Genomic DNA, 49,139 nt, shown 5'->3' with positions numbered 1-49,139 from the left:
GCGCAGTTCCCCGCGCCCCTTTTCTTTTGGGGGCGCGGGGAACTGCGCGAACAACCCCCACCGGGCCCGCGGCCGAACGACGAAGGCCCGCACCCCCCTCGGAGAAGGGGAATGCGGGCCTGCGATGTCGCTACGGCTTACCGGGACTGCTGCGCCGGAACCCCGCGGGAGATCGGCTCGTCCTCGGCCGGCGAGCTGGCGGCAGCCACCGCCGCCCCCGTCAGCGTCGCCAGCATCTCGCGGACGTTGGTCAGCTGGGCGTTGATGCTGTCGCGGCGGTTGGTCAGCGCGGCCAGCTCACGCTCGGATTCCGAACGGATCCGGTCGGCCTTGGCGTTCGCGTCCGCAACGATGTCCTCGGCCTGGCGCTGAGCCGTCTCGACCGTCTGGCGGGCGCGACGCTCGGCGTCGGTGCGCAGCTTCTCGGCCTCGAGACGCAGCTGCTCCGCGCGGTGCTCGATCTCCGCGAGGCGCTTCTCCGCCTTCTGCTGGCGGGACGCCAGGTCACGCTCGGACTGCTCGCGACGCTTGGCGAGGTTCGTCTCGAAGTCGGCGGCGGCCTGCGCGGCCTTCGCACGGGTCTCCTCGAAGAGGGCGTCCGCCTCCTCGCGCTTGGACTGCGCGTCCTTCTGGGCCTCGGAGCGCAGCTGCGACGCGTCACTCTTGGCCTTCTCGACGATCCGGACGCCCTCGTCCTCGGCCTTGGCCTTGCGCTCTGCAGCGAACGATTCTGCGTCGTTGCGCACCTGCTGGGCCGCCGACTCGGCGAGCTCGCGGTGCTGCTCGGCCGCGCGCCGGGCCTCCTCGCGCAGGTCCTTCGCCTCCTCCTCGGCGAGGCGGAGGATCTTCTCGACACGCGCGCCGAGGCCGGCGTACGACGGCTCCGCGTCGGTTACCTGAGCCTGGGCGTTCTGCGTCTCGAGATGGAGCTCCTCGATGCGCTTTTCCAGAGCGGTGATGCGGGCGAGAGCGCTGTCACGGTCGGAGACGAGCTTGGAGATCCGTTCGTCCACCTGAGCGCGGTCGTACCCACGCCGCACTAGCTCGAAGCCGTAGGGGGAAGTGTCGCTCATGGGGTTCCTGTCGAAAGAGACCGGTGAGGTGATAGGGGGAATCCTAGGGGCCGAAGCGGTGTGTCATCGAGCGGATACGTGTTTGATCTGGAGAATGACACCCCTTTTGAGTGGCGACCTGTGAGATCGCTTGCCAAAGCCTCTGCCGCAGATTTAATCAAAAGCCTCAGAACACTACAGAACCGGCCCCGGCTTCTAGCCCTCTGAGGGCTTGCCACCCGATCGTGGGGCACCCACCGTACTGCCCGCCTTGACCCCGCCGTCCTTGCCTGCCGACGGGGCCTCGAAGGATTCCAACGCCTCCAGGACGTCCTGGACACGGGAGATCTCGCCGTTGATGTTCTCCCGCCGGCGCTCCAGGATCTCCAGTTCGCGCTTTCCCTCCTCGACCGTGCGGCGGGCCTCGCGGATCGCCTCGGCCTTGAGCTCCTCGGCCTCCCGGACCAGCGTGGCCTTCTTCTGTTCGGCCTCCTTGAGCAACCCCTCCGCCTTCTTGACGGCGGCGATCCGGACCTTGCCCGCCTCGGAGTTGGCCTCCGAGACCAGGTCCTTGGCCTTGGCCTGGGCCTTGGCGAGCTGCTCCTCGGCGGCCTTGATGAGTGCGTCACAGCGGTCGCCGGTGGACTTCATGGTCTCGGCGGCCTCGCGGCGGGCCCGCTCGTGCAGCTCCTCGATCTCGGTGGTGATGCGCTCGCGCAGCTCCTCCGCCCGCTCCCTTATGGCGGTGGCGTCCCGGCGGGCCCCGACGAGCAGCTCGTCCGCGTCCGTACGGGACTTCTCCACCCGCGCGTTGCCCTCGACCGTGGCCTCGGACACCAGCCGGTCGGCCTCCTTGCGGGCCGCGCCCACCATGGTGTCGGCCTGCGACTCGGCGTCCGCGGTGGTCTTCATCGCCTGCTGCTGCGCCTCGGTGAGCAGTTTGTCGGCCTCGGCGGTCGTCTCGTTGATGAGCGTGTCGACCTGCTCGGCCACGTCCTGACGGCGCCTGTGGGCATCCCTGCGGGCCTCGTCGAGGGTCCGCTCGGCCTCCTCGCGCGCGGAGTTGAGCAGGCGCTCGACCGTCGCCTCCGCGTCCGCCTTGAGCCGCTCGGCGTCGGCCCGGGTCCGGTCGGCGTGCAGCTGGGCGGAGCCGACCGTCTCGGCGGCCTCGGCCCGCAGCCGCTCCGCGTCGCCGGTGGCGTCCGCGATCAGCTTCTCCGCCTTCGCGATGGCGTCGGCGCGGACCCGGTCGGCCTCGGCGATGGTCTCGTTCTGGAGCCGCTCGGCCTCGTTGCGCGCCTCGGTGATGAGGGTGTCGGCCTGGGTCGCCGCGTCCGAACGCATCCGGTTGGCGTCCTCGCGCGCCTCGGCACGCGTGCGCGTGGCGTCCTGGTCCGCCTGGGCGACGGTGTCGGAGGCCTCGGTGCGCACCCGCTGGGCGTGCGCCGCCGCCTCGGACCGCAGCCGCTCCGACTCGGTCATCGCGTCGGCGACGGTCCGCTCGGCGAGCGACTTCGCCGCCTCGGACGCCTCGGCCGCCTCGCGCCGGATCCGGGTCGCGTCCTCGCTGGCCCGCTCCCGCTCGGAATAGGCGTCGGCGCGGACCCGGTCGGACTCCTCCTCGGCCTCCCGCCGGGTGCGGTCCGCGGCGTGCTCGGCGGCCGAGCGCAGCCCGGTGATCTCCTCCTGCGCCTGCTCGTGCAGCCCGGAGACCGAGTCCCGCACCTGCTGGGCGTGGAGCTCGGCGGCCGACACCATCTCGGTGGCCCGCCGGTCCGCCTCCTCGACCAGCCGTACCGCCTCGGCCTGCGCCTCCTCGACCCGGTTGCGGGCCTGGGCCAGCAGGTCCTCGCTCTGCTCGCGGGCCCGCTCGCGCTCCTGGTCGGCCTCCTGGCGGGCGGAACCGAGGAGCTCCTCGGCCTCGCGGCGCCGCCGGGCGGCCTCCTCCTGGGCGGCGGCCAGCGTCTCGGACGCCTCGGTGGACAGCCGCTCGGCCGCCGCCTGCGCCTCGGCACGGACCCGGTCGGCGGTGTCCTGTGCCTCCTGCTTGAGCCGCTCCGCCTCGGCCGCGGCCTCGGACCGCAGCCGTACGGCGATGGTCTCGCCCTCCGCGCGGGACGCGGAGGCGTCGGCGGCGGCCTCGTCGCGCAGCCGCTCGGCCTCGGTCTCGGCCTGCTGCTGGAGCGTACGGATCCGCTCGGCGGCCTCGCCGCGCAGCCGGTCGGTCTCCTCGGCGGCCTCCCGGCGGATCCGGCCGGACTCCTCGCGCGCCTCCGTCAGCGCCTGGTCGGCGCCGGTGAGCCGGTCCTCGGCCTCGCTGTGCAGGCGGGTCAGCTCGTCGGCGGCCTCCGCGCGCCGGGCCTCGACGCCCCGCTCGGTCTCCGCGCGCATGTCGGCCGCGGCCCGCTCGGCGTCGGCCTGCATCGCCTCGGACTGCTCCTGGGCCTCCGCGCGGAGCCGTTCGGCCTCCTGGCGGGTGCGCTCCAGGGTCTCCTCGGCCTGCCGGCGCAGCGTGGTGGCGCGCTCGATGGCCTCGGTGCGGACCTTCTCGCTGTCCGTGGTCGCGGTCTGCCGCAGCTCGTCGGCGTCGGCCTTGGCCTTGGCGAGCAGCTCCTCGGCGGACTTGGCCGCCTCCTCGATCTGCTGCACGGCCTCGCGCCGGGCCTCGGCGCGGATCGACTCGCCCTCGGCGACCGCGTCGGACCGCAGCTGCTCGGCCTCGCCGCGCAGCCGGCGGGCCTCCTCCTGCAGCTCGACGGTCTTGGCGCGGTACTCCTTGGTGTCGTCCTTCGCCGTGCCCTTCAGCTGCTCGGCGATGTCGTGCGCCTCGGCGCGCAGCCGGTCCGCCTCGGTCTCCGCCTCGGTGCGGATCCGCTCGGCCTCCTCGGCGGCGCCCTTGGTGGTCTGCCTGGCCTCCTCGGCCGCCCGGTTCAGGACGTCCTCGGCGGTCTTGGCGGCCTTCGCCAGCTGGGAGGCGCTCTCCTCGGCGGTGAGGCTGCGGGCCTTCTCGGAGGCCTCCGCGATGATCTTCTCGGCCTCGGCGCGGGCGTCCGCGACGACCTGCTCGGCGCTCGCCTTGGTGGCCTCGGCCTCCTTGGTGGCCTCGCTGACCAGCCGGGCGACCTGCTCCTTGGCCGTCTGGGTGCGCTGCTGGTTGCTGGCCTCGGCACTGGAGAGCGCCTTCGTGGCGTTCGCCTCGGCCTCGGTGACCAGCTTCTCCGCCTCGGACTGCGCCTTGCGCAGCGCCTCGTCGGCCTCCGCCATCCGCTGCTCGGCGGCCCGGCTCAGCTCACCGGCCTGCCGACGGGCGCTGTCCGACTCCGTCGCGGTGGAGTTGCGCAGCTGCTCCGCGTGGTCGGTGGCCTCCTGGGCCTGCGTGGACGCGGCGTTCAGCAGCCGCTCGGCGTCCCGGCGGGCGCGCAGCAGCAGCTGCTCGGCCTCTGAGCGGGCCGCCTCGGCGTCACTGGTCACCCGCTGGCGGGCCTCGGTGGCGATCCGCTCGGCCTCGGCCCGGGCGGCGCTCATGGCCTGCTCGGCCTCGGCCCGCGACTCGTCGAGCAGCCGGCGGGCCTGCGACTCGGTGCGGGCGCGCAGCTGCTCGGCCCACGACACGTTCTCGTTGACGTGCGACTCGACGGTCTGCCGGCGCTCGGCCAGCTCCTGGTCCAGCTGCTGGCGGCGGGTCACCGCCTCCTGGTGCAGCTCGGCCTGGAGCCGCGCGGCCTGCTCGGCGTGCTCCTGGAGGATCCGCTGGGTCTGCGCCCTGGCCTCCGCGGCCACCCGCTCCGCCTCCTGGCGGATCTGGTCGGCCTGCACCTGGGCGTTCCGCAGCAACTGCTCGGCGTGGTAGCCGATGTCACCGCCGTCGAACGCGGGCCGGGACATGATGGTGCGGCGCGCCTCGTGCAGCTTGGCGCGCAGCACCTCGACCTGGTAGCCGAGGTCCTCGGCATGCTGGATCGCCTTTTCCCGCTCGGTCTTCAGCCGTTTCATCTCGGCTTCGAAACGAGTGAGGTGGTCGACGTCAGCCGCCGGCTCTCGCTCCTGGCTCTCGTAGCCCCGCACTGCGCGGTCCCATCCGTCCCCTGGTCGCAACCTTCTCCGTACGAGCACCGTCCATCCGCCGAACGGGGCCCCCGGGGAATGGTGTCAGATCAACGGCGGAGCACGGGCTGCTGCCCCGACGCTCGTCCCCCGAAACCCGGACCCCGGCATGCGGTCGCCCCGGCCCTGCGAACGTGCGAAGGGGCGACCGCCCCCAACCCTACCGGCCCATATGTACGAGGGTCAGTGCTCAGGTGACTCAACAGCCGCCGAAGTGACCAGTTCTGTCAGTACGCCGTGGCAATCCTTCGGGTGCAGGAAGGTGATCCGCGACCCCATGGAGCCGATCCGTGGCTCGTCGTACAGAACGCGTACGCCCTTGGACCGGATGTCGGCCGCGTCCCCGTCCACATCCGCCGTACCGAAGGCGATGTGGTGGACCCCCTCGCCGTTCTTCGCGAGCCACTTGCCGACCGCCGAGTCCTCCCGGGTCGGTTCGAGAAGCTGCAGGTAGGAGGCGCCGCCGTCGGACGTCTCGTTGATCTTGAGCATGGCCTCGCGCACGCCCTGTTCCTCGTTGACCTCGGTGTGGAACACCTCGAAGCCGTACGTGGCCTTGTAGAACTCGACGGTCGCGTCGAGGTCGTGGCAGGCGATCCCGATGTGGTCGATTCGCGTCAGCATGGATTCAGTGCAGCGCCACGACGATGGTTACGCAACGTGCCAGCGATCACACTGACGGCCCGATGACGGCACGGAGTGCCACGCAATACATTCGAAGTAAACCCTCGTTCACTCCTCGGCAGTGCAGCCGGTAAGGGGATTCGCAGCTCATGACTTCTGGAACCTCTGGAACCACCTCGGTGATCGTCGCGGGCGCGCGTACGCCCATGGGACGACTGCTGGGCTCGCTGAAGTCCTTCTCCGGAGCCGACCTCGGCGGCTTCGCGATCAAGGCCGCCCTCGACCGTGCGGGGATCGGGGGCGACCAGGTGCAGTACGTGATCATGGGGCAGGTGCTCCAGGCCGGCGCCGGGCAGATCCCGGCCCGCCAGGCCGCCGTCAAGGCCGGCATCCCGATGAGCGTCCCGGCGCTCACGATCAACAAGGTCTGCCTCTCCGGCCTCGACGCCATCGCCCTCGCGGACCAGCTGATCCGCGCCGGCGAGTTCGACATCGTGGTCGCGGGCGGCCAGGAGTCCATGACCAACGCCCCGCACCTGCTCCCCAAGTCCCGCGAGGGCTTCAAGTACGGCGCCGTCGAGATGCTCGACGCGATGGCCTACGACGGCCTGACCGACGCCTGGGAGAACATCCCGATGGGCGAGTCGACCGAGAAGCACAACACCCGCCTCGGCCTCGGCCGCGAGGAGCAGGACGCGGTGGCCGCCCTGTCCCACCAGCGGGCCGCCGCCGCGCAGAAGAACGGCATCTTCGAGGCCGAGATCACCCCGGTCGAGATCCCGCAGCGCAAGGGCGAGCCGGTCGTCTTCAGCAAGGACGAGGGCATCCGCGGCGACACCACGGTGGAGTCGCTGGGCAGGCTCCGCCCCGCGTTCACGAAGGACGGCACGATCACCGCCGGCACCTCCTCGCAGATCTCCGACGGCGCCGCGGCCGTGGTCGTGATGAGCAAGGCCAAGGCCGAGGAGCTGGGCCTGCAGTGGCTCGCCGAGATCGGCGCCCACGGCAACGTGGCCGGACCGGACAACTCGCTCCAGTCCCAGCCGTCGAACGCCATCAACCACGCCCTGAAGAAGGAGGGCCTGGACGCCGGCGACCTGGACCTCATCGAGATCAACGAGGCCTTCGCCGCCGTCGCCGTCCAGTCAATGAAGGACCTCGGGGTGACCACCGAAAAGGTGAACGTGAACGGCGGAGCCATCGCCCTCGGCCACCCCATCGGCATGTCCGGCGCCCGGCTCGTCCTGCACCTGGCCCTGGAGCTCAAGCGCCGGGGCGGCGGGGTCGGCGCGGCTGCGCTGTGCGGTGGCGGCGGCCAGGGTGACGCGCTGATCGTGCGGGTACCGAAGGCCTGAGCCGGTTTCTTCGAGCGAACGAGAGCGAACGGAGCTGTGATGCAGGACGTCTCCTCACTGGTGGCCCAGGCCAGGGAGGGCCGACCGCGAGCGGTGGCCCGCCTGATCTCCCTGGTGGAGAGGGCGTCTCCGCAGCTCAGGGAGGTCATGGCGGCACTCGCGCCGCTGACGGGCAACGCCTACGTCGTGGGCCTGACCGGCTCGCCCGGGGTCGGCAAGTCGACCTCGACGTCGGCGCTCGTGACCGCCTATCGCAAACAGGGCAAACGGGTCGGCGTGCTGGCCGTCGACCCGTCGTCCCCCTTCTCGGGGGGCGCCCTGCTCGGCGACCGCGTCCGGATGTCCGACCACGCGTCCGACCCCGGCGTCTACATCCGCTCGATGGCGACGCGGGGCCACCTGGGCGGCCTCGCCTGGTCGGCGCCCCAGGCCATCCGCGTCCTGGACGCGGCCGGCTGCGACGTGATCCTCGTCGAGACCGTCGGGGTGGGCCAGTCGGAGGTCGAGATCGCCTCCCAGGCGGACACCTCCGTCGTCCTGCTCGCCCCCGGGATGGGCGACGGCATCCAGGCGGCCAAGGCCGGAATCCTGGAGATCGGCGACGTCTACGTCGTCAACAAGGCGGACCGGGACGGCGCCGACGCCACGGCCCGCGAGCTGAACCACATGCTGGGCCTCGGCGAGTCCCGCGGCCCGGGCGACTGGCGGCCCCCGATCGTCAAGACGGTCGCCGCGCGGTCGGAGGGCATCGACGAACTGGTGGAAGCACTGGAGAAGCACCGCGCCTGGATGGAGGAACGGGGCGTCCTGGCGGAGCGCCGCCTGGCCCGCGCCTCCCGCGAGGTCGAGACGATCGCGGTCACGGCCCTGCGCGCACGCATCGCCGACCTCCACGGAGACCGCCACCTCGGCGCCCTCGCGGAGCGCATCGCAGCCGGCGAGCTGGACCCGTACCGCGCGGCGGACGAACTGGTGGCGGGCCTGACGGAGGGCTAGCCGCCGCGGTGGCTCAGGCCGTCCCCCGGCCGCGGGCCGGTGGGGGCTGCTCGCGCAGTTCCCCGCGCCCCTTACGGGGCGCTGTACTGCCGCGGCAGCAGCTACTCGGCCCACGGTGGCGGTGCGGGCTGTTTCCCGGGCGGTGCTCTGGGTCGGACGGGTGAATTCCGGCGGCGGGTTCGTCGTGCGGCCGGTGGCGCGGACACATTCAGCGACGGTCCGGTCGTGAGCAGCGGATGCGGGCCACCTCGCCCTCGGCGACAAGCTCGGCGCGTACGCGGAGCGCAGCCGCGAGGAACTGAAGGCCTTCCGGATCAGGCACGACCAGTACAACACCGGTGACATGCTCGACGGCTGGCCGGTCGGGCGGGGGACGGAGCCGCACACAGCGGAGCGGCGGACGGGACCTGAACTCCCGTCCGCCGCTCCTCGGTGCTGCTCGGGGTCACGGTCGCCCGCGCTGCCCCCGCAGGTGTTCCGCGATGGGCTTGAGGCCCTTGTCCAGTTCGATGAGCGCCTCCGGCGACAGCAGGTCGATGAAGTGCCGTCGCACGGAGGCGACATGATGTGGCGCCACCTTCTTCATCGTCTCCATGCCGTGCTCGGTGAGGACGGCGAACAGCCCGCGGCGGTCGGACTCGCAGTTCTCGCGGCGGACCAGGTTCGCGTTCTCCATACGGGTGATCTGGTGGGACAGCCGGCTCTTGGACTGGAGGGTGGCGGACGCGAGGTCGCTCATCCGCATCCGGTAGTCCTCCGACTCGGACAGGTTCACCAGGATCTCGTAGTCGTTCATTGTCAGGCCGAACGGCTGCAGGTCCTTTTCGAGCTGGTACGTCAACAGCCTGTTGACCTCCAGGTGGGTGCGCCAGGCGCACTGCTCCGCATCGGTCAGCCAGCGCGTGGCCGTCTCGGTCTCCATGAATGAAGTCTACCTAAAATGTTGAAAGGCGAACTAGTGAGGGTGGTGTGACTGTGCGCACGCGTTCGATGTCACACTCCGCAGACTACCGCTCACAGCCCGAAGCGACGCTGGAGGTCCCCCAGCTGTCCGGGAAGGCGCGGTGCGCCCGGTTGCTGTGAATGTCCTGTGGAGGGGGTGCCTCCACCGGGTACTCCGGGCTCGTGCGGAACCGCTCCCGCGGCCTGCTCGGCCATCAGGGTCTCGGTGGACTGCAACAGGACCGTACCGGCCCCTACGAACTCGAACTGATGCTCCTCTCCGGAGGCCCCGCCGAGGCCTGTCAGTGCACGTAGACCGCCCATCACGCCGGTCATGTACCCATGGTCGTAGTGGTGGCACGGGGAGGGGCAGTCGGCCCATCCCACCAGTGCCTGCGGGTCCACCCGGACGGGGGGTTCCATGAACACCACCGGACCGTTGGACGCCGCCACAAACTTTCCGGTTCCGATAAGGGTCAGAAAACCGGGAACGATGGATTGCTTCAACGCGAGACTTGGCTGAAAAGCGAGCAGGTTGCCGGAGCGAATGGTCAGGTTGCCGTCGTCGAGGTCGTACGAGTTCACATCGAACGCCCGGTCGGCGAGGAGCATCCGGCCCGAGCCCTCCGCCACCACCCAGTCGCTCGCGTGCAGAGGCGAATGGAACGACGTCCGGACAAGTCGGTCCAAACGGCCGTGCCCGATGCCGTTGAAGTCGATCGAGCCGTAGTAGGCGATCATCTTCCCCTTCTGCAGGAACCACTGGCTGCCCTTGAGCTCCACGCAGAAGGTGTACTTGTTGACGTTGTCGTCGACGGGCAGGGTCATCGGGTCGTACACGACCGGTCCGGCCGGCCCCGCTGCTCCGTATGCGCTCACAGCTTCTCCTCCGAGGCCTGCACGTACACCATGCCGTTGCCGCTGAGCTCCAGCTGGAACGCCTCGCCCGAGCCCCGGCCGACCATCTCCCGCCAGCCGAGCGCCGACGACAGCTTGTTGCGGACGTCGCCGTGGTGGGCGACGTAGGCCTGCGGGTCGACATGGACCGGGCGCTGCGGGGTGACCGGGATCTCGAAGACCCCGCCGTGGGCCATCACGGCGACCGCGCCGTGGCCCTTGAGGGTGGTGGTGAACAGGCCCTGGCCGGTGACCTGGCCGCGCACCATGCCCATCACACCGCCCTGGGAGCCCATGAACATCGTGCCCTGCTGGAGCGTGCCCTCGAAGGCGAGCAGCCGGTCCGCCTCGACGTAGAGGGTGTCGCCGGTGAGCGTGATGACGTGGACGTGGTGGCCGCCGTGCCCGAAGAAGACCGTGCCGCTGCCCTCGACGGACATGAGGGGGGTCGCCTCGCCGGCGACCCGGCGGCCGAGCATCGACATCAGCCCGCCCTGACCGCCCTGGATGTTGGGCGTGAAGGACACCTCGCCCTTGTAGGCGAGCATCGCGCCGCGCTGGCTGAACAGCCGCTGCCCGGGGACGACGGTCGCCTCGACCATCTTGGAGTTCACCTCGCGCAGGGCCATGTCAGACGTCCCCCGCGATCGTGTTGCGCTCGCTCGGCTGTACGTACACCAGGCCGTCCCCCTCGAACCGGATCTGGAAGGCCTCCCCGCCGCCCTCGCCGAAGAACGTGCGGAAGGTCACACCCGACTGGAAGGACTGGCGGAGGTTGCCCTGGTGGGCGATGTAGGCACCCGGGTCGACGGTCAGCGGGTACTGGGAACTGACTCTGAGCACCACCGCCGGGCCGTCCGACATGATCGCCGCCTGGCCGTGGCCCTCGACCGTGGTGGTGAACAGGCCGTTGCCCTGGGAGGCCCCGCGCAGGCCGGTGAACGTCGTGCCGGTGCGCAGGCCCGCGTCGGTCGCGAGCAGGTTGCTGGACTCGACGTACAGCTTGTCGCCCTGGAGACCGACCAGGTTGATCTCCGACGCCCGGTCCGCGAACCAGCACGTCCCGTGCCCCTTCACCTCCATCACCGTCATCTGCTCGCCGGTGAGCCGCCGGGTCACCATCCCGCGCAGTCCCTCGCCGCCGCCGCTCAGCTTCTTGAACGCCATCTGCCCGTCGTACGCGACCATCGAGCCGTTCTTCGCCTTCACGGCGTCCCCGGTCATCTCGACGGCGAGCACCTTGCTTCCCTGAAGTCGGAACATCGCCACGCTGCGAAGGTAGCCGCAGGCAGACGGCGGCGACAGGTCCCGTGGGTGGACATCACCCCGGAACCGTCCCTTAGGGGTGCGGCGGCCATGGGTGCGGCGGTCAGGGGGTGCGGTGGTCAGCGGTGCCGGTGCTCGCCGGGGAGGCGGATCACCGCCGTACCGGCCGTCAGGTCGACCGTGGACCTCGGCGGCGCGCCGTCCTCCTCGTCGTCGCGCAGCACCAGCGCGCTCTGCCGCTCCTTCAGCTCGTTCTGCTTGCCGGGGGAGAGCGCCGCGTGCAGCTGCTCGAAGCCGGTCGCGGAGACCTGGCCCTGCCGGGCGGCGTTCCGCCAGGGCAGTACCCCGGCCCGGCCGGCCCGCAGCAGCAGCTGGTCCACGAAGGCCAGCACGGTGAGCAACACCACCAGCCCCGGCAGGGTCATGAAGAACACGAACGGCATACCCGCGCCCCCTTCGTCGCCCGGCCCAGCCTGCCACCCCCGCGCCGGGGCCGCACCGCCCCTTTGCCACAATGGTTGAACGTTTGTGCTCGCGTTCACAAAGAGTGGACGTCCTCCCACCGAAGGTGACTCGTGGACATCAAGACCGCCACCGCCATCCGCCGCCTCCGCCTGGTCTCCGCCCCGGAGGCCGTTTCCTTCCTGATCCTGCTCGTCTGCTCGGTGCTCAAGCGGACCACGGACTTCAACGCGGTGCCCGTGATGGGCGCGGTCCACGGTGTCCTGTTCATCCTCTACGTGATCTTCTGGGCCGACGCCTGGAACCGCACCAAGTGGTCCCTGAAGACCGGCCTCTTCTACTTCGTCCTCTCCGTCCTGCCGACCGGCGGCTTCTTCGCCGAGCGCCGGCTCAAGCGCGCCGCCGAGGACGAGGTCATCGCCGCCCGCGCCCGCAAGGAAGGGGTCGTGAACGCATGATCGTCGCCTTCTCCGTGACGCCGCTGGGCGTCGGCGAGGACGTCGGGGAGTACGTCGCCGACGCCGTCCGGGTGGTCCGCGAGTCCGGGCTGCCCAACCGCACCGACGCCATGTTCACCTCGATCGAGGGCGACTGGGACGAGGTGATGGACGTCGTCAGGCGCGCCGTCGCCGCCGTCGAGGAGCGCGCGCCGCGCGTCTCCCTGGTCCTCAAGGCGGACATCCGGCCGGGCGTCACCGACGGGCTCACCAGCAAGGTGGCGACGGTCGAACGGCACCTGGCCCAGTAGCCGGCCCAGCCGGCCCAGCCGGTCCGGCCGGTCCGCGGAGTTTTCCGGGCCGGTGCTTCGCTCAGTCCGCAGGAGCCGTGCCGCCCGAGGCCAGCGCGATGCCCAGCGGGGTCCGCTCGTACAGCACCTGGTGGCCGTAGCGGCGCGAGGTGAGCAGGCCCGCGTCGCGCAGGGCCGCCAGGTGCGCGGAGACCGAGGACGGGGCGAGGCGCAGCCGGTGGGCGAGGGCGGTGGTGGCGGCCGGTTCGGCGAGGGCGGCCAGGACCGTGGCGCGGCCCCGGCCCAGCAGCCGAACCAAGGCGTCGGGCGTGCTGTCCGCCGGGTCGGTCCACAGGCCGCCGATGCCCCGGGCCGGGTAGACCAGCGTGGGCCGGGCCGGCGGGTCGAAGGTGCTGATCACGTCCGGCCAGGTGAACACGCTCGGCATCAGGACCAGGCCCTGCCCGCCCAGGCGCCGCTCGTACGCGCCGCCGGGCGAGGCCACGGTCAGCGTGCCCGGCCGCCAGCCGAAGCGGTGGTGGATCTCTGGCAGCAGCCCGCCCAGGCCGACCTCCGCGAGCCGCCGGGAGTGGAAGGCGATGTCCGCCTCCAGCAGGGCGCGCAGCCGGGGCCAGTCCGGGGCCACCAGCACGCGCCAGGCCTCCTCCAGCGCGTCCGTCAGCTCCCGGACCATGCGCGCCGGGTCCGCCAGCCAGGCCCGGCCGGTCGCCGACTCCAGCGCGCCCGGTGTGTCCGCGAGCGAGCGCGCGGTGTCCGCCCGGGCCGTCTCCGGGTCGACCGCCCGCAGGGCCGCCAGTTCCTCCTCGACGGCGGCGGCCGGACCGGTCGGCGGCGCCACCAGCCAGTCGGGCGAGTGGCCGCGCCGGGGCATCAGCAGCCACAGCGGCCTCAGGTCGAGACCGGCCGCCACCGTCCTGATCCGCCGTAGCCAGGGCGCGTGATAGCCGTGCCGGTCCGGCCGCCGCAGGGTGCGCACCGCCTCCTGCGTCTCCCACAGCGGGGACACGGCGAACCGGCACCGGAGGAAGTCGTCCTCGTCGAAGTGGAGGTGGGAGGGCATGGCGGGTCCCGGGGAGGGCAGGAAGATTCGGCTGGTGCCGAAACTCTAAGCGGTGGGCCGGGGTACGGGCACGCTGCCGTCCATGTCCGCGCCTGCCCTCCAGCGACCCGCCGGCTACGGCCGGGTCCTCGCCGTGCCCGAGTTCCGGGCCGTCTTCGCCGCCCACGTCCTGTCCATGCTCGGCGTGATCGTCAGTGAGATCGCACTCTCCGTGCTGGTCTACGACCTCACGGGATCGCCGCTGCTCAGCGCCCTGACCTTCGCGCTGGGGTTCCTGCCCTACCTGGTCGGCGGCACGCTCCTGGCCCCGGTCGCCGACCGGTTCCCGGCCCGCCGGGTGCTGGTGGTGTGCGATGTGGTGTGCGCGGGCTGCGTCGCCGTGATGGCGGTCCCCGGCACCGGCATCGGCGTGCTGCTCGCGCTGCGCTGCGCCCTCGCCGTCGTCTCGCCGGTGTTCGCCGGCACCCGGATGGCGACCCTCTCCGACATCCTCGGCGGCGGCGACCTGTTCGTGCTCGGCCGCTCCCTGCTGCGGATCGTCGCGCAGAGCGCGCTGCTGGTCGGCTACGGCCTCGGCGGACTGCTCCTCGCCGTCCTCACCCCACGGCACGCCCTGCTGATCACCGTCGTCACCTTCCTCGCCTCCGCCGCGCTGCTTCGCCTCGGCACCCGGCGCCGCCCCGCCCGCGCGCGGGCCCTGGACCGGGAGCGCGGCGGCACCCGGCAGCTGCTCGCCGACCGCCGCATCCGCATCCTGCTCCTCCTCTTCTGGGTCCCGGCGATGTTCGCCGTCGTCCCCGAGGCCCTCGCGGCCCCCTACGCCGACGCGCTCGGCACCGGATCCCCCGGGCTCGGCCTGCTGATGTGCGCGCTGCCGGTCGGCACGGTCGCCGGTGAGCTGTACGCGGGCGCCCGGCTCGGCCCGGCCGCCCGGGAGCGGATTGCCCTCCCGCTGGTCTGCCTCACCCTGCTGCCGTACCTGGGGTACGCCCTGCACCCGTCCCTCGCGCTCTCGCTGCTGTTCCTGCTGGTGGCGGGGGCCGGGTCGGCGTACACGCTGGGCCTCGACCAGTGGTTCGTGCGGGCCGTGCCCGAGGAGCTGCGCGGCCGGGCCATGACCGTGCTCAGCGCCGGGCTCATGACCCTGCAGGGCGTCGGCATGACGCTGGCGGGGCTGGCGGCGGAGGCCGTGGGCGTCCGGGCGACCGTGGCGGGCGCGGGGGTGGTGGGGACGGCCTGCTGCTGCGGCCTGGCGGCGGCGGCCCGGCGGTCGCCCCGGCCGGTGCCGTAGCGGCCGTCCGGGACGGGCGCGGCGCCGGTGTCGCGGTGGCTGCCGCGGCGGCGGTGACCGAAAGCCGAGACACGGCTGACCCCTATATGACCGGCCGGTAGGGTCGGTGACGTGCCCAAGCCTCTCAGTCTCCCCTTCGACCCCATCGCCCGTGCCGACGACCTCTGGAAGCAGCGCTGGGGAAACGTCCCGTCGATGGCCGCGATCACGTCGATCATGCGGGCCCAGCAGATCCTGCTGGCCGAGGTCGACGCGGTGGTCAAGCCGTACGGGCTGACGTTCGCGCGCTACGAGGCGCTGGTGCTGCTCACCTTCTCCAAGGCCGGCGAGCTGCCGATGTCGAAGATCGGCGAGCGGCTGATGGTCCACCCGACCTCGGTGACGAACACCGTCGACCGGCTGGTGAAGTCCGGTCTGGTCGACAAGCGGCCCAACCCCAACGACGGGCGCGGCACGCTCGCCACCATCACCGAGAAGGGCCGCGGGGTCGTCGAGGCGGCCACCCGCGACCTGATGGCGATGGACTTCGGGCTCGGGGTGTACGACGCCGAGGAGTGCGGGGAGATCTTCGCGATGCTGAGACCGCTGCGGGTCCACGCGAACGACTTCGACGAGGACTGAACGCGCGTCCTGCGGAGGAGTGACCCGGGACAAGATCTCCCGGAACGGGTGGTTACGCTCGTCCCCATGAAAAAGAGCGTGCTGACCCGCTACCGCGTCCTGGCCTACGTCACCGGTGTGCTGCTGGTGCTGCTGTGCCTGAGCATGATCGCCAAGTACGGGCTGGACATCGACGGTGCGGCCGACGTCACACGCGTCGTCGCCATCGCGCACGGCTGGCTCTACGTCGTCTACCTGGTCTTCGCCTTCGACCTGGGCTCCAAGGCGAAGTGGCCGGTCGGCAAGCAGCTGTGGGTGCTGCTGGCGGGCACCGTCCCGACCGCCGCGTTCTTCGTGGAGCGCAAGGTCACCCGCGAGCTGGACGCCAAGGTCACCGAGGGTTCTCCGGTGGCCGCGAAGGTCCAGGCCTAGCCGTAGTCCCCGGGGGAGCCCCTGGGGCGTACCGCCGTACGGACACCCGTGCGGCGGTTTTCCATCGACATTTAGTAGGACGTCCTAGTAAATTCGAAGCATGGACGCTGACGCCATCGAGGAGGGCCGCCGACGCTGGCAGGCCCGTTACGACGCGGCCCGCAAGCGGGACGCCGACTTCACCACGCTCTCCGGGGACCCCGTGGAGCCGGTGTACGGGCCCCGACCGGGGGACACTTACGAGGGATTCGAGCGGATCGGCTGGCCGGGGGAGTACCCCTTCACGCGCGGGCTGTATCCGACCGGCTACCGGGGGCGGACCTGGACCATCCGCCAGTTCGCCGGGTTCGGCAACGCCGAGCAGACCAACGAGCGCTACAAGATGATCCTCGCCAACGGCGGCGGCGGCCTCTCGGTCGCCTTCGACATGCCGACCCTCATGGGGCGGGACTCGGACGACGGCCGCTCGCTCGGCGAGGTCGGGCACTGCGGGGTCGCCATCGACTCCGCAGCCGACATGGAGGTCCTGTTCAAGGACATCCCACTGGGCGACGTCACGACGTCCATGACCATCAGCGGGCCCGCCGTGCCCGTCTTCTGCATGTACCTCGTCGCCGCCGAACGGCAGGGCGTCGACCCGTCGGTCCTCAACGGCACACTCCAGACCGACATCTTCAAGGAGTACATCGCCCAGAAGGAGTGGCTGTTCCAGCCCGAACCCCATCTGCGGCTGATCGGCGACCTGATGGAGTACTGCGCCGCCGGCATCCCCGCGTACAAGCCGCTCTCCGTCTCCGGCTACCACATCCGCGAGGCGGGCGCGACGGCCGCGCAGGAGCTGGCCTACACGCTCGCGGACGGCTTCGGCTACGTCGAACTGGGGCTCTCCCGCGGCCTCGACGTGGACGTCTTCTCACCCGGCCTCTCCTTCTTCTTCGACGCGCACGTCGACTTCTTCGAGGAGATCGCCAAGTTCCGTGCCGCGCGCCGGATCTGGGCGCGGTGGATGCGGGACGTGTACGGCTCCCGGTCCGACAAGGCGCAGTGGCTGCGCTTCCACACCCAGACCGCCGGCGTCTCGCTGACCGCCCAGCAGCCGTACAACAACGTGGTGCGCACGGCGGTGGAGGCGCTGGCGGCCGTGCTCGGCGGGACCAACTCGCTGCACACCAACGCCCTCGACGAGACCCTCGCCCTGCCGAGCGAGCAGGCCGCCGAGATCGCGCTGCGCACGCAGCAGGTGCTCATGGAGGAGACCGGCGTCGCCAACGTGGCGGACCCGCTGGGCGGTTCCTGGTACGTGGAGCAGCTCACCGACCGGATCGAGGCCGACGCCGAGAAGATCTTCGAGCAGATCAAGGAGCGGGGGCTGCGCGCCCATCCGGACGGGCGGCACCCGATCGGGCCGGTCACCTCGGGCATCCTGCGCGGGATCGAGGACGGCTGGTTCACCGGCGAGATCGCCGAGTCCGCCTTCCAGTACCAGCGGTCGCTGGAGAAGGGCGACAAGCGGGTCGTCGGCGTCAACGTCCACACCGGGTCTGTCACCGGGGACCTGGAGATCCTCCGCGTCTCGCACGAGGTCGAGCGGGAGCAGGTGCGGGTGCTGGGCGTACGGCGCGCGGCGCGGGACGAGGGCGCGGTGCGTGCGGCCCTGGACGCGATGCTGGGCGCGGCGCGGTCCGGCGCCAACATGATCGAGCCGATGCTGGACGCCGTACGGGCCGAGGCGACCCTGGGTGAGATCTGCGGGGTGCTGCGGGACGAGTGGGGCGTCTACACGGAGCCGGCGGGTTTCTAGCCCCGCACCAGGGGGCTCCGCCCCCTGGACCCCCGAACCCCATGCCCACCCACCACCCGACTCGGTCGGACGAGAAGTGGCGGTCTCGGTCGGCTCGGTCGGGTGAGAAGTTGCCGTCCGGGTCGGCTCGGTCGGACGAGAAGTTGCCGTCCCGGTCGGTTCGGTCGGACCAGAAGTTGCTGTCTTGGTCGGCTGGGTGGGGCGGGCAGCGGGCAGCGGGCGGCTAGGTGGGCCGGGTGGCGGTCGGCCTGGTCGGCTCGGTGGGGTGGGGAGCGGTCGGTCTGGTCGGCTTGGTGGGAGGAGCGGCTGGTTCGGGGGGCTCGGTCGTCGGCTGGGCGGCGAGGCCCAGCAGGAGGACGCGGGTGAAGTCGCGTACCCAGGCCTCGTCCGCCGGCTTGCCGCTCATCAGGGTGCGGTGGACCACCGCACCCGCCACCATGTCGAAGATCAGGTCCACCGTGCGGGCGGCCTCCTCCGGGTCCGGCTCGGAGGGGAGTTCGCCCCGGCACTGGGCGCGCTCCCGGCCCTCCAGGACCAACCGTTTCTGCCGGTCCACGATGGACGCGCGGATGCGTTCCCGCAGCGCGTCGTCGCGGGTCGACTCGGCGACCGCCGCCATCAGGCCGCTGCGGGCCTCCGGGCGGTCGAGGATCGCCGCGAACTGGAGTACGACGCCCTCGATGTCGTCCGCCAGGCTGCCGCGGTCGGGGAGTTCGAGTTCGTCGAACAGTTCCGCCACCGCGTCGACGACGAGCTCGTTCTTGCCCGCCCAGCGGCGGTAGAGGGTCGTCTTTGCAACCCCGGCCCGCGTGGCCACGTCTCCCAGGGTGAGCTTGGACCAGCCCAGTTCGACCAGTGCCTGCCGCGTCGCCTCCAGGATCGCCGTGTCCGCGGCGGCGCTGCGCGGGCGGCCGGTACGTCCGGCGGGGGTGCGGCTCTGCATCCCACGACCATAACCGGCGGTTCATGTGATGCCGTGAGGGAGATCACCGGAAAGTGGTGTCGCGCGGGTCCCCGATGGCATTACGCTACGGGTCGTAGCGAAAGCTCGTGGGTGACCGCACGGGCGACGACCATGGCGCGGGGTGGGGACCCGGCGCCGTCGGTGAACACAGGTTCGGCCCGGCTTTCACAACGCTTTTCACACACGCGCGGGAACGGGGGAGGATAGACGCATGCAGCCACGGAACATGTCCATGAGCGGCGTCGTCGACCTCGCCGCGGTCAAGGCGGCCCAGGAGGCCAAGACCAAAGCCGAGCAGACGCGCGCCGAAGCGGCCCGGCAGGGTGGTGCCGGTGCCGTGTCCCCGGCCGACCTGGTCATCGACGTCGACGAAGCCGGCTTCGAGCGCGATGTCCTCCAGCGGTCCGCCGAAGTCCCTGTCGTCATCGACTTCTGGGCCGAGTGGTGTCAGCCCTGCAAGCAGCTGAGCCCGGTCCTGGAGCGCCTCGCCGTCGAGTACAACGGCCGCTTCCTGCTGGCGAAGATCGACGTCGACGCCAACCAGATGCTGATGCAGCAGTTCGGGGTCCAGGGGATCCCGGCGGTCTTCGCCGTCGTCGCCGGGCAGGCACTGCCCCTCTTCCAGGGCGCGGCCGGCGAGGAGCAGATCCGCGGGACGCTGGATCAGCTGGTGCAGGTCGCCGAGCAGCGGTTCGGCCTGACCGGCCTCGTCGTCGACCCCGATGCCGAGCCGGGTGCCCCGGCCGGCCCCGCGGTGGTGCCCGCGGGCCCGTACGACGCACTCCTGGAGGCCGCCGTCCAGGCGCTGGACGCGGGTGACTTCGGCGGCGCGGTCCAGGCGTACAAGAACGTGCTGAGCGACGATCCCGCCAACAGCGAGGCCAAGCTGGGGCTCGCGCAGGCCGAGTTGCTCCAGCGGGTGCAGGGGATGGACCCCCAGCAGGTGCGCAGGGACGCGGCCGAGAAGCCGGCCGACGCCGGGGCGCAGATCGCGGCGGCCGACCTGGACCTGGTGGGCGGGCATGTCGAGGACGCCTTCGGGCGGCTGATCGAGACCGTGCAGCGGACGGCCGGGGACGACCGGGATGCCGTACGGCGGCGGCTTCTTGAGCTCTTCGAGGTCGTGGGCACCGACGACCCGCGAGTCGTGGGGGCGCGCAGGGCGCTGGCACGCGCGCTGTTCTAGACAACGGTCTGAACACGGTTCTGACCAGTCGCTAAACGTCACGTCCTGTGATGCCGGAGTGAAAGATTTGCCGAGGCGGGGCCACGGCGGTCGCTCTTTACCAAATCTTGGTAATCGCGACCGCTGTTACTCGGAGTAAATCGGGGCAGTTGGTCTGTCTGGTTTCGTCCACTGATCAACTGCTTTGCTCTGCCCCCGGATGCCACCCAGAGTCGCTTTCCGAGACCGGTGGGTCGTCCTTCGGTTATCCGCCCGTTACTACCGAGTAACGAAGCCCCTTGTGCGGGCGGCGAGAATGCACCACGATCGGCGACGCTCGGTCCATTCCCGTACCCCGACAGCCGGTCGGGCAGCGGGTTCATGTGGGTCCCCACCGAGCAGAGTCGGCGGCAGTGACGCCGGTTCTTGGGCAGGGGGGTCTTCGCCTCACCGCGAAGCCTGTCCAGCAAGGTTGTGCGTGATGCGTGTCAGGCGCGACCAGTGGTTGTCGCTCGGGGGTGATCGCCGGTGATCGAGGTGCGTTCGTGCCTCCGAGGACGGGCGCTCCCCTTCCGAGGACGTAGCACTTCTCCCATCCCTGCCCGGCCGAGCCGCCGTCGGTGGCGATCCGGGGCCAGGAGATGTACGTCCGAGAAGGAGGAAATATGGAGTCCCAGGTGCGTGGCGGGACCAGATGGAAGCGGTTCGCTGTGGTCATGGTGCCCAGCGTCGCCGCCACGGCGTGTATAGGTGTCGCCCTCGCGCAGGGTGCTCTCGCCGCGTCGTTCAGCGTGTCGGGCCAGCAGTTCAAGGTCTCGGCCGACTCGCTCGAGGGTGATGGCTTCGAGCAGTACGGTGCTGTCGACATGGGCAGCAGCGCCACGAAGGCCAACACCCACCCGGTGGCGGTGTCGGCGTTCAACAGCGCCACCATCACCAACCTGTGTCAGTCCGTGGTCACGCCGAACGTGCCGTTCTTCGGGAACGTCAGCCTGATCCTGCACGCGGGCGCCGACACGAACAAGCCGGTCGAGGCCACCAAGCTGTACATCGACCTCGACGACCTCACCGCGGACGCGACGTTCACCAACATCAACATCGGTGTCGCCGCCGGAAGCATGAGCAAGGGTCCTGGCATCAAGCAGGACGAGGTCAGCAAGGGCCTGACCAACCCGAACGGGTTCGGGCAGGAGGCGGACCACGCCTCGCTGACCGGCGTGAAGCAGACGGCGTGGGCCACCACTGCCGGAACCTTCAAGCTGAGCGGTCTGCACATGTCCGTCTCGACTTCGGGCGCGGAGTGCTACTAAGCACTCCGTGACGGGCGGGGGAGCCGACGGCACCCCCGCCCGTCCACCTTCCGCCCACGGTCTTCACGCGCGGTACAAGGAACAACCACCGCACCACACAGCATCACCACCACAGCAACGCCGCACCAGGGAGCTGTTTTCCATGAGCGCCGAGACCCCTGCCGCCGTACCCGGCCAGTTCACCCGCCGGAGGCTGCAGTTCCGCGCCTGGCGGGGCACGCGGCCGTTCTGGGCCGGTCTGTACATCCTGCTCGCCGGCTTTCCGATCATGTACTTCCCGTACGCGCATCTCCAGCTCGGCAGCCTGACGGTGGCGATGTCGACCACCGCGGGCGCCGGATCCCTGATCATCGGTGTGCTGCTCGTCGTCCTGGGCGTCAGCCTCTGGTTCCAGAAGCACATCCGCACGTTCGCGGGAGTCGCCGCGATCCTGCTGGCGCTGGTGTCCCTCCCCGTCTCCAACTTCGGTGGCTTCATCATGGGCTTCGTGCTCGCCCTGATCGGCGGAGCGATGGCCGTGGCCTGGGGTCCGGGTGTGCCCAAGCAGCCGCAGCCGGAGGGCGACGTGCCGCCGGCGGGGGACGACGCCCCGCAGGAGGCCGCCTACCACCCGGGTCCGGACGGTGCGGGCGAGGGGGACACCTTCCAGTCCCGTGCGGCGCTGGGGGAGAACGACCTGTCAGGAACGAGCCCGGTGAACGGGGCGAACGGGAGGCACAGTGCCGGCTGACGAGGTGACCCACGGGACTGAGGTGGACGAGTCCCGTGTGAGAACCGGGCCGCGGCATGCGGCGCCCAAGAAGCCGCTGTTCACCAGGTTCCACATGCCGGCGGGCAAGGCGATAGCCTCCGTGGCGATGCCGACGGCCGTGCTCATGGGCTTCGGGTTCACGTCCTCGCTCGCGATCGCCGACACCAACAGCACGTCGTCGGCGTCGTCGAAGAGCCTGGCCGAGGACTACAAGGACTGCGTGTCCGCCCTGGACTCCGCGTCGCCCTCCGCCTCGGCGAGCGCGAGCGACAAGGCCACGGACTCGGCCACGCCGTCGGCCACGGCGTCGGACGACTCCAAGGACTCGTCGTCGGACACGTCGTCCTCGTCGGATTCAGGTTCCGACGACACGGCCACGCCGACGCCGTCCGCGTCCAAGTCGTCCTCGTCCTCGGGCGATTCGGGTTCCTCCGACTCGTCGGGGTCCTCCGGTTCGTCGGACTCCGGGAGCACGGCGACCGCGTCGCCGTCCGCCTCCGCGAGCAGTAGCGGCGGTGGCCTGCTGGACTCGATCGGGGACGCGATCGGCAGCATCCTCAGCGGCGGCAGCACGACGAGTTCGTCCTCGTCGGACTCCACCGCGAGCGCCACGCCGTCGCCGTCCGCCTCGTCCTCGGCCTCGTCGGACTCGTCGTCCTCGTCCTCGTCGGGCGACGACAGCGGCTCCGACGCCGTCTCCAAGACCGTCAAGAAGGTCACGGACACGGTCAAGGACAGCACCGACACGGCGACCAAGGCGGCCGACGACGTCACCAAGGACGTCACCAAGGCAGCCGAGGACGCGACCTCCAGCGCCTCGGCGAGCCCGTCCGCGAGCTCCACCACGTCGGCCGACGACTGCGACGCCGCCACGGACGACGTGAGCGGTGTCGACAACAAGGTTCTGGTCGCGGACGACCCCTGGTACCTGAGCGCCAGCTCGCTGACGCTGAAGAGCGCCGACTACCAGGGCATCGTCGAGGTGAAGACGGCGAGCGGCAAGACGAAGAAGGTGCTGAAGTACGTCATCTCGGGCGGCACCGACATCGGTGACCTGCACCAGACGGTCAAGGACACCAAGATCGGCAAGACGTACCACGTGCAGGCCGCGTCCGGTTCGAAGTCCACGATCACCGGCGGCGCCACCACGATGTACACGGAGTCGATCTCCGGCAACCTCTTCGGCCTGATCCCGATCACGTTCGACCCGGACAACCCGCCGCCGTTGAACATCCCGCTGATCTACTTCACCAACGTGAAGGTCGTCCAGGCGGGCCAGTTCGGCGGCACCCTGCACGTGCCCGGCATGCACGTGTACACGACCGACGGCACCAGCTGAGCGCCGCGACAGACCCTTCCGGGAGCCGCAGAGAAACTGTGCCCCGCCGAGTACCGACTCGGCGGGGCACAGCTCTGTCCGGAGCCGGTCATCCGCGCCGGATCCCATGGGGATCCAGAGTGCTGATACCGCTCGGCGTCGACGAGTTCGGCAACCTGGTCACCGCGATGCCCAAGAACGTCTGGTGAGGGAAAGGACGACAGGTGATCGACTTCGCCTTCGAGCCGCGCGCGGACGACGACTCCTGGTCACGGGAATGGCGGCCACCGGTCACCGCCCTGAGCGCCTCGGACTTCAGTCTGCGGTACTTCAAGGCCGACCTGCGGCTCGTCGTCCACGGCGTGGACCTCGGCGTGCGGCTGTTGGGAGAGCCCGTGGTCGACATCGCCCTGCTGCTGGACCACGCGGCAGGGGAACTGGAGACCCGCGCTGACGTCGCGGTCGAGGCGTCCCTCAGCCAGCACGTCTACGCCTTCCACCGGGAGGGGACGACCGTCACCCTTACGACGGACTGGCCGCCGGCCACGGCGGAGCTGAGCTGGGAGGAACTGCGCGGGCTCGCCGAGCGGGCGAAGGCCGAGGCCGTGCGGCTGATCACCGCCGCCCATCCTGATCTGGGCGACAACGCCTGGCTGCGGGGGACGGTCGGAACGCCTCCGGCCGTGTGAGGCCGTTGCGTCGGGGCCGGCCGACGACCTCGACGCACCGAGGGCGCCCCCCGTCACAGGGAGCGCCCTCGGTGTCGTGTGAGGCTGTGCGAGGTCCGCTAGGCGGATGTCACTTGTTGATGCCGCCGATGTGGTGGACCCGGAGCATGTTGGTGGTGCCGGGGACGCCGGGGGGCGAGCCGGCCGTGATGATGACGGTGTCGCCCGGGTTGAAGCGGTTGATCTTGGCGATCTCCTGGTCGACCATGTCGACCATCTCGTCCGTGCTGTTCACGAACGGCACCACGTGCGACTCCACGCCCCAGCTGAGGGTGAGCTGGTTGCGGGTGTTCTCGTCGGTGGTGAAGGCGATGATCGGCTGCTGCGCGCGGTAGCGCGAGAGGCGGCGGGCGGTGTCGCCGGACTGGGTGAAGGCGACCAGGCCGCGACCACCGAGGAAGTCGGCGATCTCGCAGGCCGCACGGGCCACCGAACCACCCTGCGTGCGCGGCTTCTTGCCCGGCACCAGCGGCTGCAGGCCCTTGCTGAGCAGCTCCTGCTCGGCCGCCTTGACGATCTTCGACATCGTCTTCACGGTCTCGACCGGGTACGCGCCGACGGAGGACTCCGCGGACAGCATCACCGCGTCCGCGCCGTCCAGGATCGCGTTGGCGACGTCGGAGGCCTCGGCGCGGGTCGGGCGGGAGTTGGTGATCATCGACTCCATCATCTGGGTCGCCACGATCACCGGCTTGGCGTTGCGCCGGCACAGCTCGATCAGGCGCTTCTGCACCATGGGGACCTTTTCGAGCGGGTACTCGACGGCCAGGTCGCCACGGGCCACCATGACGGCGTCGAACGCCATCACGACGCCCTCCATGTTCTCCACCGCCTGCGGCTTCTCCACCTTGGCGATGACGGGGACCCGGCGGCCCTCCTCGTCCATCACCTTGTGGACGTCGTCGACGTCCTTGGCGTCCCGCACGAAGGACAGCGCGACCATGTCGCAGCCCATGCGCAGCGCGAACCGGAGGTCCTCGACGTCCTTCTCGGAGAGCGCGGGCACGTTGACGGCCGCGCCGGGCAGGTTGATGCCCTTGTGGTCGGAGACGACACCGCCCTCGATGACGATCGTCCGCACCCGCGGGCCCTCGACGTCCGTGACCTTCAGCTCGACGTTGCCGTCGTTGATGAGGATCTGGTCGCCGCGCGAGACGTCGCCCGGCAGGCCCTTGTAGGTCGTACCGCAGATGGTCTTGTCGCCCGGGACGTCCTCGGTCGTGATGACGAACTCGTCACCGCGCTCCAGCTCCACCGGTCCCTCGGCGAAGGTCTCCAGACGGATCTTCGGGCCCTGCAGGTCGGCGAGGACGCCGATGGCACGGCCGGTCTCCTTGGCGGCGGCCCGGACGCGGTCGTACCGCCCCTGGTGCTCGGCGTGGGAGCCGTGGCTGAAATTGAACCGGGCCACGTTCATGCCCGCCTCGATCATGGCGACGAGCTTCTCGTGGGTGTCGACCGCGGGGCCGAGAGTACAGACGATTTTCGAACGGCGCATGGGGGCGATCCTATCGGTTTGTTTCGCTACGGAATATTCCGTCTGGTGGAAGATACAAATGGGCGCTAATGTGCTCAGCTGTTAATTCCGACCGATGCCGACGAGCGCGTACGTCTGGGTGGCGATCTCCAGCTCCTCGTCGGTCGGTACCACGGCGACCGCGACCCGCGCGGTCGCCGGCGATATCAGCCGCGGCTCGTCCGCCCGGGCGGCGTTCAGCTCCGGGTCGACCGCGAGCCCCAGCCCCTCCAGGCCCGCCATGGCCGCCTCCCGCACCGGGGCCGCGTTCTCGCCGACGCCCGCGGTGAAGGCCACCGCGTCGACCCGGCCGAGGACCGCGTAGTAGGCGCCGATGTACTTCTTCAGGCGGTGAATGTAGATGTCGAAGGCGAGTTGTGCCTCTTGGTCGCCCTCGTCGATCCGGCGCCGGATCTCCCGCATGTCGTTGTCACCGCACAGACCGAACAAACCACTCCTCTTGTTGAGAAGAGTGTCGATCTCGTCCATGGACATTCCGCCAACTCGGGCCAAATGGAAAATGACGGCCGGGTCCAGATCGCCGGAACGCGTTCCCATCACCAGCCCCTCCAAAGGCGTCAGGCCCATCGAGGTGTCCACGCACCGGCCACCGCGGACGGCCGACGCGGACGCCCCGTTGCCGAGGTGCAGCACGATGACGTTCACCTCTTCCGGTGCCTTTCCCAGCAGCTCCGCGGTCGCCCGGGACACGTACGCGTGCGAGGTGCCGTGGAAGCCGTAACGGCGGATCCGGTACCGGTCGGCGAGCTTCGGGTCGATCGCGTACCGCGCCGCGGACTCCGGCATCGTCGTGTGGAACGCCGTGTCGAAGACGGCCACCTGCGGCAGGTCCGGGCGCAGCGCCCGCGCGGTGCGGATGCCGGTCAGGTTGGCCGGGTTGTGCAGCGGGGCGACCGGGATCAGCCGCTCGATCTCGGCGAGCACCGCGTCGTCGATCACCGTCGGCTCGGTGAAGAACATCCCGCCGTGCACCACCCGGTGCCCGATCGCGGCCAGTTCCGGCGAGTCGAGCCCGAGGCCGTCCCTCGTCAGCTCCTCCGCCACCGCCTTCAGCGCCGCCTCGTGGTCGGCGATCGGCCCGTTCTGCTCACGGGTGTCACCGCTGTCGGCACAGGTGTGCCTCAGCCGCGAGGTCTGCTCGCCGATCCGCTCGACGAGGCCCACCGCCAGCCGGCTGCTGTCCCGCATGTCCAGCAGCTGGTACTTCACCGACGAGGAGCCGGAGTTGAGGACGAGGACGCGGGAGGGGCTCACTGGGCGGTTGCCTTTTCGCTCGGGTTCTGGGCCTGGATCGCCGTGATGGCGACGGTGTTGACGATGTCCTGGACGAGGGCGCCCCGGGACAGGTCGTTGACGGGCTTGCGCAGCCCCTGGAGCACCGGCCCGACGGCGATCGCGCCGGCCGACCGCTGCACGGCCTTGTAGGTGTTGTTGCCGGTGTTGAGGTCCGGGAAGATCAGCACGCTGGCCTGCCCGGCGACCTCGGAGCCCGGCAGCTTGGTGGCGGCCACCGACGGCTCCACGGCCGCGTCGTACTGGATCGGCCCCTCGATCTTCAGGTCGGGCCTGCGCGAGCGCGCCAGCTCGGTCGCCTCCCGCACCTTGTCCACGTCCGCCCCCGAACCCGACGTGCCCGTCGAGTACGACAGCATCGCGATCCGCGGCTCCACGCCGAACTGGGCCGCCGTACCCGCCGACTGGACGGCGATGTCGGCCAGTTGCTCCGCGTCCGGGTCCGGGTTCACCGCGCAGTCGCCGTAGACCAGCACCTTGTCGGCGAGGCACATGAAGAAGACGGACGAGACGATCGACGAACCCGGCTTGGTCTTGATGATCTCGAAGGCCGGGCGGATGGTCGCCGCCGTGGAGTGCACGGACCCGGAGACCATGCCGTCCGCCAGGCCCTCCTGCACCATCAGGGTGCCGAAGTAGTTGACGTCGGCGACCACGTCGTACGCCAGCTCCACCGTCACGCCCTTGTGGGCGCGCAGCAGCGCGTACTGCTCGGCGAAGGCGTCGCGCAGTTCGGAGGTGGCCGGGTCGATCAGCTGCGCGTCGGCGAGGTCGATGCCGAGGTCGGCGGCCTTCTTGCGGATCTGGTCGACGGGGCCGAGCAGGGTGATGTCGCATACCCCCCGGCGCAGCAGCACCTCCGCCGCGTGCAGCACCCGCGCCTCGGTCCCCTCCGGCAGCACCACCCGCCGCTTGTCGGAACGCGCCTGCTCCAGGAGCTTGTGCTCGAACATCATCGGGGTGAGCCGGCCGGTGCTCGGCGCCGAGACCCGCTTGTTGAGGCCCGCGGTGTCGACGTACCGCTCGAACAGGCCGAGCGCGGTCTCCGCCTTGCGCGGGGTGGCCGCGTTCAGCTTGCCCTCAAGGGAGAACAGCTGGGCGGCGGTCGGGAAGCTGTTGCCGGGCACCGAGAGGACCGGCGTGCCCGGGGCGAGCCGGGCGGCGAGGGTGAGGATCCCGTCGGCGGGCCGCTCGCCGAGGGTGAGCAGCACGCCGGCTATCGGCGGGGTGCCGGCGCTGTGCGCGGCCAGCGAGCCGACGACCAGGTCGGCGCGGTCGCCCGGGGTCACCACCAGGCAGCCCGGGGTCAGGGCGGGCAGGAAGCTCGGCAGCATCGCACCGCCGAAGACGAAGTCCAGGGCGTCCCTGGCCAGCCCCGATTCGTCGCCGAGCAGCACCTTCGCGTCGAGCGCGTGGGCGATCTGGGCGACCGTCGGCGCGGAGAGCGCGGGCTCGTCCGGCAGCACGTACACCGGCACCGGCAGCCGCCCCTCGATCCGCCGGGCTATCTCGTCCCGCTCCTCGCGGACCACCCGGTTGGCGATCATCGCCAGCACGTCGCAGCCGAGACCGTCGTACGCCCGGAACGCGTTGCGGGTCTCCGCCGGCACCGACTCCGCGTTCTGGTCACGGCCGCCGACCACCGGGATCACCGAGGCGCCGAACTCGTTGGCGAGCCGGGCGTTGAGGGACAGCTCGTCCGGGAACTGGGTGTCGGCGTAGTCGGTGCCGAGGACCAGGACGACGTCGTAGTCACGGGCGACCAGGTGGAAGCGGTCGACGAGGGTGGAGACCAGTTCGTCGGCGCCCCGCTCGGCCTGGAGCGCGGAGGCCTCGTGATAGTCCATGCCGTAGACGGTCGCCGGGTCCTGGGAGAGGCGGTACCGCGCACGCAGCAGCTCGAACAGGCGGTCGGGACCGTGGTGGACGAGGGGGCGGAAGACACCGACCCGGTCGACCTGCCGGGTCAGCAGCTCCATCACGCCCAGCTCGACCACCTGGCGGCCGTCGCCGCGGTCGATCCCGGTCACGTACACGCTGCGCGTCACGTGGGCACTCCGTCTCTCTAGCCGTCTCTGTAGCCGCACAAAAATCGCCCACCGGGGTGAGCGGAACCCTCTTGACAGTACCCCTGGCGCCGGATAAGGCGCCCGTCAGGATTTCACCCGCCCGCACGGCATGAAACAATCGGATCGGCTCACCGGTAACGACAGCGAGCAGGAGACACACCACCATGCGCATCGGAGTTCTCACCGCAGGCGGCGACTGCCCCGGCCTGAACGCCGTCATCCGATCGGTGGTGCATCGGGCAGTCGCCCAGTACGACGACGAGGTCATCGGCTTCGAGGACGGTTTCCGGGGGCTGCTCGACGGCCACTACCGCACCCTCGACCTGGACGCGGTGAGCGGCATTCTCGCTCTGGGCGGCACGATCCTGGGCTCGTCCCGGCTGGAGCGGGACCGGCTGCGCGAGGCGTGCGACCGGGCCACCGACATGGTCGAGGAGTTCGGGATCGACGCGCTGATCCCGATCGGCGGCGAGGGCACGCTGACCGCGGCGCGCATGCTGTCCGACGCGGGCCTGCCGGTCGTCGGCGTCCCGAAGACCATCGACAACGACATCTCCTCCACCGACCGCACCTTCGGCTTCGACACCGCGGTGGGCGTCGCCACGGAGGCGATGGACCGGCTGAAGACGACCGCCGAGTCCCACCAGCGGGTGATGGTCGTCGAGGTGATGGGCCGGCACGCCGGCTGGATCGCCCTGGAGTCCGGCATGGCCGCCGGCGCCCACGGCATCTGCCTCCCCGAGCGGCCCTTCGACCCGGCCGACCTGATCAAGATGGTCGAGGAGCGCTTCGCCCGCGGCAAGAAGTTCGCCGTGGTGTGCGTGGCGGAGGGCGCCCATCCCGCCGAGGGCACGATGGACTACGGCAAGGGCGAGATCGACCAGTACGGCCACGAGCGCTTCCAGGGCATCGGCACGGCCCTGGCGTACGAGCTGGAGCGGCGGCTCGGCAAGGAGGCCAAGCCGGTCATCCTCGGCCACGTCCAGCGGGGCGGCACGCCGACGGCCTACGACCGCGTCCTCGCGACGCGGTTCGGGTGGCATGCGGTGGAGGCGGCGCACCGGGGTGACTTCGGGAGGATGACCGCGCTGCGGGGCACGGACATCGCGATGGTGCCGCTCGCGGAGGCGGTGACCGAGTTGAAGACGGTGCCGAAGGATCGCATGGACGAGGCGGAGTCCGTCTTCTAGGGCCGGGGTCCGAGTCCGGCCGCGGCGCCGTCGTGGCCGGTCGCGCGCGCGGCGGAGCCGCATGGTGAATGCAGCCCCGCGCCCCTTCAGGGGCGCTTCTTCTCCACCGCGCTCCAGAAGTGGGCGACGATCTGGGCCAGGAAGTCCTCGCCCAGCTTCTGTATCCGGTTCGTGGCGGTGAAGTCGCCCCATGACAGCGTTGTCGCCAGTTGCGCCTGGTACGACTCGTACAGCTCGCCCAGCGCGTTGTCGATGAGTCGCTTGTCCAGCGGGATCAGCTTGCAGACCTGGCGGACGTAGGGCTGGCGCCGGGTGGTGGTGACCGCACTGCGCAACAGTTCCGCCAGCTCCTTCTCCTTGCCCGTGAGCGTGATGACGTCCGGCAGGGAGAGGCGGAGGAAGTCGGCCAGGGCGGCGGTCAGGCGGTCGGTGCCCCGCCACTCCGCGTCCTCCTCCAGTTGCAGGTACGGGAGGAGCCCGAGGCCGAGGGCCCCCGCCACGTCCTCCGGGGCCAGGCCGCGGGCGATCCGGTGTTCGCGCAAGGTCTGCGGGCGGCCGATCAGGTCGCCCGGGGTGCACCACAACACTCCCGCAAGGGCAGTCAGTTCGGGACTGCTGGGGACCAACTCCCCGCCCTCCCAGGCGAGTACGAGACCCGGGGTGGCGTGCGGCATACCGTACGAGGCTTGCAAGTCGTACGCCACGTGCTCGGGTCCCATACCGAGCGCGGCACGGAGTCTGCGGGCGGCGGGGGCGTTGAAGGGGGGACCCGGCTGGTTCGGTGGAGCTGGTGGTTGGTGCACAGCCGACAAGGTAGGGGTGCGCGGGGGCACTGACTACGGTCCGTTCGGCCAGGAACACGGATGGTGGGAACGTACGGATTCACAAGCGGTCCTTACCTGTTCATCCCTTGACGGCGCCGCCCAGGGCGAACCCGCCGCCCAGTCGGCGCGCGACCAGCACGTACAGCAGGATCACCGGCGTCGAGTAGATGACGGAGAAGGCGGCGAGCTGGCCGTAGGCCACCATGCCGCGGTTGCCGAAGAAGTCGTTGATGCTGACCGAGGCGGGCATCTGGTCCGGCGAGAGCAGCAGCATGAAGGGGACGAAGAAGTTGCCCCACATCATCACGAAGGCGAAGACGGTGACGACGGCGAGGCCGGGTCCCATGAGCGGCAGCACGATACGGGTCAGTGACTGGAGCGGGTTGGCGCCGTCCGTCCAGGCGGCCTCCTCCAGCTCCTTCGGGACGCCGTCCATGAAGTTCTTCATCAGCCAGATGGCGAAGGGGAGTTGGGAGGCGGCGAAGAACAGGATCGTGCCCTGCATGGTGTCGATGAGGTTGATCCGGACGAACAGCGCGTACACCGGCACCATGATCGCGGTGATGGGCAGACTCGTGGCGAAGAGGATGGACAGCAGGAACGGCCGGTTGAACCGGGAGCGGTACCGGGAGAGCGGGTAGGCCGCGAGGGCGGAGCAGACGACGGTGAGCGCGGTGGCGCCGCCGCACAGGACCAGGCTGTTGAGCAGCGGGGTGTAGGTGATGTCCGGGGTGAGGATCGCGTCGAAGTTCCCGAAGGTGAACCCGTCCGGGATCCGGACCCGCAGACCGGCGTGCGGATCGACGGCGGAGAGGACCACCCAGGCCAGCGGCAGCACGAAGGCGGCGGCCACGATCAGCAGCCCGAGGTCGGCGGCGAGCCGGTGCGAACGGCGTTGACGGCGGGGCATGTCCGGGTTCACACCTCCGTGCGCAGCAGTCGCATGTAGACGACGGAGAAGAGCGAACCGACCAGGAGAAGGAGCAGAGCGACCGCGGTCCCGTACCCGATCATGCTGTTCTGGAAGGCCTGTTCGTACATGAAGAGGGGAAGCGTCTGGCTCCTGTCGCCGGGTCCGCCGCGGGTCATCACCCAGATCAGCCCGAAGACGGAGAGCGTCTGGAGGGTGTTGAGCATCAGGTTGGTTCCGATGGACCGCCGGATCATGGGGAGCGTGATGTGCCACATCCGCCGCCAGCCGCCGGCGCCGTCCACCTCCGCCGACTCCTCGATCTCGTGGGGTATCTCGTCGAGGGCGGCGGAGTAGACCAGCATCGAGAAGGCCGTGCCCCGCCACACGTTGGCGAACGACACCGCGAGGATCGGCAGCGTGAACAGCCAGTTCTGCGAGGGCAGATGGAGGAGGTCCAGGATGGCGTTGAGCGTGCCCTCCCTGCGGAAGAACGCGTACAGCAGGAACCCGGCGACGACCTCCGGCAGCACCCACGCCGTCACCACGATCCCCCCGGTGAGCGTCCGCACCGGCTTCGACGCCCGCCGCATCAGCGCGGCGAGCGCGAGCCCCAGCGTGTTCTGCCCGACGAGCGAGGACAGCACGGTGAAGACCAGGGTCAGCCAGACGGCGTTCAGGAAGGCGTCGTCGCGGAACGCCCTGCGGAAGTTGGCGAAACCGACGAAGGACGAGTGCGCCTGCCCGGTGAGCTGGAGGTCGGTGAAGGCGATCCAGGCGCAGTAGACGATCGGCCCGCCCAGGAACAGCAGGATCAGGACCAGGGCGGGGGTGAGCGGGAGGGTGCGGGCGATACGACGGGTGATCACGGGGTGACCACTTGGCCGTCGGTGACGTCCTTGAGGTTCGCGTCGTACTGGCTCGCGGCCTTGTCGACCGACGCGTCCCCGGTGGTCACGCTCTCCATGGCCTCCTGGATGGCGGTGGAGACCTTCGGGTAGGCGGTGTAGGCGGGCCGGTAGTGCGTGCTGGCGACGAGACCGGTGAAGAACCTGATGCCGGGCTGGGCGGACGTGTACGACGGGTCGCTCGCGACGTCCTTGCGTACCGCGATACCCGAGTTGGCGATGTACCACTTCTCGGCGTTCGCCTTGGTCTGCATGGTCTTGACGAAGTCGAAGGCGAGGTCGGGGTTGCCGGCCTTGGCGGGGACGGCCCAGGTCCAGCCGCCGGACATGCTCACCTTGCCGGGGGCCTGGCCGTGCTGGGTCGGCATGTAGGCGAGCCCGAGCCGCGAGGACCAGTCGGGCCACTCGTGGCCGCTGCCCTTGCCCCACGACTGCGGCAGCCAGGACCCGTCGAGGTTGATGCCCAGCTTGCCCTGGGGCATCAGCTCACCCCAGACCGTGTTCCGGTAGTTGGGGTCGAGCGCGTCGGAGACGTCCGGTCCGAGCTTGTCCTTGTACACGGTCTCGACGAACGACAGCGCGTCCTTGAACCCCTGGCTCCCGGCGATCCACTTCTTGCTGGTCTTGTCGTAGAGCGGGTCGCTGGTCCCGTCGTTGGTGCCGTACAGCAGCATCTCGAAGCCCTGCATGCTGGCGGTCTCACCGGCGGCCTTGCCGGTGTAGACGTTGAGGGGCGTGACGCCGGGGACCTTCTTCTTGATCGTCCGGGCGGCGGCCAGTACGTCGTCCCAGTTCTTCGGCTGCCAGTCGGCGGGCAGCCCGGCCTTCGCGAACACCCGCTTGTCGAACCAGAGTCCGCGGGTGTCGGTGCCGTCCGGCACCCCGTACGTCTTCCCGTCCTCGCCCCTGGCCGCCGACTTCGCGGTGTCGATGAACTGCCCCCAGTCCGGCCACTTGGCGAGATAGGGGTCGAGGGGCTTGAGATACCCGCTGGTGATGTCGGAGTTGATGAGGAAGGTGTCCTCGTAGACGAGGTCGGGAGCGGTCCGCGGGGACCTCAGCATCTGCTGGAGCTTGGTGTAGTAGTCCGCGTCCGAGGCCTTGATGGGGACGAGCTCGACCTTCTTCCCCGGGTACTCCTTCTCGAACTGCTTCTTGATGTCCGCGAGATACGTGTCCGTCACCTTGACGGAGTTGTCCATGGACTGCTTGAACGAGACCTTCACGGTGTCCGGACTGCTGCCGGATCCGCCGCTGCACGCGGTGAGCGAGGCGGCGGCGGTGACGAGGGCAACGATGCTGACGGCGGTGGGGCGCACGGGCACGACCTCCTCGGCGGCCACTCCGCTGTGGCCTGGGGGTTCGTCTCTGTCTGCCCGGTGAAGGTAAGTGGAGTGGTCTAGTCAGGTCAATGTGCGTGCAGGGGATTGGTGATCGGGGCAGCGGCCGGGATCCGCCTGGCGGACCACGGGCGGGTACGCAGCGGACGCGCAGGTCGGGCCGGTATTCCGGGTGCGGTCCCCGGTCGGCCGTGACAGGCTCGCCGCATGTCCGTCGTTGACGTTTCTCCCCAGGTGTCCATCGCGTACGAGAGTTTCGGCGACCCCGGGGATCCCGCCGTCCTGCTCGTGATGGGGTTCGGCGCGCAGCTGATCGCCTGGCACGAGGACTTCTGCCGGACGCTGGCGGATCGCGGCCGTCACGTGATCCGGTACGACAACCGTGACTGCGGCCTGTCCACCAGGTTCGACGAACACCCCGTCGACATGGGCGAGTTCATCGCCGCCGTGACCTCGGGCGACCTGCCGGCGGCCCTCGCGATGGTCCCCTACCGGCTCTCCGACATGGCCGACGACGGCCTCGGCCTGCTCACCGCGCTCGGCATCGGACGCGCCCACGTGGTCGGTGCCTCGATGGGGGGAATGATCGCCCAGACGATGGCGATCTCCGCCCCGGAGCGGGTGCTGACCCTGACGTCGATGATGTCCTCGACCGGCGAGGGCGAGTACGGCCGGCCCAGCCCGGAGGCCCAGGCGGTGCTGTTCGGTCCGAAGCCCGCGGACCGCGAGGGGTACGTCGCGGCAGCGGAGAACGAACTGGTCTGGGCCTCCAGGCGATACGGCGACGCCGCCGCGCTGCGTGAGCTGGCGGCGGCCGGCTACGACCGCGCCCACTACCCCGCGGGGATCGGCCGGCAGCTCGGCGCGATGATCCTCAGCGGGTCACGCGCGGACGCACTCCGCGAACTCGTGACCCCGACGCTGGTGATCCACGGCCTGGACGACACGCTGATCGACCCGAGCGGCGGCAAACGCACCGCGGACCTCGTGCCGGGCGCCCGGCTCCTACTGCTCCCCGACATGGGCCACGACCGTCCGCGCGAACTGTGGCCCCAGCTCATCGACGCCCTGGTGGAACACACCGGCTGAGCGGAGCACCGACACGCCGTCGGCCCGGGCATCTCGCCGCCGCGGACCGGCGGCTGTGCGGCGCAGGAACCGTCTCCGGGCCGCCGAGGTCATCACCCGCGCCGGCGCTCCCACCGGTACACCAACTCCGGCCGCCCCACCTGCCCGTACAGTGGACTGCGGCCCGCCCGGCCCGCCTCCACCAGGTGCTCCAGGTAGCGCCGGGCCGTGATGCGGGAGATTCCCACGCTCTCCGCGAGCGCTGCCGCGGTCAGGCCCTCCGCCGACTCCCGCAGCGCGATCGTCACCCGCTCCAGGGTCGGCGCGCTCAGGCCCTTCGGCAGGGCCGCGGGCGACGGTGCCCGCAGTGCCGCCAGGGCCCGGTCCACCTCGTCCTGGCCGCTGGCCTCGCCCGCCGCCGCGCGGAACTCGGCGTACCGGGTCAGCCGGTCGCGGAGGGTCGCGAAGGTGAACGGCTTCAGGACGTACTGGACCACGCCCAGCGAGACGCCCTCCCGGACCACCGCAAGGTCCCGCGCCGACGTGACCGCTATGACGTCCGCCTGGTGCCCCGCCGCCCGCAGCGAGCGCGCGAACTGCAGGCCGTGCACGTCGGGCAGGTGCAGGTCCAGCAGGAGCAGGTCCACGGGCGTGCGGTCCAGGATCCGGCGGGCCTCCGCTCCCGTGTGCGCCTTGCCCACCGCCACGAACCCCGGCACCCGGCCGACGTACAGGACGTGCGCGTCCGCGGCCACCGGGTCGTCCTCGACGACCAGGACTCTGATCGGCTCCCCGGTCATCCGGCCCCGCCTTCCGTCACCGACGCCCGCAACGGCAGCCGTACCTCGAACACCGCTCCGCCCTCCGGCGCCTCCGCCACGGTCAGGGTGCCGCCCAGCCGTGTCACCGCCTGGCGGACGAGCGCCAGGCCCAGCCCCCGGCCGCCCGGTCCCGCCGGCTTCGTCGAGAAGCCGCGCTGGAAGACCAGCTCGGCGTGGCCGGGGTCGACCCCCGCGCCCGTGTCCGTCACCCGCATCACCAACTCGGCGTCCTCCGCGTACGCGGTCACCGTCACGCGCGCCCTGACCGTCCCCTGGGCCGCGTCCACCGCGTTGTCGATCAGGTTGCCGAGGATGGTGACCAGATCGCGCGCCGACAGGCTCTCCGGTAGCAAACCGTCATCCAGCCGGCTCTCGTCCGAGACCACCAGCTCCACGCCCCGCTCGTTGGCCTGCGCGGTCTTGCCCAGCAGCAGGGCGGCCAGGACCGGTTCGGCGACCGCCGCCACCACCTGGTCGGTCAGCGCCTGCGCCAGCTCCAGTTCCGCCGTCGCGAAGTCCACCGCCTCCTCCGCCCGGCCCAGTTCGATGAGCGACACCACCGTGTGCAGGCGGTTCGCCGCCTCGTGCGCCTGCGAGCGCAGCGCCTGCGTGAAACCGCGCTCCGAGTCCAACTCGCCCATCAGTGACTGGAGTTCGGTGACGTCCCGGAGGGTGGCCACCGTGCCGCGCCGCTCACCGCCCGACACCGGGGACGTGTTCACCACCAGGACCCGGTCCGCCGTCAGGTGCACCTCGTCCACCCGGGGCTCGGAGGCCAGCAGCGCGCCGGTCAGCGGCGCCGGCAGGCCCAGCTCGGCCACCGACCGCCCGATCACGTCCTGCTCGGCGGCCACTCCCAGCAGCTCCCGCCCGCCGTCGTTGATCAACGCCACCCGGTACTGGCCGTCCAGCATCAGCAACCCCTCGCGCACCGCGTGCAGCGCCGCCTGGTGGTAGTCGTGCATGTGGCTCAGTTCCGCGGCGTTCATGCCGTGGGTGTGGCGGCGCAGCCGTGCGTTGATCACGTACGTGCCGAGCGCGCCCAGCAGCAGCGCGCCCGCCGCGACGCCGAGCAGCGCCGTCACCTGTTCCTGGACCCGCTGGCTGATCGCCTCCACCTTGATGCCGGCGCTCACCAGGCCGATCACCCGGCCCTTCTCCTCCACCGGGGTCACCGTGCGGACGGAGGCGCCGAGAGTGCCCTTGTAGGTCTCGCTGTAGGTGTGGCCCTGCTGGGCCGCCTCGATATGGCCGAGGTAGTGCTTGCCGATCTGGGTCCGGTCGGGGTGGGTCCAGCGGATGCCGTCCGGGGTCATGATCGTGATGAAGTCGACCTCGGTGTCGCGCATCACCTGAAGGGCGTACGGCTGGAGCTCGGCCGTGGGGTTCGCGGTGTGGATCGCCGCGCGGACGGACGGGGAGTCGGCGACGGACCGGGCCACCGCGGTCGCCTGCCGGGTCGCCGCCTCCTCCGCCTGGTGGCGGTCGCTGACGTACGTGAACAGCGCGTAACCGGCGACCACGACCGCTATCAGCACGGCCTGCATGCCGAAGAGCTGGCCGGCCAGGCTGCGGGGGCGGGGGACGGACGGAAAACGCATGTCAGCAGTGTGCCTCCCGGGTCGGGCATGAACTCAATGAACGGAAGGGTGACCGCCCTCACAGACCGGGAGATAGTCACGGCATCCCCCACATCGCCCGGACGTGAGCCGCACGCCGGTGGTACCGACGAAGACGTCAAGGAGGGCAGCCGTGGCCGCAGCCAGCACCCCCGATACGGCACCTGCCGCACCCGCTGTGAAGCGGGATCGCACCCATTACCTGTACATCGCCGTGATCGCCGCGGTGGCCCTCGGCATCGTCGTGGGGCTCGTCTGGCCCGACGCCGGTGTCGAGCTGAAGCCGCTCGGGACCGGCTTCGTCAACCTGATCAAGATGATGATCTCGCCGATCATCTTCTGCACGATCGTGCTCGGGATCGGGTCCGTGCGGAAGGCCGCGAAGGTCGGTGCCGTCGGCGGCATCGCGCTCGGCTACTTCCTGGTGATGTCGCTGGTCGCGCTCACCATCGGCCTGGTGGTCGGCAACATCCTGCACCCTGGCGACGGGCTGCACATCACCAACGCCCTCAAGGCCACCGGGCACGCCCAGGTGGACTCCGAGGCGCTCGGCGGCGTCGACTTCGTGCTGTCGATCATCCCGACCACGTTCGTCTCCGCCTTCACCGAGGGCCAGGTGCTGCAGACGCTGCTGATCGCGCTGCTCGCCGGGTTCGCGCTGCAGGCCATGGGGTCGGCCGGGCAGCCGGTGCTGCGCGGTGTCGAGCACATCCAGCGGCTCGTCTTCCGCATCCTCGGCATGATCATGTGGGCCGCGCCGATCGGTGCGTTCGGCGCCATCGCCGCCGTCGTCGGCTCCGCCGGTATCGACGCGCTCAAGAGCCTCGCCGTGCTCATGCTCGGCTTCTACGTCACCTGCCTGCTCTTCGTCTTCGTGGTGCTCGGCACGGTGCTGCGGCTCGTCTCCGGGCTCAACATCCTCCTGCTGTTCAAGTACCTCGCCCGCGAGTTCCTGCTGATCCTCTCCACCTCCTCCTCCGAGTCCGCGCTGCCGCGGCTCATCGCGAAGATGGAGCACCTGGGCATCAGCAAGCCGGTCGTCGGCATCACCGTCCCGACCGGGTACTCCTTCAACCTCGACGGCACCATGATCTACATGACCATGGCGTCGCTGTACATCGCGGACGCCCTCGGTACGCCGATGTCGGTCGGCGAGCAGATCCCGCTGCTGCTGTTCCTGCTGCTGGCCTCGAAGGGGGCGGCGGGCGTCAGCGGCGCCGGTCTCGCCACGCTGGCCGGCGGTCTTCAGTCGCACAAGCCCGCGCTGGTGGACGGCGTCGGTCTGATCGTCGGCATCGACCGGTTCATGAGCGAGGCCCGGGCGCTGACCAACTTCGCGGGCAACGCGGTCGCGACGGTGCTGATCGGTACGTGGACGAAGGAGATCGACAAGGCGCGGGTGCAGCGGGTGCTCGCGGGTGAGCTGCCGTTCGACGAGAAGACGCTGCTGGATGAGGGGGAGCCGGTGGTTGCGCCGGAGCTTCCCGAGCAGCGCGAGGAGCTGGCGAAGGCGTAACCGCCGTCGTCGGGTGCCGGTGGGTGGGGGCTGGTCGCGCAGTTCCTCCCCCCAGCCTTCGGCCGGGGGGACCCCAGCGCCCCTTACGGGGCGCCAAGCCCGGGGCCCGCTGAAAGCCGCCGGACGTCCGGCCCGGCCTGAACCCGGGCCGGGCGTCCGGTCACCGTACTCCGGGCGGCTGGGAACTCCCCCCGTTGTCCAGCCGCCCGGTCCACCCCTCGGTGCCGCCTGTCAGACGTATCCACTAACGTGCCGTTCCTGTCCAACGGGAACGGCACGTCGGTATATGGAGGCACGGGGGATGGCGATCGACTGGGACCGTCGGCACTGCGCGCGCAAGGGGCATGTGACCTATGCCCCGGACGATCCGCGGCTGCGGGTGCGGCTGCACGCGCAGACCGCGGTCGGGGACGCCTGGCGGTGCCTGCGCTGCGGGGACTTCGCGCTCGGCGAGCCGCACGGCTCGGGGCCGGCCGCGGACGCTCCGCTGGTGCCGCGCGGGAAGGTGCTGCGGGACCTGTTCATCCTGCGCTTCCTGGCGATCGAGCGGGCCGTGCGCGGGGTGTTCATCGTGCTGGTCGCGGTCGCCGTGTGGAGGTTCAGCAACAGCCAGGACGCGGTGCGCAGGCTCTTCAACGAGTACCTGGACACGTTCCGGCCGGTCTTCAAGCACTTCCACTACGACCTCGACCACTCACCGGTCGTCGGGTCCATCCAGAAGGCCTTCGGCTACAAGCACTCCACGCTGCTGCTGGTGGCCGGACTGCTGCTGGCGTACGCGCTGATCGAACTCGTCGAGGCGGTCGGCCTCTGGTACGCCAAGCGGTGGGCGGAGTACCTGACGGTGGTCGCCACCGCCGCCTTCCTGCCGCTGGAGATCTGGGAACTCACCGAGAAGGTCAGCTACCTGAAGATCGCGACCCTCGCGCTGAACATCCTCGCCGTGCTCTACATCGCCCTGGCCAAGCGGCTGTTCGGGCTGCGGGGCGGGCGCAGGGCCTTCGACGAGGAGCGGCAGAGCGCCTCGCTGCTCGAGGTCGAGGAGTCCGCGGGGGTCGAGCCGAGCTTGCCTTGACGTCGGCGTCAAGTCCTACGGTCGTAGCCATGCGCATCGGCGAGCTGGCCGCACGGGCCGGGACCACGACACGGGCCCTGCGGTACTACGAGGCGCGCGGGCTGCTGCCCGCGCGGCGGGCCGGGAACGGGCACCGGACGTACGACGAGAGCGATCTGAAGCTGCTCACGCAGATCCGGACGCTCCAGGACGTCGGGTTCGAGCTGGAGGAGACCCGGCCGTTCGTGGAGTGCCTGCGGGCCGGGCACCCGGAGGGCGACACCTGCCCGGCGTCGCTCGCGGTCTACCGGCGCAAGCTGGCGGAGCTGGACTCGCTGATCGGCGAGTTGCAGGCCGTGCGGGCGACGGTCGGGGCCCAGCTGGAGCGGGCCGAGCAGGCCCGGGACACGCTGGCCGTCGAGGCGCTGGCTCCGGGGGGCCCGGAGCCGGTCTGCGAACTGGGAGGGACCGGGCGATGATCAAGGCGGCGGGAGTGGCCGAGGTGACGGACGCCGACTTCGCGGCGGAGGTGATCGGGGCGGAGCTGCCGGTACTGGTGGAGTTCACCGCCGACTGGTGTCCGCCGTGCCGGCAGATGGGTCCGGTGCTCGCGGCGCTCGCGGCGGAGGAGGGCGAGCGGCTGAAGGTGGTGCAGCTGGACGTGGACACCAATCCGGAGACGACGAACGCGTACCGGGTGCTGTCGATGCCGACGTTCCTGGTGTTCCGGGGCGGTGAGCCGGTGCGGTCGATGGTGGGCGCCCGGCCCGGGCGGCGGCTCCGCGAGGAGCTGGCCGACGCGCTGCCCGACGTACTGGGCTGAACCGGCCGGTCATACGAAGAATCCCCCGGACAATTGCGTCCGGGGGATTTCTTTGCGTATATTCAAGAGTTCGCGACTTCAACTCGATGGTGAAATCGGTCAAGTCGCGAAGAAGTTCAGTGGGCACAGTATATCCGGCCGGGAGCGGAATTGTCAAACACCGAATTTCCAGACGATGAATTGCGCCACGAGCAGGAATTCATCGACGGACTGTACGCACGGGTGGACGCCCTGCGCGGCGACACCGAGGGCTCGGTCGCGGACGCCCTCGCCCTCGGCGACAAGCCCATGCAGGCCCGCCTGGAGCGGGACATCCTGGTAGCGGAGCGCTCCGGGCTGCTGGCCGCGCTGAACGCCGTCGACGGGTCGCTGTGCTTCGGCCGCATCGACCTGACCTCCGGCACGAAGCACCACATCGGGCGGATCGGGCTGCGCCTGGACGACGCCGAGCGCACCCCGGTCCTCGTCGACTGGCGTGCCGAGGTCGCCCGCCCCTTCTACCTGGCCACCGGCCACACCCCGATGGGCCTGCGCCGCCGCCGGCACATCGCCACCGACGGCCGCCGGGTCGCCTCCCTGCACGACGAGATCCTCGACCTCGGCGACCGCGAGCGCACCGGCCACGAGGACCCGTCCGGCGACGCGGTACTGCTCGCCGCGCTCGACTCGGCCCGCACCGGCCGGATGAGCGACATCGTGCAGACCATCCAGGCCGAGCAGGACGAGATCATCCGGGCGCCCCACCGCGGGGTCCTGGTGGTCGAGGGCGGCCCGGGCACCGGGAAGACGGCGGTCGCGCTGCACCGCGCCGCCTTCCTCCTCTACGAGTACCGGGAGCTGCTCGCCAAGCGCGCGGTCCTGATCGTCGGCCCGAACCCCGCCTTCCTCGGCTACATCGGCGAGGTGCTGCCCTCGCTCGGCGAGACGGGCGTGCTGCTGGCGACGGTCGGCGAGCTGTTCCCCGGCGTGAAGGCGACGGCCGCGGACACCCCCGAGGCGGCTGCCGTGAAGGGCCGCGCCGACATGGCCGACGTGCTCGCCGCCGTCGTACGCGACCGGCAGGCGCTGCCCGACCCCGTCATCACCGTCGAGCACGACCGCGAGGTGCTGATGCTCGACGACGGCCTGGTCAACATGGCCCGCGAGCGCACCCGCGCCGCCCGGCTCCCGCACAACGTGGCCCGTGAGCACTTCGAGGGCCACATCCTCAACACCCTCACCGACCTCTACGCCGAGCGCGTGGGCACCGACCCCTTCGACGGCAGCAGCCTGCTCGACCCCTCCGACATCACCCAGATCCGCGACGAACTCGCCGAGAACCCCGAGGTCTGGTCCGCCGTCGACCAGCTCTGGCCGCGGCTCACCCCGCAGCGCCTGGTCGCCGACTTCCTGGCCGGCCCCGAGGGGTACCTGGACGACGCCGACGCAGCCGCGATCCGCCGCCCGGTGACCCGGACCTGGACGGTCTCGGACGTGCCCCTCCTCGACGAGGCGGCCGAGCTGCTCGGCGTGGACGAGCGGGTCGCCCGGGCCCGCGCCGAACGCGAGCGCGAGACCCAGATCGCCTACGCCCAGGGCGTCCTCGACGTCTCGTACGCCTCCCGCACCTACGAGTTCGACGACAAGGAGGACAGCGACCCCGACTCCTCCGAGGTGCTGTCCGCGCACGACATCATCGACGCCGAGCGGTTCGCCGAACGCCACGAGGAGGAGGACTTCCGCAGCGCCGCCGAGCGGGCTGCGGCCGACCGCACCTGGGCGTTCGGGCACATCATCGTGGACGAGGCGCAGGAACTCTCCCCGATGGCCTGGCGGTTGCTGATGCGGCGCAGCCCGACCCGCTCCATGACCCTGGTCGGCGACCCGGCCCAGACCGCGGAGGCGGCCGGCGTCGGCTCCTGGGCGGACATCCTCCAGCCCTACGTGCAGGACCGCTGGGAGCACACCCGCCTCGGCGTCAACTACCGCACCCCGGCAGAGATCATGGACCTCGCGGCGGCCGTGGTCCGCGCCGAGCACCCGGACTTCGAGCCCCCGAGCTCGGTCCGCTCGACGGGCGTACGGCCGTGGGTGCGCCCGACGGACGACCTGCCCGGCGCCGTCCAGAAGGCGGTCGCCGAACTCGCCCCCGCCGAGGGCCGGCTGGCCGTCATCGCCCCCCGCGACCTGCACCGCGCCCTCGCCGCCCGCCTGGACGGCGTCACGGCCGGCGCCGAACCCGACCTGACACGGACCGTCGTCCTGCTCGACCCGCGCCAGGCCAAGGGCCTCGAATTCGACTCCGTCCTCGTGGTGGAACCGGACCGCTACGGCACCAGCGACCTCTACGTGGCCCTGACCCGGGCCACCCAGCGGCTGGGGGTGCTGTACACCGGCGGCCTGCCGGACGGGCTCAGGCAGGCCGCAGCCACACCGTAGCCAGCGGTGGCAGGGTCAGGCGGATGCTCGCGGGGCGGCCGTGGCTGCCCTGGGGCTCCGGTTTGACCGGGTCGGGGTTGGTGACGTCGCTGCCGCCGTAGCGGGCCAGGTCGGTGTTGAGGGTCTCGTGCCAGGCGGGGATCTCGTCCGGGACGCCCAGGCGGTAGTCGCGGACCACGGGGGAGAGGTTGGAGACGGAGAGCAGCGGCGTGCCGTCGGCGTCCAGGCGGAGGAAGGCGAATACGTTGTCGTCCGCGCCCTCCGCCGCGTCCCCGACGATCCACTGGAAACCGTCGGGCGCCGTGTCCCGCTGCCACAGCGCCGGGGTCGCCCGGTACACCGCGTTGAGGTCGCGGACCAGGTCCCGTACGCCGCGGTGGTCGGCCGCCGCGCCGTACTGCGGGTCGAGCAGCCACCAGTCCGGGCCGTGCACCTCCGACCACTCCGAGCCCTGGGCGAACTCCTGCCCCATGAAGAGGAGCTGCTTGCCGGGGTGGGCCCACATGAAGGCCAGGTAGGCGCGGTCGTTGGCGCGCTGCTGCCACCAGTCGCCGGGCATCTTGGAGACGAGCGAGCGCTTGCCGTGCACGACCTCGTCGTGGGAGATGGGCAGGACGTAGTTCTCGCTGTACGCGTAGACCATCGAGAAGGTCATCTCGTGGTGGTGGTACTTGCGGTGCACCGGCTCGTGGGACATGTACTCCAGCGAGTCGTGCATCCAGCCCATGTTCCACTTCAGGCCGAAGCCCAGCCCGCCGCCGTCGGTGGGGCGGGTCACGCCCTCCCAGGCCGTCGACTCCTCGGCGATCGTCACCACGCCCGGGGCATGGCGGTAGACGGTCGCGTTCATCTCCTGGAGGAACGCCACCGCGTCCAGGTTCTCCCGGCCGCCTTGCTCGTTCGGCGTCCACTGGCCCGGCTCGCGCGAGTAGTCCAGGTACAGCATGGAGGCGACCGCGTCGACCCGCAGGCCGTCGATGTGGAACTCCTCGCACCAGTACAGGGCGTTCGCCACCAGGAAGTTGCGCACCTCGCGGCGGCCGAAGTCGAACTCCAGGGTGCCCCAGTCGGGATGCGCGGCCCGCAGCGGATCCGCGTGCTCGTACAGCGGGCGGCCGTCGAACTCCGCCAGCGCCCAGTCGTCCCGCGGGAAGTGCGCCGGCACCCAGTCCATCAGCACCCCGATGCCGGCCCGGTGCAGCGCGTCGACCAGGAACCTGAAGTCGTCGGGGGTGCCGAGCCGGGCCGTCGGCGCGTAGAAGCCGGTGACCTGGTAGCCCCAGGAGCCGCCGAAGGGGTGCTCGGCGACCGGCATCAGCTCCACGTGCGTGAAGCCCAGGTCGCCGACGTAGGCGGGCAGTTCCTCGGCCAGCTGCCGGTAGGTCAGGCCTGGCCGCCAGGACGCCAGGTGCACCTCGTAGACCGAGAACGGCGCCTCGTGGACGGGGGTGTCGCCGCGGTGCGCCATCCACTCCGCGTCGTCCCACTCGTGCCGGGACCCGGTGACGATCGACGAGGTGTTCGGGGGCACCTCGGTACGCCGGGCCATCGGGTCCGCCCGCAGCGTCCGGGAGCCGTCCGGGCGGGTGATCTCGAACTTGTACAGCTCGCCCTCGCCGATGCCCGGCAGGAACAGCTCCCATATCCCCGAGGAGCCGAGCGAGCGCATCGGCGCCCCGGTGCCGTCCCAGAAGTTGAAGCCGCCGGCCACCCGCACGCCCCGCGCGTTCGGCGCCCACACCGCGAACCGGGTGCCCGGCACGCCCTGGTGGGTCGTCGGATGCGCGCCGAGCGCCTCCCACAGCCGCTCGTGCCGGCCCTCGCCGATCAGGTGCAGGTCCAGGTCGCCGAGGGTGGGCAGGAAGCGGTACGCGTCCTCCGCCTCCTGGACCGTCCCCTCGTACTCCACGAGCAGCCGGTACACCGGCACCTCGGAGAGGGGGAGCAGGGCGGAGAAGAAGCCGTCGCCGTCGTCGTGCAGTTCGGCCCGCAGATCCCTGCCCGCGACGGCCGTCACCGCGCGGGCGTACGGGCGGAACGCGCGCACGGCGATCCCGCCCGGGACCGGATGCGCGCCCAGCACCGAGTGCGGGTCGTGGTGGGTACCGTGCAGCAGCCGTTCACGGTCGCCGACGGCTACGGACACGGGGTTCTTGGAGGTCACGGACGCGTCTCCCGGAGATGATCAGGTCGGGTCGGGGGTGGCCAGACGGTGTACGGCCGACAGCGGGACGGGCAGCCAGTCGGGGCGGTGCCGGGCCTCGTAGACGACCTCGTAGACGGCCTTGTCGGTCTCGAAGGCCCGCAGCAGGACGGGATCGGTGCGCGGGTCGGCACCGGTGATCTCGGCGTAGCCGGAACAGTAGGCCGCCCGGCACCGCCGCGCCCAGTCCGGGGCCGCCGGGGTCACCGAGTGGGCGGCGTAGTCGAAGGAGCGCAGCATCCCGGCGATGTCCCGCACCGGCGGCTGCGGCATCCGGCGCTCGGCCAGCGGACGGGCCGGCTCCCCCTCGAAGTCGATCAGCGACCACTCGCCGGACGGCGCCCGCAGGCACTGCCCCAGGTGCAGGTCGCCGTGGACGCGCTGCGCGGTCCAGGTGCGGCCCTCGGCGGCCAGGTCGGCCAGCGCGGTGTAGGCGGACCGCAGCCCGTCCTCGTACGGCCGCAGCGCGGGCACCGCCTGCACGGCCGCCGCCAGCCGCTCGGTCATGCCGGCGACCTGCGACTCCAGCCGGCTGTGCCCGAGGGTGGCGGTCGGCAGCGCCCGGGCCAGCGCCGTGTGCACCTCGGCGGTGGCCCGCCCCAGCGCCCGCGCCTCGGCCGTGAAGTCCTCGCCCTTCGCCAGCTCGCGCAGCGCCAGCTCCCAGCCGTCGGTGGCGCCGCGCACGAAGGGCTGGAGGACGGCCAGGACACAGGGCTCCCCGCCCGGCTCCGCCAGCAGCCACGCCGTCGGGGCGGGCACCCGGGCACAGCCCTCGCGGGCCAGGGCCAGGGGTATCTCCAGATCGGGGTTGACGCCGGGCACGACCCGGCGCAACAGCTTCAGGATGAACGTATCTCCGTAGACGACCGAGGAGTTGGACTGCTCGGCGGTCAGCAGCCGGGCCACCAGCCCGTCGCGTATCTCCCGGCCCGGCTCGCGCTCGAAGCGCAGGTCACCGATGCGGGCCCGGGTGCGCAGGGCCTCCAGGAGGAGCTCGGCGGGCCGGGGGTCGTACAGCGCGTCGTAGACCGTGTGCCCGGCCAGCGGGCCCTCGGTCAGGTGTCCGATCAGCGCGGGTGCCAGCCGGGGCGGCAGCGCCTCGCGCACGCCTATGAGGAGCTGGTAGCAGTCGCCGGCCTCGGCGGGGGCGGGCGGCTGGTGGGCGCGGACCAGCAGATGGTGCAGGCCGAGCCGGCCGTCCGACGGCAGGAGTTCGGTCTCGGCCACCGGGGAGAAACCCGTGACCGGGGACCCCTTGCCGGCGAACCAGCGCTGCCGGGGCAGCCACTCGCGCAGCAGAGGGTCGAGCGAGGCGAGGAGAGCGGGAGTGGAGGGGCTGACCGTTTCCGCCATGGCGGTACGTCCTTTCCCCGGTCGTCGGGGGCGTTAGTGATGCGTGCCCCGGGCGGGCGGGAGGAAACCAACCGTCGCCGCCCGGGGTGGACTGTGCCAAGCGCTCCGCCGGGTGCGCTGAGTGTCGACTGCGGGCCGGTGGGGGCCGGTCGCGCAGTTCCTCCCCCAGCCTTCGGCCGGGGGGACCCCCAGCGCCCCTTACGGGGCGCTGCCTGGGCGCAGGCGGAACCAGTAGAAGCCGTGTCCGGCGAGGGTGAGCAGGTACGGCAGTTCGCCGACCGCCGGGAACCGGACCCCGCCGAAGAGCTCCACCGGGTGTCGGCCGTCGAACCGCCTGAGGTCCAGTTCCGTCGGCTGCGCGAACCGGGAGAAGTTGTGCACGCAGAGGACCAGGTCGTCCTCGTACTCGCGCAGGAACGCGATCACCGCCGGGTTCGACGACTGGAGCTCGGTATAGGACCCCAGTCCGAAGGCAGGATTCTGCTTGCGGATCTCGATCATGCGGCGGGTCCAGTGCAGCAGGGACGACGGCGAGGACATGGAGGCCTCGACGTTGGTGACCTGGTAGCCGTAGACGGGGTCCATGATCGTGGGGAGGTAGAGGCGTCCGGGGTCGCAGGAGGAGAAGCCGGCGTTGCGGTCGGGGGTCCACTGCATGGGGGTGCGGACGGCGTCGCGGTCGCCGAGCCAGATGTTGTCGCCCATGCCGATCTCGTCGCCGTAGTAGAGGATCGGCGAGCCGGGCAGGGAGAGGAGCAGGGCGGTGAAGAGTTCGATCTGGTTGCGGTCGTTGTCGAGGAGGGTGGCCAGGCGGCGGCGGATGCCGATGTTGGCGCGCATACGCGGGTCCTTCGCGTACTCGGCCCACATGTAGTCGCGTTCCTCGTCGGTGACCATCTCCAGGGTGAGTTCGTCGTGGTTGCGCAGGAAGATGCCCCACTGGCAGCCGGACGGAATGGCCGGGGTCTTGGCGAGGATCTCCGAGACGGGGTAGCGGGATTCCCTGCGCACGGCCATGAAGATCCGCGGCATCACCGGGAAGTGGAACGCCATGTGGCACTCGTCCCCGCCGCTGCGGTAGTCGCCGAAGTAGTCGACGACGTCCTCCGGCCACTGGTTGGCCTCCGCGAGGAGCACCGTGTCCGGATACTGCGTGTCGATCTCCTTGCGCACCCGCTTCAGGAAGTCGTGGGTCGCGGGCAGGTTCTCGCAGTTGGTGCCCTCGCGCTGGTAGAGGTACGGCACGGCGTCGAGGCGGAAGCCGTCGATGCCCAGGTCCAGCCAGAACCGGAGCGCGGAGAGGATCTCCTCCTGCACGGCCGGGTTCTCGTAGTTGAGGTCGGGCTGGTGCGAGAAGAACCGGTGCCAGTAGTACTGCTTGCGCACCGGGTCGTAGGTCCAGTTGGAGACCTCGGTGTCGACGAAGATGATCCGCGCGCCCTGGTACTGCTTGTCGTCGTCGGCCCAGACGTAGTAGTCGCCGTAGGGGCCCTCGGGGTCCCTCCTCGACTCCTGGAACCACGGGTGCTGGTCGCTGGTGTGGTTCATGACGAAGTCGATGATGACGCGCATGCCGCGCTGGTGGGCGGCGTCGACGAACTCCACGAAGTCGGCGAGGTCGCCGAACTCGGGGAGCACGGCGGTGTAGTCGGAGACGTCGTAACCGCCGTCCCGCAGCGGGGACTTGAAGAAGGGCGGCAGCCAGAGGCAGTCGACGCCGAGCCACTGCAGGTAGTCGAGCTTCGCGGTCAGGCCCTTGAGGTCGCCGATGCCGTCGCCGTTGCTGTCCTGGAACGAGCGGACCAGGACCTCGTAGAAGACGGCGCGTTTGAACCAGTCCGGGTCCCGGTCCTTTGCGGGTGTGTCCTCGAAGGTGTCCGGGACGGGTTCGTTGACGATCATTGTATGGGTGACCCTCCGATCCGCGGGGACGGTCGCAGGACGGTGAGGATGTGCGCGGCCCGGTGACCCGGTTCCAGGCGCACATAGTTGGCCCTGCCCCAGTTGTAGGTTTCGCCGGTGAGCTCGTCGCGCACCGGCACCGACTCGTGCCAGTTCAGGCCGAGTTGCGGCATGTCCAACGAGACCGTGGCCTCCTGGGTGTGGTGGGGGTCGAGGTTGACGACCACCAGAACCGTGTTCGATCCGCTCCGCTTGCTGTAGACGATCACCGCGTCCTGGTCGGCGTGGTGGAAGTGGAGGTCGCGCAGCTGCCGCAGGGCCGGGTTCGCTCGCCGGACGGTGTTGAGGCGGGTGATGAGCGGGGCGATGCCGTCGGTGTCGGCGCGGTCCCAGTCCCGTGGCCTGAGCTGGTACTTCTCGGAGTC

The 49,139-nt window shown here is 70.7% G+C and carries 43 protein-coding genes; 20 read left to right on the top strand and 23 right to left on the bottom strand.

Translation table 11 applies throughout. The features are described from left to right. Positions 1-137 precede the first annotated feature (137 nt). The 3 genes from AB0D74_RS47635 to mce all read right to left on the bottom strand — a co-directional run bounded on the left by AB0D74_RS47635 (position 138) and on the right by mce (position 5,780). Entirely contained in the window at positions 138-1,073 is a 936-nt protein-coding gene (locus tag AB0D74_RS47635) for a cellulose-binding protein (RefSeq protein ID WP_089098739.1), read from the bottom strand. A gap of 195 nt (positions 1,074-1,268) precedes the next feature. Next, positions 1,269-5,117: a polarized growth protein Scy gene (scy, locus tag AB0D74_RS47630; protein ID WP_362601890.1), complete on the bottom strand. Its 3,849-nt coding sequence runs from the start codon at positions 5,115-5,117 to the stop codon at positions 1,269-1,271. A 222-nt stretch (positions 5,118-5,339) separates the two neighbouring features. Continuing rightward, the gene (gene mce / locus AB0D74_RS47625; RefSeq protein WP_351714588.1) at positions 5,340-5,780 is read right to left on the bottom strand and encodes a methylmalonyl-CoA epimerase; all 441 of its coding nucleotides are present in this window, start codon (positions 5,778-5,780) and stop codon (positions 5,340-5,342) included. A gap of 149 nt (positions 5,781-5,929) precedes the next feature. On the opposite strand from mce, the gene AB0D74_RS47620 reads away from it, so the two are divergent. Continuing rightward, complete coding sequence (locus AB0D74_RS47620) at positions 5,930-7,135, top strand: acetyl-CoA C-acetyltransferase (RefSeq protein WP_362601885.1); 1,206 nt, start codon at positions 5,930-5,932, stop codon at positions 7,133-7,135. Between the two features lie 39 nt (positions 7,136-7,174). After that, on the top strand, positions 7,175-8,131 hold the full coding sequence (meaB, locus tag AB0D74_RS47615; RefSeq protein WP_362601882.1) for a methylmalonyl Co-A mutase-associated GTPase MeaB: 957 nt from the start codon (positions 7,175-7,177) through the stop codon (positions 8,129-8,131). 445 nt (positions 8,132-8,576) lie between these two features. On the opposite strand, the gene AB0D74_RS47610 is transcribed toward meaB, so the two are convergent. The 5 genes from AB0D74_RS47610 to AB0D74_RS47590 all read right to left on the bottom strand — a co-directional run bounded on the left by AB0D74_RS47610 (position 8,577) and on the right by AB0D74_RS47590 (position 11,679). Next, positions 8,577-9,053 carry a MarR family transcriptional regulator gene (locus AB0D74_RS47610; RefSeq protein WP_089098733.1) on the bottom strand — a complete coding sequence of 159 codons (477 nt, stop codon included), beginning with the start codon at positions 9,051-9,053 and terminating at the stop codon, positions 8,577-8,579. 92 nt (positions 9,054-9,145) lie between these two features. Then, a complete protein-coding gene (locus AB0D74_RS47605; protein ID WP_362601877.1) occupies positions 9,146-9,952 on the bottom strand; it encodes an AIM24 family protein in 807 nt (268 codons plus the stop codon). Then, positions 9,949-10,599, bottom strand: coding sequence for an AIM24 family protein (locus AB0D74_RS47600; RefSeq protein ID WP_362601874.1), 651 nt, complete (start codon positions 10,597-10,599; stop codon positions 9,949-9,951). Before AB0D74_RS47600 ends, AB0D74_RS47605 begins: the two co-directional genes overlap by 4 nt. A gap of 1 nt (position 10,600) precedes the next feature. Continuing rightward, positions 10,601-11,233: an AIM24 family protein gene (locus tag AB0D74_RS47595; protein WP_362601894.1), complete on the bottom strand. Its 633-nt coding sequence runs from the start codon at positions 11,231-11,233 to the stop codon at positions 10,601-10,603. A 122-nt stretch (positions 11,234-11,355) separates the two neighbouring features. Further along, positions 11,356-11,679, bottom strand: a complete 324-nt coding sequence (locus tag AB0D74_RS47590) for a DUF6191 domain-containing protein (RefSeq protein ID WP_362601871.1) — start codon at positions 11,677-11,679, stop codon at positions 11,356-11,358. A 132-nt stretch (positions 11,680-11,811) separates the two neighbouring features. On the opposite strand from AB0D74_RS47590, the gene AB0D74_RS47585 reads away from it, so the two are divergent. Further along, on the top strand, positions 11,812-12,156 hold the full coding sequence (locus AB0D74_RS47585) for a DUF3817 domain-containing protein (protein WP_351962298.1): 345 nt from the start codon (positions 11,812-11,814) through the stop codon (positions 12,154-12,156). Further along, positions 12,153-12,446, top strand: coding sequence for an MTH1187 family thiamine-binding protein (locus tag AB0D74_RS47580; protein WP_362601866.1), 294 nt, complete (start codon positions 12,153-12,155; stop codon positions 12,444-12,446). Before AB0D74_RS47585 ends, AB0D74_RS47580 begins: the two co-directional genes overlap by 4 nt. A gap of 61 nt (positions 12,447-12,507) precedes the next feature. Here AB0D74_RS47580 and AB0D74_RS47575 read toward each other — a convergent pair whose 3' ends face one another. Next, entirely contained in the window at positions 12,508-13,506 is a 999-nt protein-coding gene (locus tag AB0D74_RS47575; protein ID WP_362601862.1) for a DUF5937 family protein, read from the bottom strand. 82 nt (positions 13,507-13,588) lie between these two features. Here AB0D74_RS47575 and AB0D74_RS47570 point away from each other — a divergent pair, with 82 nt between their 5' ends. The 4 genes from AB0D74_RS47570 (at position 13,589) to AB0D74_RS47555 (ending at position 17,630) form a co-directional block, all read left to right on the top strand. Then, positions 13,589-14,797, top strand: a complete 1,209-nt coding sequence (locus tag AB0D74_RS47570; protein ID WP_362601859.1) for an MFS transporter — start codon at positions 13,589-13,591, stop codon at positions 14,795-14,797. A 111-nt stretch (positions 14,798-14,908) separates the two neighbouring features. Continuing rightward, complete coding sequence (locus tag AB0D74_RS47565) at positions 14,909-15,418, top strand: MarR family transcriptional regulator (RefSeq protein WP_362601856.1); 510 nt, start codon at positions 14,909-14,911, stop codon at positions 15,416-15,418. A 66-nt stretch (positions 15,419-15,484) separates the two neighbouring features. After that, positions 15,485-15,829 carry a DUF3817 domain-containing protein gene (locus AB0D74_RS47560; protein ID WP_362601853.1) on the top strand — a complete coding sequence of 115 codons (345 nt, stop codon included), beginning with the start codon at positions 15,485-15,487 and terminating at the stop codon, positions 15,827-15,829. A 100-nt stretch (positions 15,830-15,929) separates the two neighbouring features. Further along, on the top strand, positions 15,930-17,630 hold the full coding sequence (locus AB0D74_RS47555) for a methylmalonyl-CoA mutase family protein (RefSeq protein WP_362601850.1): 1,701 nt from the start codon (positions 15,930-15,932) through the stop codon (positions 17,628-17,630). A gap of 223 nt (positions 17,631-17,853) precedes the next feature. On the opposite strand, the gene AB0D74_RS47550 is transcribed toward AB0D74_RS47555, so the two are convergent. Then, a complete protein-coding gene (locus AB0D74_RS47550; protein WP_362601847.1) occupies positions 17,854-18,573 on the bottom strand; it encodes a TetR/AcrR family transcriptional regulator in 720 nt (239 codons plus the stop codon). Between the two features lie 232 nt (positions 18,574-18,805). Here AB0D74_RS47550 and AB0D74_RS47545 point away from each other — a divergent pair, with 232 nt between their 5' ends. The 5 genes from AB0D74_RS47545 to AB0D74_RS47525 all read left to right on the top strand — a co-directional run bounded on the left by AB0D74_RS47545 (position 18,806) and on the right by AB0D74_RS47525 (position 23,827). Further along, on the top strand, positions 18,806-19,780 hold the full coding sequence (locus AB0D74_RS47545; RefSeq protein ID WP_362601844.1) for a tetratricopeptide repeat protein: 975 nt from the start codon (positions 18,806-18,808) through the stop codon (positions 19,778-19,780). 644 nt (positions 19,781-20,424) lie between these two features. Next, complete coding sequence (locus AB0D74_RS47540) at positions 20,425-21,069, top strand: DUF6230 family protein (RefSeq protein ID WP_362601841.1); 645 nt, start codon at positions 20,425-20,427, stop codon at positions 21,067-21,069. Between the two features lie 142 nt (positions 21,070-21,211). Continuing rightward, the gene (locus AB0D74_RS47535; protein WP_362601837.1) at positions 21,212-21,799 is read left to right on the top strand and encodes a DUF6114 domain-containing protein; all 588 of its coding nucleotides are present in this window, start codon (positions 21,212-21,214) and stop codon (positions 21,797-21,799) included. Continuing rightward, entirely contained in the window at positions 21,789-23,159 is a 1,371-nt protein-coding gene (locus tag AB0D74_RS47530) for a hypothetical protein (RefSeq protein ID WP_362601834.1), read from the top strand. The genes AB0D74_RS47535 and AB0D74_RS47530 overlap by 11 nt, the downstream gene beginning before the upstream one ends. Positions 23,160-23,362: 203 nt before the next feature. After that, a complete protein-coding gene (locus tag AB0D74_RS47525) occupies positions 23,363-23,827 on the top strand; it encodes a hypothetical protein (protein WP_362601831.1) in 465 nt (154 codons plus the stop codon). 109 nt (positions 23,828-23,936) lie between these two features. Here the strand turns inward: AB0D74_RS47525 and pyk are convergent, their stop codons facing one another. The 3 genes from pyk to pta form a co-directional block, all read right to left on the bottom strand. After that, positions 23,937-25,364 carry a pyruvate kinase gene (gene pyk / locus AB0D74_RS47520; RefSeq protein WP_362601828.1) on the bottom strand — a complete coding sequence of 476 codons (1,428 nt, stop codon included), beginning with the start codon at positions 25,362-25,364 and terminating at the stop codon, positions 23,937-23,939. An 81-nt stretch (positions 25,365-25,445) separates the two neighbouring features. After that, positions 25,446-26,657 carry an acetate kinase gene (locus AB0D74_RS47515; protein ID WP_362601825.1) on the bottom strand — a complete coding sequence of 404 codons (1,212 nt, stop codon included), beginning with the start codon at positions 26,655-26,657 and terminating at the stop codon, positions 25,446-25,448. Continuing rightward, the gene (gene pta, locus AB0D74_RS47510; protein WP_362601822.1) at positions 26,654-28,744 is read right to left on the bottom strand and encodes a phosphate acetyltransferase; all 2,091 of its coding nucleotides are present in this window, start codon (positions 28,742-28,744) and stop codon (positions 26,654-26,656) included. Before pta ends, AB0D74_RS47515 begins: the two co-directional genes overlap by 4 nt. A gap of 185 nt (positions 28,745-28,929) precedes the next feature. Here pta and AB0D74_RS47505 point away from each other — a divergent pair, with 185 nt between their 5' ends. Continuing rightward, the gene (locus tag AB0D74_RS47505) at positions 28,930-29,955 is read left to right on the top strand and encodes an ATP-dependent 6-phosphofructokinase (protein WP_362601819.1); all 1,026 of its coding nucleotides are present in this window, start codon (positions 28,930-28,932) and stop codon (positions 29,953-29,955) included. An 86-nt stretch (positions 29,956-30,041) separates the two neighbouring features. Here AB0D74_RS47505 and AB0D74_RS47500 read toward each other — a convergent pair whose 3' ends face one another. From AB0D74_RS47500 to AB0D74_RS47485, 4 genes are all read right to left on the bottom strand, one after another. Next, the gene (locus AB0D74_RS47500; protein ID WP_362601816.1) at positions 30,042-30,758 is read right to left on the bottom strand and encodes an XRE family transcriptional regulator; all 717 of its coding nucleotides are present in this window, start codon (positions 30,756-30,758) and stop codon (positions 30,042-30,044) included. Positions 30,759-30,858: 100 nt separating this feature from the next. Beyond that, positions 30,859-31,689 carry a carbohydrate ABC transporter permease gene (locus AB0D74_RS47495; protein WP_362601813.1) on the bottom strand — a complete coding sequence of 277 codons (831 nt, stop codon included), beginning with the start codon at positions 31,687-31,689 and terminating at the stop codon, positions 30,859-30,861. Positions 31,690-31,697: 8 nt separating this feature from the next. Continuing rightward, the gene (locus AB0D74_RS47490; RefSeq protein WP_362601810.1) at positions 31,698-32,558 is read right to left on the bottom strand and encodes a sugar ABC transporter permease; all 861 of its coding nucleotides are present in this window, start codon (positions 32,556-32,558) and stop codon (positions 31,698-31,700) included. After that, the gene (locus tag AB0D74_RS47485; protein WP_362601807.1) at positions 32,555-33,916 is read right to left on the bottom strand and encodes an extracellular solute-binding protein; all 1,362 of its coding nucleotides are present in this window, start codon (positions 33,914-33,916) and stop codon (positions 32,555-32,557) included. Before AB0D74_RS47485 ends, AB0D74_RS47490 begins: the two co-directional genes overlap by 4 nt. A gap of 228 nt (positions 33,917-34,144) precedes the next feature. On the opposite strand from AB0D74_RS47485, the gene AB0D74_RS47480 reads away from it, so the two are divergent. Further along, the gene (locus tag AB0D74_RS47480) at positions 34,145-35,026 is read left to right on the top strand and encodes an alpha/beta hydrolase (RefSeq protein WP_362601804.1); all 882 of its coding nucleotides are present in this window, start codon (positions 34,145-34,147) and stop codon (positions 35,024-35,026) included. Between the two features lie 92 nt (positions 35,027-35,118). On the opposite strand, the gene AB0D74_RS47475 is transcribed toward AB0D74_RS47480, so the two are convergent. Continuing rightward, positions 35,119-35,805 carry a response regulator gene (locus AB0D74_RS47475; RefSeq protein ID WP_362601801.1) on the bottom strand — a complete coding sequence of 229 codons (687 nt, stop codon included), beginning with the start codon at positions 35,803-35,805 and terminating at the stop codon, positions 35,119-35,121. After that, on the bottom strand, positions 35,802-37,427 hold the full coding sequence (locus tag AB0D74_RS47470) for a sensor histidine kinase (RefSeq protein WP_362601798.1): 1,626 nt from the start codon (positions 37,425-37,427) through the stop codon (positions 35,802-35,804). The genes AB0D74_RS47475 and AB0D74_RS47470 overlap by 4 nt, the downstream gene beginning before the upstream one ends. Before the next feature lie 151 nt (positions 37,428-37,578). Between AB0D74_RS47470 and AB0D74_RS47465 the strand changes: the two genes are divergently transcribed. The 5 genes from AB0D74_RS47465 to AB0D74_RS47445 all read left to right on the top strand — a co-directional run bounded on the left by AB0D74_RS47465 (position 37,579) and on the right by AB0D74_RS47445 (position 43,256). After that, entirely contained in the window at positions 37,579-38,961 is a 1,383-nt protein-coding gene (locus AB0D74_RS47465) for a cation:dicarboxylase symporter family transporter (RefSeq protein WP_362601795.1), read from the top strand. Between the two features lie 301 nt (positions 38,962-39,262). Further along, a complete protein-coding gene (locus AB0D74_RS47460) occupies positions 39,263-40,036 on the top strand; it encodes a DUF2127 domain-containing protein (protein WP_362601793.1) in 774 nt (257 codons plus the stop codon). A gap of 29 nt (positions 40,037-40,065) precedes the next feature. Then, positions 40,066-40,494 (top strand): MerR family transcriptional regulator, encoded by a 429-nt coding sequence (locus AB0D74_RS47455; protein ID WP_362601790.1) that lies wholly within the window; start codon positions 40,066-40,068, stop codon positions 40,492-40,494. Continuing rightward, positions 40,491-40,838, top strand: coding sequence for a thioredoxin family protein (locus AB0D74_RS47450; protein WP_362601787.1), 348 nt, complete (start codon positions 40,491-40,493; stop codon positions 40,836-40,838). Before AB0D74_RS47455 ends, AB0D74_RS47450 begins: the two co-directional genes overlap by 4 nt. 180 nt (positions 40,839-41,018) lie before the next feature. After that, on the top strand, positions 41,019-43,256 hold the full coding sequence (locus tag AB0D74_RS47445) for an ATP-dependent DNA helicase (RefSeq protein ID WP_362601784.1): 2,238 nt from the start codon (positions 41,019-41,021) through the stop codon (positions 43,254-43,256). Here the strand turns inward: AB0D74_RS47445 and glgB are convergent. The 4 genes from glgB to AB0D74_RS47425 form a co-directional block, all read right to left on the bottom strand. Beyond that, on the bottom strand, positions 43,231-45,420 hold the full coding sequence (glgB, locus tag AB0D74_RS47440) for a 1,4-alpha-glucan branching enzyme (protein ID WP_362601781.1): 2,190 nt from the start codon (positions 45,418-45,420) through the stop codon (positions 43,231-43,233). The genes AB0D74_RS47445 and glgB overlap by 26 nt on opposite strands. Positions 45,421-45,441: 21 nt before the next feature. After that, the gene (locus AB0D74_RS47435; RefSeq protein WP_362601778.1) at positions 45,442-46,812 is read right to left on the bottom strand and encodes a maltokinase; all 1,371 of its coding nucleotides are present in this window, start codon (positions 46,810-46,812) and stop codon (positions 45,442-45,444) included. Positions 46,813-47,010: 198 nt separating this feature from the next. After that, entirely contained in the window at positions 47,011-48,714 is a 1,704-nt protein-coding gene (treS, locus tag AB0D74_RS47430; RefSeq protein ID WP_362601774.1) for a maltose alpha-D-glucosyltransferase, read from the bottom strand. Continuing rightward, positions 48,711-49,139: DUF3459 domain-containing protein (locus AB0D74_RS47425; protein ID WP_362601771.1), on the bottom strand; the 429-nt coding region annotated here is incomplete at its 5' end. The genes treS and AB0D74_RS47425, both read right to left, overlap by 4 nt.

It is taken from the genome of Streptomyces sp. NPDC048278 (assembly GCF_040652195.1).
GTDB lineage: Bacteria > Actinomycetota > Actinomycetes > Streptomycetales > Streptomycetaceae > Streptomyces.
The sequence above is the reverse complement of the archived record's forward strand: the minus strand, read 5'-3'. Positions and strand labels throughout refer to the sequence as shown.

Bases quoted from the DNA above. Each gene is read 5' to 3' on its own strand.
- pyk (WP_362601828.1), bottom strand. From the start codon at position 25,364: ATGCGCCGTTCGAAAATCGTCTGTACTCTCGGCCCCGCGGTCGACACC.
- AB0D74_RS47590 (WP_362601871.1), bottom strand. From the start codon at position 11,679: ATGCCGTTCGTGTTCTTCATGACCCTGCCGGGGCTGGTGGTGTTGCTC.
- AB0D74_RS47505 (WP_362601819.1), top strand. From the start codon at position 28,930: ATGCGCATCGGAGTTCTCACCGCAGGCGGCGACTGCCCCGGCCTGAAC.
- treS (WP_362601774.1), bottom strand. From the start codon at position 48,714: ATGATCGTCAACGAACCCGTCCCGGACACCTTCGAGGACACACCCGCA.
- AB0D74_RS47575 (WP_362601862.1), bottom strand. From the start codon at position 13,506: ATGCCCTCCCACCTCCACTTCGACGAGGACGACTTCCTCCGGTGCCGG.
- AB0D74_RS47560 (WP_362601853.1), top strand. From the start codon at position 15,485: ATGAAAAAGAGCGTGCTGACCCGCTACCGCGTCCTGGCCTACGTCACC.
- AB0D74_RS47600 (WP_362601874.1), bottom strand. From the start codon at position 10,599: ATGGCCCTGCGCGAGGTGAACTCCAAGATGGTCGAGGCGACCGTCGTC.
- AB0D74_RS47470 (WP_362601798.1), bottom strand. From the start codon at position 37,427: ATGCGTTTTCCGTCCGTCCCCCGCCCCCGCAGCCTGGCCGGCCAGCTC.
- meaB (WP_362601882.1), top strand. From the start codon at position 7,175: ATGCAGGACGTCTCCTCACTGGTGGCCCAGGCCAGGGAGGGCCGACCG.
- AB0D74_RS47545 (WP_362601844.1), top strand. From the start codon at position 18,806: ATGCAGCCACGGAACATGTCCATGAGCGGCGTCGTCGACCTCGCCGCG.
- AB0D74_RS47435 (WP_362601778.1), bottom strand. From the start codon at position 46,812: ATGGCGGAAACGGTCAGCCCCTCCACTCCCGCTCTCCTCGCCTCGCTC.
- AB0D74_RS47555 (WP_362601850.1), top strand. From the start codon at position 15,930: ATGGACGCTGACGCCATCGAGGAGGGCCGCCGACGCTGGCAGGCCCGT.
- AB0D74_RS47540 (WP_362601841.1), top strand. From the start codon at position 20,425: ATGGAGTCCCAGGTGCGTGGCGGGACCAGATGGAAGCGGTTCGCTGTG.
- AB0D74_RS47480 (WP_362601804.1), top strand. From the start codon at position 34,145: ATGTCCGTCGTTGACGTTTCTCCCCAGGTGTCCATCGCGTACGAGAGT.
- AB0D74_RS47455 (WP_362601790.1), top strand. From the start codon at position 40,066: ATGCGCATCGGCGAGCTGGCCGCACGGGCCGGGACCACGACACGGGCC.
- AB0D74_RS47535 (WP_362601837.1), top strand. From the start codon at position 21,212: ATGAGCGCCGAGACCCCTGCCGCCGTACCCGGCCAGTTCACCCGCCGG.
- AB0D74_RS47450 (WP_362601787.1), top strand. From the start codon at position 40,491: ATGATCAAGGCGGCGGGAGTGGCCGAGGTGACGGACGCCGACTTCGCG.
- AB0D74_RS47460 (WP_362601793.1), top strand. From the start codon at position 39,263: ATGGCGATCGACTGGGACCGTCGGCACTGCGCGCGCAAGGGGCATGTG.
- AB0D74_RS47475 (WP_362601801.1), bottom strand. From the start codon at position 35,805: ATGACCGGGGAGCCGATCAGAGTCCTGGTCGTCGAGGACGACCCGGTG.
- AB0D74_RS47570 (WP_362601859.1), top strand. From the start codon at position 13,589: ATGTCCGCGCCTGCCCTCCAGCGACCCGCCGGCTACGGCCGGGTCCTC.
- AB0D74_RS47595 (WP_362601894.1), bottom strand. From the start codon at position 11,233: ATGTTCCGACTTCAGGGAAGCAAGGTGCTCGCCGTCGAGATGACCGGG.
- AB0D74_RS47550 (WP_362601847.1), bottom strand. From the start codon at position 18,573: ATGCAGAGCCGCACCCCCGCCGGACGTACCGGCCGCCCGCGCAGCGCC.
- AB0D74_RS47495 (WP_362601813.1), bottom strand. From the start codon at position 31,689: ATGCCCCGCCGTCAACGCCGTTCGCACCGGCTCGCCGCCGACCTCGGG.
- AB0D74_RS47620 (WP_362601885.1), top strand. From the start codon at position 5,930: ATGACTTCTGGAACCTCTGGAACCACCTCGGTGATCGTCGCGGGCGCG.
- AB0D74_RS47580 (WP_362601866.1), top strand. From the start codon at position 12,153: ATGATCGTCGCCTTCTCCGTGACGCCGCTGGGCGTCGGCGAGGACGTC.
- AB0D74_RS47610 (WP_089098733.1), bottom strand. From the start codon at position 9,053: ATGGAGACCGAGACGGCCACGCGCTGGCTGACCGATGCGGAGCAGTGC.
- AB0D74_RS47635 (WP_089098739.1), bottom strand. From the start codon at position 1,073: ATGAGCGACACTTCCCCCTACGGCTTCGAGCTAGTGCGGCGTGGGTAC.
- mce (WP_351714588.1), bottom strand. From the start codon at position 5,780: ATGCTGACGCGAATCGACCACATCGGGATCGCCTGCCACGACCTCGAC.